This is a genomic window from Rhodococcus sp. LB1 (assembly GCF_001583455.1).
GTDB lineage: Bacteria > Actinomycetota > Actinomycetes > Mycobacteriales > Mycobacteriaceae > Rhodococcus_F > Rhodococcus_F opacus.
Genome location: NZ_LTCZ01000014.1, coordinates 1 through 55,703 on the forward strand (window position 1 = coordinate 1; position 55,703 = coordinate 55,703).

Here is a 55,703-nt window from a genome sequence, read left to right on the forward strand (position 1 = left end):
TCGCCGAACGCGGCTGGTGATCCCCGCGATCGATCTGTGATCGATCGCGGCGCTCCCGGCGCCGCACTGTTTCCATTCGCACCGCACGAGGCCCCGACACGGGACTCGTGCGGTGCGGTGCGCCGGTGCCCAGGACCCGTGTGAGAGTGTCAGCGGACGAGCATCGGAAGGGGCCGTGGATGGCGACGATCGAAGAGATCCTGGAAGTGGAACGCCTCGAGGAGAACATCTTCCGAGGCATAGCGACCGAAACCATGCTTCCCCGGACGTTCGGTGGGCAGGTGGCCGGTCAGGCGCTGGTGGCAGCGGTCCGCACCGTCGACCCGCGCTTCATGGTGCATTCGCTGCACGGATACTTCCTCCGACCCGGAAACCCCACGATGCCGATCGTGTACCTCGTCGACCGCATCCGGGACGGTAGGTCGTTCGTCACCCGGCGGGTCAGCGCCGTCCAGGACGGTCAGGCGATCTTCACGATGTCGGCGTCGTTCCAGGTCGAGGACGAGGGCATCGAGCACCAGGACGAGATGCCCGTGGTCCCACCGCCCGATGCGCTGCCGTTCGCCAGTGACTCCGACGACCCGGAGATCGCCTGGCTCGCCCAGGAGTGGTCCGACTGGGACATCCGGATGGTCGGACACGGCGAGGTCGACCGCCGGCGCGGTGCGGCCGCTCAGCAACAGGCGTGGTTCCGGTCCCGCAAGACGCTGCCCGACGACCCGGTCTTCCACGTCTGCGCACTGGCCTACATGAGCGACATGACGCTGATCGGTTCCGCCATGACCCCGCACCCCGGTGTCGAGATCAACGGTGCCTCACTCGATCACGCGCTGTGGTTCCTGCGGCCGTTCCGGGCCGACGAGTGGCTGCTGTACGACCAGACGTCACCGTCCGCCGGTTTCGGTCGGGCGCTTGCGCAGGGCCGGATCTTCGACCGGAAGGGCAATCTGGTCGCTGCCGTCGTGCAGGAAGGGCTGACCCGGTTCCTGCGCACGACGTGAGCGGGCTCAGCGGCCCGCCCGAACGGCGGGCCTCGGCGGATGGTCGTACCGCACCAGCAGGTCGGGTTCGACCGTGACGTCGGCAGCGCGGCGCAGCAGAGCGGGGACGGTCCATCGTTGATCGGCCGGGGTTCGGCGGAGCAGGGCTCCCTCGCCCAGATGGAGTTGCACGGTGACGTCGAAGTCGAGGTCCCGGCCGAGCAGCATCGGGCCGGCGACGAGAAGCACCTGACCGTCGGCCGCGGGGACGCGGGCGCAGCGGGCGGAGCGATCCTCGGCCTCGTCCCACAGGCGCGGCAACCACCGGCGGTCGGCGCGGACCGATCGCACCACCTCGCGGTTCAGGGCGTCGTAGTCGAACCAGAGGGTGCGGTAGCTGAGTTCGTCGTCGCGTCCGTGCTCGAACCGCAGGGAGGCGGGCCGGACGTAGTCGTGGAGGGACACGACGTCACACGGGCGGCCCTGCTCCCGCAGTGACGCGCACACCGCGTCCGCGAGGGGCAGGGGCTGCGCGCCGTCGGGAGCGTCGATCGCGACGACGGCGGTGCCCTGAACGGCGAGGCAGCGTTCGGTGACGAGGGCGACGAGACCGTCCGGGCTCGTCGGTGTGAACATCGTCATGGCACCCATGGTGCCTCGAGCCCGAACCGGGCGGATAACCTTGACCAGGCACAGAAGGAGGGCCCATGGCGAGCATCGAGGACGTTCTCGAACTCGAAGCGCTGGAGAAGGACATCTTCCGCGGCGCGGTTCATCCGTCTGTTCTGAAGAGAACGTTCGGCGGGCAGGTCGCGGGTCAATCGCTGGTGTCCGCGGTCCGCACCGTCGACGAGGTATTCAAGGTCCACTCCCTGCACGGGTACTTCCTGCGTCCCGGAAATCCGCTGAAACCCACCGTGTACCTGGTCGACCGGATCCGGGACGGCAGATCCTTCTGTACGCGGCGCGTCACCGGGATCCAGGACGGCAAGGCGATCTTCACCATGTCGGCGTCGTTCCACAGCGAGGACGAGGGCATCGAGCATCAGGACACGATGCCGACCGTCCCCGCGCCCGAGGAACTGGTCGACGCACAGACCCTCGAGGAGTTCGCCGCCACCGATCTCTACCGGGAGTGGAAGGAATGGGACGTCCGCATCGTTCCGGCCGACTCCACCGGGAAGACTCCCGGAGTCGCCGCGCAGCAACGGGTGTGGATGCGGTACCGCAGCAAGCTGCCGGACGATCAGGTCTTCCACATCTGCACCCTCGCCTACCTCAGTGACATGACCCTCCTCGGTGCGTCGAAGGTCCCGCACCCGGGAGTGGTCACGCAGACGGCGTCGCTCGATCACGCCATGTGGTTCATGCGTCCGTTCCGTGCCGACGAGTGGCTGCTCTACGACCAGACCTCACCCTCCGCCGGCTTCGGCCGCGCCCTCACCCAGGGCCGCATGTTCGACCGGAACGGCACCATGGTCGCCGCCGTCGTCCAGGAGGGGTTGACCCGCATCCAGCGCGATCAGGACAAGCGCGACATCGAGACAGGAAACATGGCATGACCCGTCCCCTCGTCGGAGTACTCGCCCTGCAGGGCGACGTCCGTGAACACCTTGCTGCACTGAACGATTCGGGTGCCGACGCCGTCGGTATCCGGCGCCCGGAGGAGCTCGAGAAGATCGACGGCCTCGTCATTCCGGGCGGCGAGTCGACGACGATGAGCAAGCTGCTGCAGATCTTCGAACTGCTCGAACCGCTGAAGGCGCGCCTGCACGACGGGTTGCCCGCCTACGGGTCCTGCGCCGGGATGATCCTCCTCGCGAGCGAGATCCTCGACACGAGGCCCGACGCGCAGCACCTCGGTGCGATCGACATGACGGTGCGCCGCAACGCCTTCGGTCGTCAGGTCGACTCCTTCGAGTCCGACCTCGAATTCGAGGGCATCGTCGGCGACCCGATGCGGGCCGTGTTCATCCGGGCACCGTGGGTGGAGCGCGTCGGCGACGACGTGCAGGTTCTCGCCCGCGTGCCCGAGTCGGGTGGCGCGGCCGCCGGACGGATCGTGGCCGTCCGGCAGGGTTCCGTGGTGGCCACGTCGTTCCACCCGGAGGTGACGGGCGACCGGCGGGTGCACGAGTTGTTCGTCGACATCGTCCGCGGGGTCTAACTCGCCGGGCGGGGTGCGACGAGTGTGTTGAGGAGCGCCGCACCCTCCGCGGCGCCGTCGACGGTGACCGCGAACGGGCGGCCGCCGGAGCGGGTCACCACGATGCCCTCGCCGGCGCGGATCACGACCGCGGTCCCGCGCGGCGTGAACCGGTAGCCCCAGCCGCCCCACTCTGCGGGGCGGATGTCGGCGACCCGGGCCTCGGCGATGGAGTCGAGCGGGATCTTCCGCCAGCGGACGTTCCACGACGAGAGGGTCAGTCCCGTGCGGTCGATCTGCACGGTCACCGAGGCGAAGCCGCCGCCGGCGATCGCCAGGACGAGGAACAGGACGGCGAGCCAGAGCGCTCCCACCAGCGCGGAGACGACGGCGGCCACGGCCATGGCGAGAGCGAGCACGCCCGCCCACCTTCCGCGGGCATATCCGGTCCAGGCTGCCCGCTCGCCGGGCGCCAGGGGGACGGGCAGCGTCGGCGCTGCACCGTTCTCTGCGGAGTGCGACGTCCGGGGGAGCAGGGCGAACGTGGCGACGGCCCACACGATTCCCAAGAGGGGAACGATGATCCACCAGCCCAGCGTCGCCGCTTCGGGTGAGCCGGCCTCGATCGTGGCAGCGACGCTGACGATCCAGGCCGTGGCCACAGTCCACCCGATGAGAACGGTGGCGGGAAGCCAGAGCGCGGCGTCGGTGCGGGCCCGCACCGCCACGACGCCGGCGATCGCGGTGGCGGCCGCGCAGACGGCGGCGGCGATCCAGAAGTAGGTGGTCGTGTCGCTGAATCGGTCGGGTTCGGTGCCGGACCAGTGGCTGGCCACCGTCGGCGGCAGTTCACCGCTCCAGGCGAGTCTCGCGATCACGAGCGCGAGGAGCGGCACAGCCGAGGTCGCGGCGAGGAGGCGCGTTCGGGAGGTCGTCATTGTCTGGTGGTCTCCTTGATCACGTCGAGCATCTGTTCGGTGTCGAGTCCGAGGCGTCGTGCCTCGGACACGAAAGTGCGTGCGGCTTCGGTCAATCGGGTGTGTACCGGGTCCGTGTCGGCGCGGACGACCGCGCCCCGGCCCCGGCGGAGGTCGATCAGGCCCTCGTCGCGCAACGCGGCGTACGCGCGCAGCACGGTGTGGAGGTTGACGTCGATGGACTCGGCCAGCGCCCGGGCGGAGGGGAGCCGATCGCCCGCGCCGATCTCGCCGCGCAGGAACGCGCCGCGCACATTGGCCGCGATCTGCTCACCCAGTGGGGTGGTGGAGCTGTGGTCGACCCGCATCAACATGTTTGCATTCTATGCAAACAATGCCGACTTATGCGAGTTGTTACCCCGGGAACGCGCAGGGGCGGCCGGGCTGCGGGTAACATCGTCAAAGCTGAAACCGCGCATTCGGCGTGCCAAAGGCAGCAGGAAAGGGGCTTGAATCGCATGAGCGGCCACTCCAAATGGGCCACCACCAAGCACAAGAAGGCTGTGATCGATGCCAGGCGTGGCAAAGCCTTCGCGAAGCTGATCAAGAACATCGAGGTGGCGGCCCGTACCGGCGGTGGCGATCCTGCGGGAAATCCCACCCTGTACGACGCCATCCAGAAGGCCAAGAAGACGTCGGTCCCCAACGACAACATCGAGCGCGCCCGCAAGCGCGGCGCCGGTGAAGAAGCGGGCGGCGCCGACTGGCAGACCATCATGTACGAGGGCTACGGACCCAACGGTGTCGCCGTCCTCATCGAGTGTCTGACGGACAACCGCAACCGTGCGGCCGGCGAGGTACGTACCGCGATGACCCGCAACGGCGGCAACATGGCCGACCCGGGTTCCGTGTCCTACCTGTTCACGCGCAAGGGCGTCGTCACCCTGGAGAAGGGTGACCAGACCGAGGACGACGTGCTGATGGCGGTCCTCGATGCGGGTGCCGAAGAGGTCACCGACCTCGGCGACACGTTCGAGATCGTGAGCGAGCCCACCGACCTCGTCGCCGTCCGCAGCGCATTGCAGGAGGCGGGTATCGACTACGACTCCGCCGAGGCAGACTTCCGCGCGTCCGTCGAGGTTCCGGTCGACGCCGACGGAGCCCGGAAGGTCTTCAAGCTCGTCGACGCGCTCGAGGAGTCCGACGACGTCCAGAACGTCTACACCAACGTCGACCTGTCCGACGAGGTGCTCGCGGAACTCGACGACTGATCGCACGACGCACGGGGCGGGGGAGCGGTGCTCGCCCGCCCCGTCCCGTCCTGCGTGTTGGTGCGCCGACTCGTCCGACCCCACGGCTAAGCTATCGAACAGCTGTTCGGCGTGGGAGAGGTGGCTTTGCGTGCGTGTGCTGGGTGTGGATCCCGGTCTGACCCGGTGCGGATTCGGAGTGGTGGACGGCGGCAGCGGCCGCACCGTCACCCCGATCGCCGTCGACGTGGTCCGGACCCCGGCAGACCTCGAGTTGGCGTCCAGGCTGTTGCGCATCTCCGAGGCGGCCGAATCGTGGATCGATCTGCACCGGCCCGAGGTCGTGGCGATCGAGCGGGTGTTTTCCCAGCACAACGTGCGCACCGCGATGGGCACCGCGCAGGCGGGTGGCGTCGTCGCCCTCGCCGCCGCGCGCCGCGGCATCCCCGTGTGTTTCCATACCCCCAGTGAGGTCAAGGCCGCAGTCACCGGGAGTGGCTCCGCCGACAAAGCTCAGGTGACGGCGATGGTGACGCGCATCCTCAAACTGGCGGCCGCACCCAAACCGGCCGACGCGGCGGACGCGCTGGCGCTGGCGATCTGCCATTGCTGGCGGGCGCCGATGATCGAACGCATGGCCCGCGCCGAAGCCGCCGCCGCCGAACAGAAACGTCGCTACCAGGCCCGACTGGCCGAAGTGAAGAAGGCAGGTACACGATGATCGCGTCCGTCCGCGGCGAGGTGCTCGAGATCGCCCTCGACCATGCGGTGATCGAATCCGCCGGAGTGGGATACCGCGTGAACGCGACGCCGGCCACCCTCGGCGCACTGCAGCGAGGAACCGAGGCCAGGCTGGTCACGGCGATGATCGTCCGCGAGGACTCGATGACGCTGTACGGGTTCCCCGACTCGGAGTCCAAGGAGTTGTTCGGGCTGCTCCAGACCGTGTCCGGAGTCGGCCCGCGCCTGGCGATGGCGACCCTGGCCGTGCTCGAACCCGACGCGTTGCGGGCGGCACTGGCCGAGGGCAACGTCACGGCGCTCACGCGGGTGCCGGGCATCGGCAAGCGCGGGGCGGAGCGGATGGTCGTCGAACTGCGCGACAAGGTCGACGCCGTCGCGTCCACGTCCGGGGCGGTGCCGCTCGGTGCGGGCGGCGGCGGATCGGTCCGTGACCAGATCGTCGAAGCCCTGGTCGGGCTCGGATTCCCGGCCAAGCAGGCGGAACAGGCCACCGACGCCGTCCTCGCCGAGGCGCCCGAGTCGACCACCTCGTCCGCGCTGCGCTCCGCCCTCTCCCTGCTCGGGAAGACCAGATGAATCCCGAACCCGGCGGCGACTACGACGAGGAGTCCCAGGTCTCGGCTGATCTCGTCGCCGGCGACGGCGACATCGAGGCCAGCCTGCGGCCGAAGAACCTCCACGACTTCATCGGGCAACCGCGGGTCCGGGAGCAGTTGCAACTCGTCCTGACCGGCGCCAAGATGCGCGGCGGCACCCCCGACCACATCCTCCTCTCGGGCCCGCCCGGGCTGGGGAAGACCAGCATGGCGATGATCATCGCGGCCGAACTGGGCTCCTCGCTGAGGCTGACGTCGGGTCCGGCGCTGGAACGGGCGGGCGATCTGGCCGCCATGCTGAGCAATCTCGTCGAGGGTGACGTGCTGTTCATCGACGAGATCCACCGCATCGCGCGGCCTGCCGAAGAGATGCTCTACCTCGCGATGGAGGACTTCCGGGTCGACGTCGTGGTCGGCAAAGGGCCCGGCGCCACCTCAATCCCCCTCGAGGTCGCGCCGTTCACCCTGGTCGGGGCCACCACGCGCTCCGGGGCACTCACCGGACCGCTGCGCGACCGGTTCGGCTTCACTGCCCACATGGACTTCTACGAACCCGCGGAGCTGCAGCAGATCCTCATGCGATCGGCGGGCATTCTCGGAGTGCAACTCGGCGAGGAGGCCGGCGCCGAGATCGCGAGCCGGTCCCGGGGCACGCCCCGCATCGCCAACCGCCTTCTCCGCCGCGTTCGCGACTACGCCGAGGTCCGGGCGGACGGCGTCGTCACCCGCGAGATCGCCCATGCGGCCCTCGCCGTCTACGACGTCGACCAACTGGGACTCGACCGTCTCGACCGGTCCGTTCTCAGTGCCCTCGTGCGCAGCTTCGGCGGCGGCCCGGTCGGGGTGTCCACCCTGGCCGTCGCGGTCGGTGAGGAGCCCGCCACCGTCGAGGAGGTGTGTGAGCCCTTCCTCGTCCGCGCCGGAATGATCGCCCGGACACCCCGCGGCCGTGTCGCCACGGCCGCCGCGTGGACGCAACTGGGCCTGATCCCGCCGCCCGACGCTGTGACCGGCGGAATCGAGGTCCGCGTCAACGAGCCGCAGGCCTCCCTGTTCGATCCGGAAGACCCCTGATCGACCCCCGGAGAAACGCCCGCCTCGTGCCGAGCGAACCGGTGTCCGGGCCGGTGATGGCACACTGGTGTATTGCATCGGTCCAACCGGGACCAGTGCTTCGGACCGTGCGACATACCTCGAGGTTGACTTACAGATGGATTTTCTCTTCCCGCTCCTGATTCTGGCGCTGCTCGTCCCCATGTTCCTGGGGATCCGCCGACAGAAGAAGGAGGCGGCCAAGGTGACCGCTCTGCAGGACTCGATCTCGGTCGGCGACCGCGTCCTCACGACTGCCGGTCTGCACGGCACCGTCGTCGCACTCGGCGACGAGACGATCGACCTCGAGATCGCTCCCGGCGTGGTCACCACGTGGTCGCGTCTCGTCGTCCGCGAGCAGATCGTCGACGCCCCGCTGCAGGGTGACGGTTCCCTCGATCACGAATCGATCGACGCCGAGGCCCCCGCCACGGACATCGTGCGCGAGGATCGTGAGAACGGCGGCGACAGCACGCCGCGGCTGAACAAGGATTGATCGACGCTTCCGCGGCGTAATTCCGCAGCCGTCGCGTCGCAGGCGCCCCGGGCGCGGCAACCGGGGCACAGCCCTGCGTCTGCCGGCCCGGTGCGCTGTGAACGTTCCCACCCGAACTGCACGTACTGAGGAGACATAGAGATCGTGGCACCTTCCACAGGATCGGTGCATCCCGTCCGCTACCTCACCGTTTTCGCGGTGCTCGTGGCGGTTCTGTATGCCCTGGTGTTCTTCACCGGCGACAAGTCCGCGACACCCAAGCTGGGCATCGACCTGCAAGGTGGGACCCGAGTCACCCTCACCGCACGCACCCCGGACGGCAGCAAGCCGACGCCGGACAGCCTGCGGCAGGCCCAGGAGATCATCGAGACCCGTGTGAACGGACTCGGCGTGTCCGGCTCCGAGGTCGTCATCGACGGCGACAACCTCGTCATCACCGTCCCCGGCGACGACAGCGCCCAGGCGCGTTCGCTCGGCCAGACGGCGCGGTTGTACGTCCGTCCCGTCCAGACGTCGCAGGCCGCGGCTCCTGCCGGCACACAGGCACCCGCCGCCGGTGACACGCCCGCGCAGACTCCCGCCGGAACCGAGACTCCCGCGCCCCAGAACCGGCCGTTCCCGGCTCAGGATCCGTCGACCTCTCCCGAGCCGGCTCCGACGGCGGAACCGGCGCCCGCCGACGCGTCCGGTACCGAGACCGCCGAGGCGGCCGACGAGATCGCGGCAGCGCGGGCCACGCGTCAGAGCACCGACCCGGCCGTGCAGCAGCAGGCCATGGCGACACTCGACTGCAGCGTGCCCGACCCGCTGCGCGGCAACGACGACCCGGCCCTGCCGCTCGTCGCGTGCTCCACCGACGGTCAGGCCGTGTACCTGCTCGAACCGGCGATCATCGACGGTCAGGAGATCGCCGACGCGACGTCCGGCTACAACTCCCAGCAGTCGCGGCACGAGGTGAGCTTGACGTTCAAGTCCGAGGGCAGCAACACCTGGGCCACGTTCACGTCGCAGAACATCGGCAAGCAGGCCGCGTTCACGCTCGACTCCAAGGTGGTGAGCGCACCGGTCGTCCAGGGCGCGACACCCGCAGGCAGCTCGACGTCGATCACCGGCTCGTTCACCGCGGAAAGCGCGAAGGAACTCGCGAACACCCTGAAGTACGGCTCGCTGCCGCTGTCGTTCGCGGCGTCGGAGGCGGAGACCGTGTCCGCGACGCTGGGTCTCGCCTCGCTGGAGGCCGGTCTCATCGCCGGTCTGGTGGGTCTGGTCCTGGTGCTGCTCTACTGCCTGCTCTACTACCGCATGCTCGGGGTGCTCACGGCGCTGTCGCTGGTGCTGTCGGGTGTGATGGTCTACGCGATCATGGTGCTGCTCGGCCGGTACATCAATTTCACCCTCGATCTCGCGGGCATCGCCGGTCTGATCATCGGTATCGGTATGACCGCCGACTCGTTCGTGGTGTTCTTCGAGAGAATCAAGGACGAGATGCGGGAGGGACGCAGTTTCCGGTCCGCGGTTCCGCGCGGCTGGGCCCGTGCACGCCGGACCATCTTGTCCGGTAACGCGGTCAGCTTCATCGCCGCCGCGGTGCTGTACGTCCTCGCAATCGGCCAGGTGCGCGGCTTCGCGTTCACCCTCGGCCTGACCACCGTCCTCGATGTCGTCGTGGTGTTCCTGGTGACGTGGCCGCTGGTCCACCTGGCCTCGAAGTCGCCGTTCTGGTCGAAGCCCGGTGTCAACGGGCTGGGTGCCGTGCAGCAGATCGCCAAGGAACGCAAGGCTGCCGCAGCGTCGGCGAAGGAGTCACGAGTATGAGCGAATCGACCACGTCCCAGTCTGCGTCGCAGACGGACCCCGAGTCTTCGCTGTCCGATTCGGGCGTCAATCAGTCGTCGATGCCCCAGCACAGCCTGCTCTCGCGGCTCTACACCGGAACCGGCGCCTTCGAGGTGGTCGGGCGTCGGCGCTTCTACTACATCCTGACCGGCACCATCGTGCTGATCTCGTTGCTGAGCATCCTCGTCCGCGGGTTCACCCTCGGTATCGATTTCGAGGGAGGATCGCGGATCCAGTTCCCCGCCGGCGGCGGGGTGGAGACCTCGCAGGTGGAGGAGGTCTACTCCGAGGCGCTGGGCATGGATCCCGTCTCGGTGCAGACGGTGGGCTCGGGTTCGAGCGCGACCGTGCAGATCCGCTCCGAGGCACTCGACGCGGCGCAGGTGGTGACGCTTCAGGACGCGTTGTACGACGAGTTCCAGCCGAAGGACAGTGACGGCAACGTCAGCAAGAACGTGATCAGCATCGCCGACGTCAGTGAGACGTGGGGCGGGCAGATCACCCAGAAGGCGCTGATCGCGCTGCTTGTGTTCCTGGTGATCGTGAGCGTGTACATCGCCGTCCGGTTCGAGCGCGACATGGCGATCGCCGCGATCGTCGCGCTGTTCTTCGACATCGCCGTGACCGCCGGTGTGTACTCGCTCGTCGGCTTCGAGGTGACCCCGGCGACCGTCATCGGTCTGCTGACGATTCTCGGTTTCTCGCTCTACGACTCGGTGGTGGTGTTCGACAAGGTCGAGGAGAACACGCGCGGGATTCTGCACCTGACCCGTCGCACCTACGCCGAGCAGGCGAACCTGGCGATCAACCAGACGCTGATGCGGTCCATCAACACCACCCTGATCAGCGTGTTGCCGGTGCTCGCGCTGATGGTGGTCGCGGTCTGGATGCTCGGTGTCGGAACGCTGAAGGACCTGGCGCTGGTGCAGCTCGTCGGCATCATCGTCGGCGCCTACTCGTCGATCTTCTTCGCGACACCCCTGCTGGTCACACTGAAGGAGCGATGGGGTCCGGTGGCCGCGCACACGCGCAAGGTCCTCGCTCGCCGAGCGACCCTGGCACAGGGCGGTGCCCAGAAGGCCGGTACCCCGGCCGCCGAGGTCGCAGCATCCGCGGCCGACGCCGCCGTCCCGCGCCGCCGGTCGGCGGCGACCGCACCCACACCGGGCTCACGTCCCACCGGGAAGCGCAACAAGAAGAGGCACTGACATGCCCGCATCGCACAGCACCCGACGCGGTGCGCACACCCGACGCGGCCGGATTACGGCCGTGTCGGGTGCCGGCCTCCTCGCGACCGTGGTCCTCGCCGGATCGCTCGTCGGATGTTCCGAGGAGGGTGAGCAGATCCCGTCGATCGGCTACGCCATCGACAACACCGTCACCACCTACAACGCCAACAGCGTCGCGGGTGCGGTGTCGGGGGCGCGTCAGGCGTTCGCGCGGGTGCTGCCGGGGTTCAACTACACGGGGCCGGAAGGCGGACCGGTGGCCGACACGGACATCGGCACCGCCAACGCGATGCCCGGGGACGCCCTCACGATCCAGTACAAGCTCAATCCCAACTCCGTCTACTCCGACGGCGTGCCGATGTCCTGCGACGATCTGGTGCTGACGTGGGCGGCGAACAGTGGCCGTTTCCCGATGTTCGATGCGGCGAGCACCGCCGGCTACTCGGACATCGACCGCGTCGACTGCCAGACGGGCGCGAAGGATGCCGTCGTCACGTTCAAGGCGGGACGCAATGTCACCGACTGGAAATCGCTGTTCGGCGCGACGTCGATGATGCCGGCGCACGTGGTCGCCAGCGCTGCCGGCGTGCCCGACGTCGTTGCCGCCGTGCAGAATTCGGACGTGGATGCACTGACGCGCGTCGCGGACTTCTGGAACGACGGATGGACGATGGCACCCGGCGACCTCGACCTCGCCAAGTTCCCCGCGTCCGGCCCCTACAAGGTCGAATCGTTCTCCGAGGACGAGGGCCTCGTGCTGGTGGCCAACGACCGCTGGTGGGGGAACCGTCCGGCCACGTCCCGGATCGTGGTGTGGCCCAAGTCTTCCGACGTGAGCGCGCGGATCGGTGACGGTTCGGTCGAGGTGGTCGACGTCGCCGCCGGATCGGCGCCGGACCTGGATCTCGGCGGGTTCGACGTGACGGAGGTGCCCTCGCGCAGCGTCGAGCAGTTCGTCCTGTCCACCTCGGGCCTGTTCGAGAACGCAGCCGGACGGCGGGCGTTCGCGGCGTGCATGCCCCGAGAGGAGCTGGCGTCGAAGTTCGGGATCGCCACGGAGTCGGACGAGGCCGGTGCGGCGGCCGGGGGCCCGGTCGACACCCGGGTCACCGCCCCCGACAGTCTCGTTCACGAGTCGGTGACCGGTGCCGTCGGCGGGCGGTACGAGACGCCGGACACCGCAGCGGCGGCGGACGCACTGGCCGACACCGGCAACACGTCGGCGACCGTCCGTGTCGGATATCTGGGTCCGAACCCGCGCCGCGCCGAGATCGTGGCGGCGGTGGCGGCGGCGTGCGCCCCGGCCGGTATCACCGTGCAGGACGTCGCGTCGCCCGAGTTCACGCCGTCGATGCTGCGCGACGGTCAGGTGGACGTGGTCCTCGCGGGCACGGCCGCCGCTCCCGGCGCCGCGGGCACAGCGGTGGCCACTACCGCGATGTACGCCCTCCGCAGCGGAATCCGATCGAACTTCGGGGACTACAGCAACGGCCGCGTCGATCAGATCGTCGATCAACTCGCGGTCGACAGCTCCACCGCCACCCAGCTGTCGTTGTCGACGGAGGCGGAGAACATCCTGTGGTCGGACGTGCCCACGGTGCCGCTGTTCGACCAGCCGCGGACCGTCGCGTTCGCGACAGGTTTGCAGGAGGGAGCAATCAATCCGACGCGTTCGGGCGCCGGCTGGAACATGGACAGGTGGGTCTTACGCAGGTGATCGACCATTCTTCGGCGCGTGACGCCGTCACCCGGCTCACCCGGTGGGCCGACGACTTTCCGCAACCCGGGGTGCGCTTCGCCGATCTGACGCCGGTCTTCTCCGACGCGGAAGGTTTCCGCGTCGTCGTCGACGCGCTCGCCGCCTGCGCCCCGGAGGCGGACGTGATTGCCGCCGTCGACGCACGAGGGTTCCTCCTCGGCGGCGGCGTCGCCCGGGAACTGGGCTCCGGTGTGGTGGCCGTGCGGAAGTCGGGCAAACTGCCACCGCCCGTGCTGTCGCAGTCGTACACCCTCGAATACGGAACGGCCACGCTGGAGATTCCGAGCGGATCGATCGGTCTGGACGGGCGCTCGGTGCTCGTCGTCGACGACGTCCTGGCCACCGGCGGAACCCTCGACGCCACGGCGCGACTGGTGGAATCCGCAGGTGCCCGGGTGATCGGTGTCGCCGTGGTCCTGGAGATCGCCGCGCTGGGTGGCCGGGAGCGGCTCGGAAAGTACCCGCTCACGTCCCTCGTCACGGTCTGAGTACTAAAGTTGTGCCTGGTGGTCGTCACGGCCACCAGGGCGCATGCCCGAGACCAACCAGGGCCGCACGGCCCGAGCCATTTCAGTGGTAGGAGGTGACGGCATGACTTCGAATCTTGATCGGTCGCAGAACACGGGATCAACCTCGTCTGCGCAATCCGATGCCGAGTCACCTGCAGCGAACCCGGCTTCCGGTAACAACCGTGGAGCACAGGGATTCGCCGTTCCGGCGTCCGCATCGCGCCGGGTACGAGCGCGACTCGCCCGGCGCATCACGGGTCAGCGGAACACGACCATCCGGCCGGTTCTCGAACCGCTCGTCAGCCTGCATCGCGAGCTCTATCCGAAGGCGGACCTGGCGCTCCTGCAACGCGCCTACGACGTCGCGGAGGAGCGGCACGCCAGCCAGCGCCGCAAGTCGGGCGACCCGTACATCACGCATCCCCTCGCCGTCGCCAGCATCCTCGCCGAACTGGGGATGGACACGACCACGCTGGTCGCCGCCCTGCTCCACGACACCGTCGAAGACACCGGCTACTCCCTCGAGCAGTTGACCGACGAGTTCGGCGAAGAGGTCGCCCACCTCGTCGACGGCGTCACCAAACTCGACAAGGTGGTGCTCGGCAACGCCGCCGAGGGCGAGACCATCCGCAAGATGATCATCGCGATGGCCCGCGACCCCCGCGTCCTGGTGATCAAGGTGGCCGACCGGCTCCACAACATGCGGACCATGCGGTTCCTGCCGCCCGAGAAGCAGGCCCGCAAGGCCCGCGAAACCCTCGAGGTGATCGCGCCCCTGGCCCACCGGCTGGGCATGGCGACCGTGAAGTGGGAACTCGAGGACCTGTCCTTCGCGATCCTGCATCCCAAGAAGTACGACGAGATCGTGCGGCTCGTCGCAGACCGTGCGCCGTCCCGCGACACCTACCTCGCGAAGGTTCGTGCGGAGATCAACGCGACGTTGACGGCGTCGCGCATCAACGCCGTCGTCGAGGGCAGGCCGAAGCACTACTGGTCGATCTACCAGAAGATGATCGTCAAGGGCCGCGACTTCGACGACATCCACGACCTGGTCGGCGTGCGAATCCTGTGCGACGAGGTCCGCGACTGCTATGCGGCCGTCGGCGTCGTCCACTCGCTGTGGCAGCCGATGGCAGGCCGGTTCAAGGACTACATCGCGCAGCCGCGCTACGGCGTCTACCAGTCGCTGCACACCACCGTGGTCGGGCCCGAGGGCAAACCCCTCGAGGTGCAGATCCGCACCCACGACATGCACCGGACCGCCGAGTTCGGTATCGCCGCGCACTGGCGGTACAAGGAGACCAAGGGCAGGCACTCCGGTGACGTCGCCGAGGTCGACGACATGGCGTGGATGCGTCAGCTCCTCGACTGGCAGCGTGAGGCCGCCGACCCGGGGGAGTTCCTCGAGTCGCTCCGCTACGACCTCGCGGTCAAGGAGATCTTCGTCTTCACGCCCAAGGGCGACGTGGTGACGCTGCCCGCCGGGTCGACACCCGTCGACTTCGCGTACGCCGTGCACACGGAGGTCGGGCACCGGTGTATCGGCGCCCGGGTCAACGGCAGGCTGGTGGCGCTCGAACGCAAGCTCGAAAACGGCGAGGTCGTGGAGGTCTTCACGTCCAAGGCCGTCAACGCCGGCCCGAGCCGCGACTGGCAGACGTTCGTCGTCTCCCCGCGCGCCAAGACGAAGATCCGGCAATGGTTCGCCAAGGAACGCCGTGAAGAGGCGCTCGAGGCGGGCAAGGACGCCATCGCGAAGGAAGTGCGGCGGGTCGGGCTGCCGCTGCAGCGCCTGATGAACGCCGAATCGATGGCGTCCATCGCGCACGAACTGCACTACACCGACGTGTCGATGCTGTACACCGCCGTCGGTGAGAGCCACGTGTCGGCGCAGCACGTCGTCCAGCGTCTGGTTGCCCATCTGGGCGGTGTAGGCGACGTCGAGGAGGAGCTCGCCGAGCGGTCGACTCCGTCCACGATGCCGATGCGCCCTCGGAGCACCGGCGACGCGGGCGTGCTGGTTCCCGGCGCGGAGGGCACGGTCGCCAAGCTGGCCAAGTGCTGCACACCGGTTCCCGGCGACGAGATCATGGGATTCGTGACCCGGGGCGGCGCGGTCAGCGTCCACCGCACCGACTGCACCAACGCGGGCTCCCTGCAGGAGCAGTCCGAGCGCATCATCGAGGTCAAGTGGGCGCCGTCGCCGTCGTCGGTGTTCCTGGTGGCCATCCAGATCGAGGCGCTCGATCGGCACCGGCTGCTGTCGGACGTGACGAAGGCGCTCGCGGACGAGAAGGTCAACATCTTGTCGGCGTCCGTGACGACGTCCGGCGACCGGGTGGCGATCAGCAAGTTCACGTTCGAGATGGGCGACCCGAAGCACCTCGGGCACGTGCTGAACGTGGTCCGCAACGTCGAGGGCGTGTACGACGTATACCGGGTGACGTCCGCCGCGTAGCAACGACGAACGGGACGGTCGTTCGATCTGATCGAACGACCGTCCCGTTCGTGTAGCCGGGGGAGTGGGTCAGCCGACCGTCGCGGTCTCGATCTGAACCGGGGTGTTGGGCTTGCCGCCGCCCGCGGACATGGATCCGTCGTCGCCGTCCGCCGCAATCTTCTCGACGGTCGCGAGGCCCTCCTCGGAGATCGAACCGAACACGGTGTAATTGGGCGGGAGCACCGAGTCGGCGTAGACGAGGAAGAACTGGCTGCCGTTACTGCCGGGCGTCCCGCTGTTCGCCATCGCGACGGTGCCGCGCGGGTAGACCACCGGATTCGCGAGTGCCGGATCGTTCGGCGCGAACGCCGTCTCCGGGTACTCGGTGGTGAAGCCGTAGCCAGGTCCGCCGGTGCCCTTCCCGCTGGGGTCGCCGCACTGCAGGACCTGCAGTCCCAGCTCCGTCGTCAGCCGGTGGCAGGGTGTGTCGTCGAAATAGCCCTGCTGGGCCAGGCTCGTGAAGCTGTTGACCGTGCACGGGGCCTCGGCGCGGTCGAGGACAAGGCCGATCGGTCCGGCGCTGGTCTGGAGGTCGACCGGGACGGTGCCTTCGGTGGAGACACCGGACGTGGGCGGCGGGGTGACATCCTTGACGGCGGGCTGCCCGGCCGGATACGTGCAGTCCACGGTGGCCGCGGCGGGCGCCGGGACCGGCGGCAGCGTGCCGAACTTGGACAGATCGAGCGACTGTTCCGCCGCGCTCGTGGGGGCCGCCTTCGACGAGGTGCCGGTCGACGTGCCGCCCGAGTCGGACGAATCCGAACAACCGGCGAGGAGGACCGCGAGGCTCACGCCTGCGACGAGGATCGAGGTGCGTTTCATCGGTCCATCCTCACACGAGACTCAGTCCATCCGGACGGACGTGATGTCGATGGGCAGGTTGGGCTTGCCGCCGCCGGCCTGCATCGATCCGTCGTCGCCGGCCGCCGCGACCTTCTCGATGGTCGCGAGACCCGTATCGTCGACCTTCCCGAACGCGGTGTACTGCGGGGGAAGCTGCGAGTCGGCGTAGACGAGGAAGAACTGGCTGCCGTTGCTGTCGGGCTGACCGCTGTTGGCCATCGCGATGGTGCCGCGCGGGTACGTCACCGGCACCTGCAGGGACGGATCCGACGCCTCGTACTGGTCGGTGGGGAATTCGTTGGCGAACCCGTAACCGGGACCGCCGGTGCCTGCGCCCGTGGGATCACCGCACTGCAGGACCTTCAGTCCTTCGGACGTGACGAGCCGGTGGCACGGGGTGTTGTCGAAGTAGTTCTGGCTCGCCAGGCTCAGGAAGTTGTTGACGGTGCACGGGGAGTCGGCGTTGTCCAGGATCAGGCCGATGTTGCCCTGCGTCGTCTGCATGCTGACGCTGACTTCCTGGAGGGTGGTGTCGATGTCGTCGGTGCGCGGCGGGTTCACCTGCTTCGCGGGCGGCTGAGTGCCGGGGGTGTACGTGCACGACACCTTCTCGGGCAGCGGTTCGGACCGCCCCGCCGGCATCACGCCGGGCGACTGCGGCGACGCCGACACCGACTCGGCCGCCGACGCTTCCGTCGCGTCGTCGTCGCCGCTGGTGAGGGCGAAGACGACGGCGCCCGCCGCCACCACGAGCACGACACCGAGCACCGAACCGGCGATCGTCAGCTGCTTACGCTTGCGTGCTCTGTCGGCGCGGCGTTCGAGCTGACGCTCGAGCTTTCGTTTGGCTGCTTCCCGGCGCTGCTCGTTGCTCGGCACTGCGGTGGTCCTCCCGTATCGGTCTGTCTGGCAGTCGGTCGATCGATATAGCAGTTGGTCGGTGCGAACTACCCCCGGCACACGACCTCCAGAGTCTGCCATCCGAACCTGAGAACATCCTGGCGGGGCGGCGGCTTAGGCTGTACCGACTGCAATGTCCACTCGAACAGGAGCCTCACAGGTGCTCGTCACAGGATTCCCGGCCGGGATGTTTCAGACCAACTGCTACATCCTCGCGCAGGACGATGCCCAGGAATGCGTCGTCGTCGACCCAGGACAGGATGCCGCCGAACCGTTGTTCGAATTCCTGGACCAGTCGAATCTCACGCCGACCGCGGTGCTCCTGACCCACGGTCACCTCGACCACGTCTGGAACGCCTACGACGTCTGCGAGAAATTCGGGATCCCCGCGTACATCCATCCCGAGGACCGGTACATGCTGTCGGACCCGGGCCGCGGCATCGGCCCGACGATGAAGCCGTTCATCGAGGGCATGACGTTCGTCGAGCCCGGCGAGGTGATCGCACTGGCCGACGGCGACGTGATCGAGCAGGCCGGGATGTCGTTCGCCGTCGACCACACCCCGGGGCACACGCAGGGGTCCGTGGTCTTCCGGACCCGGGTCGCCACCGAGAACGGCCCCGTCGAGATCGCCCTCACCGGTGACACCCTGTTCCAGGGATCGATCGGTCGCAGCGACCTGCCCGGCGGCAACCACGAACAGTTGTTGCAGTCCATCGCCGACAAACTTCTGATCCTCGCCGACGACACCGCGGTCCTCCCCGGGCACGGCGGATCGAGCACCGTCGGCGCCGAACGTGGGTCGAACCCCTTTCTCGTTGGACTCTCGGGATCGAAATAAGGAAAAGTAACGACAGTGAGCAAAGCCAGCACTTTCTCCGCCCCCAAGGGCGTCCCCGATTACGTCCCGCCGCAGTCGTCCGAGTTCGTCGCGGTCCGTGACGGACTCACGCGCGCTGCGCGACTGGCCGGATACGGCCACATCGAACTTCCCATCTTCGAGGACACCGGGCTGTTCGCCCGCGGCGTCGGCGAGTCCACCGACGTCGTCAGCAAGGAGATGTACACGTTCGCCGACCGCGGTGATCGTTCGGTGACCCTGCGGCCCGAGGGCACGGCGGGCGTCATGCGGGCCGTGATCGAACATGGCCTGGACCGCGGCCAGTTGCCGGTGAAACTGAGCTACGCCGGACCGTTCTTCCGTTACGAGCGCCCGCAGGCCGGTCGTTACCGCCAGCTGCAGCAGGTCGGGGTGGAGGCCATCGGCGTCGACGACCCCGCCCTCGACGCCGAGGTCATCGCGATCGCCGACGCCGGTTTCCGCGGCCTCGGCCTCGACGGGTTCCGGTTGGAGATCACCTCCCTCGGTGACGACACGTGCCGGCCGCAGTACCGGGAACGGTTGCAGGAGTTCCTGTTCGCCCTTCCCCTCGACGAGGAGACGCGTCGGCGGGCGGAGATCAACCCGCTGCGCGTGCTCGACGACAAGCGCAAGGAGGTGCGCGAGATGACGGCGGACGCACCGCTCATGCTCGATCACCTCTCGGACACGGCGAAGGCGCACTTCGACGAGGTGCTCGCACACCTCGACGCGCTGGGTGTTCCGTACGTGGTGAACCCGCGGATGGTTCGCGGCCTCGACTACTACACGAAGACCACGTTCGAATTCGTCCATGACGGGCTCGGCGCGCAGTCGGGTATCGGTGGCGGCGGACGGTACGACGGTCTGATGGCGCAGCTCGGCGGGCAGCCGTTGTCCGGCATCGGTTTCGGGCTCGGCGTCGACCGGACCGTCCTGGCGCTCGCTGCCGAGGGCAAGACCGCAGGCTCGACCGCCCGCTGTGAGGTCTTCGGTGTTCCGCTGGGCGAGGAGGCGAAGGCGAAGCTGGTGGTGGTCGCTCACCAGTTGCGCGCCCAGGGGATTCGAGTCGATCTCGCCTACGGCAACCGCGGGGTGAAGGGCGCGATGAAGGCCGCCGACCGATCCGGCGCCGCGCTGGCACTCGTGCTCGGCGACCGAGACATCGCCGACGGGACGGTGGGAATCAAGAATCTCGCCACCGGAGATCAGGAATCGGTTTCCTCGGCGGATGTCGTCGCACGCGTCGGAGCCATCCTTGGCGCGTGACGACACCGCGCCGGTGTCACTCGACCTCGTTCCGATCGAGTTGATCGCACCGCGACTCAAGCGAGTCGCGGCGATCGCCGTGCTGATCGGTGTGGTGGTCGGCGTCATCGTCGGGTTCTTCGGGCCCGTGTGGGTCGGCGTGACAGTCGGGGCCGTGATCGCGGTCCCGACCGCCGCGTCCGCGCTCCTCACGTTGCGGCGTCGCGTCACACTGCAGACCGGGCGAATCCGGTCGACGGGAGGACTGCGCAGCCGGCACGTCGACGTCACGAGGGCGGTCGCGGCGGAACTGGTGGTCCGTTCGGCGCGGGTCAGCGAGGTGAGTGTCCGGATCACGGATCCCGACGGGAGCCTCGCGATACCGCTCGCCCTCTACACGACCGACGGCGGCCGTGAACTCGAGATCCTCGGGCTCCGCAAGCTGGCCGACGCGCTGACGACGAGCGAACTGGTGCCGGCCGCCGCGATCGCGTCGGTGCTCATCGAGCAGCTCCGTGCGGAAGCGCGCGGCGCGGGCCTTCCCGAACGCCCCCTGTTCCGGGCCGTGGAACTGGTGCGTTCGGAAGGCCGCGTGCCCACCACCACGCTCACCGATCACGAGGTGGCAGCGCTCCTCGACTGAGCAATCAGCTCTGGTCGCCGAACGGAGTCTCGTCGAGGTCCTCGCCGATCACGGCGGGCGCGACCATGGGGAGATCGCCGACAAACGCGTTGTTCTCCCCGGAGTTGACGAGGTAGCTCGGTGTGGACCGGCCGCTCAGCTGGTCGTCGCCGCCGCGCCCGGCGCCCGCCATCCCGGCACCCGCCATCCCGGCGCCGCCCATCCCGCCCATCCCGCCCATGGCTCCGCCGGGTGCGAGAGGGGACGAGGCAGCGGCCGGAGCGGCGCCGGGTGTGGGAGTGGTCCCCGGTGTCGCCGGGGGAACCACCGGCCCGGTGACCGTTCCGCGGGGTACGGAACCGCTACCCGCGGAGACGCTTCCGCCCGCGCCGCCGCCGTACATGCCGATGCCAGCGCCGCCGGCGATGCCCACCGCACCCGGAACTCCGCCCGCTGACCCGTGCGCGGGGGTGACCGCGGATTTCGCCGACAGGGCGTCGGCAGGCAGATCGGACGAGGAGACGCTCGCCGCCTGGGTGCTCGCCGACACCAGGTCGCCGACACTGTCGGTGACGGTGGAGATCATCGGTTTGCCCACACCCTCGATCACGCTGGACGCGATGGCGAACGGTGACGTCGGTGCGGCTCCCGCCACGGCTCCGCGCGCCGGGGGCGGCGGCACCGGAACCGGGGCGGCCAGACCGTTCATCGTGAGGGTCTGTTCGTTGAGTTCGGTGCGCGTCTGCGTCACGACCCCGATGGCCGCCTTCAGATGCTCGGCTGCGGACGCGAGCAGCATCGCCTGACCGGGCGGCGTCATCACCATCGGCGCGGCGGCGACCGCGGTGGCTGCGAACGACTCCGAAATCGTCATGAGGTTCGCGTTGCCCCGCGCCACGGACGCGGCGGCGGTCTGCGTCGTCGCCGAGATCTCCGTGCCGCGTTCGCTCAATTCCGTGCCGCTGGACTGAGCCTGCAGGCCCTGCGACTGCGCCGCCTGTGCTGCCTGGCTCTGCCAGATCTGGTCGAGCACCTTCAGCCCCGACATACTCATCGACATCGCCTGGTCGATCATGCCCGAGGACATGTCGAGGAGGGACGTCGGATCGAACGAGCCGAACGTGCCGGTGCCGAAACCCCCGGCGAGATCGGTGAGCGGCTTGAACAACTCGTCCACACCCGGCAGTCCGGGCAGCACGAGACCCTGCAGCAGCGCCTCCACCGGGTTCGGCGGCAATGGAGGGAGCGGCGGAAGGGCCGGTAACGGCGGCAGGTCACCGAGCGGCGCATCGAGGAACGGACCGAGCGGAGAGTTCTGCAGGGCTTCGAGTGGAGTGCTCGGCAGTGGCGTGGCGAGGGCGTCGCCGACGGGCGTTCCCTGGATCAGGTCGAGGATCGACCCGTGCTCCACAGGATTTCCGGTGGATTCGGGGGACGTCATGCGAGACCTCCCATCCCGTCGCCGACGGCACCGAGCGCAACGCCGTTGGCGCCGTCGACGGAATCGTAGGAATCGGCGGTGGCATCGGCGGCGACCGCGGTCTGCGCGTAGTGAGACGCGAGTTCGGCGACCGACTTGGCGTGATTTGCCTGTGCGGCAGCGAAGGACGCGAGAAAGTCGGCGCCGATCGGGCCGAACACGGGCGCGAGTGCCGCGAGATTCGCGCCGAGATCGAGTGCGGCGGCGCTGCTGATCTGTTCGGCGGCCTGCGCAGCGGTGGCGCCGTAATTCCTGATGCCGTCCGTGACGACAAAGACATCGCTCAAGATAACCCCCCAGTGATAAGCGTTCGCCAGACTTTATCTCACGGGACCGACGTGCACGGCTAGAGGCGAAGGGGTGTTCCGCCTGCCGCCTCGGCGAGCAGTGCCCGCGACTTCGCCCGGATTTCGTCCATCGGCTTCGTCCATCCGAGAGCGCGGAGGCAGGCGTCGGCGAGGAGTCCGGCGGCGCCCTCGTTCTCGGGCCCGGGAAGCAGTCCGCGTTCGATGTCGGCGCGGGTTGCGATGGCGCTCTCGACTATTCGGAACGGCAGGTCGGTCAGGGCGGGGGAGGTGTCGCCGGAATCGTCGGTGATTTCCGTGAGGGCCTGGTCAGCCAGCTGCCGGTAGTGCCGGCGCAGCAGGGTTCGCTGGGCGCGGAACGGCTCGAATCGCTCGGTCAGCAGTTCCGGAAGAAGATACAGCGCACCGAGATTCCATTTGGTGGCGGTGAGTTGCGTGACGTCGTAGGTGGCCAGCGCGTGCAGGCGCACCGCGGCGGGCGCGGCGGCGTCTGCGAGCCGTCCGGCGGCGGCGAGCGCGGGGGACACCGTCTCCTCGAGGAGGGCCACCAGGATCTCCTCCTTGTTGGGGAAGTGGTGGTAGAGCGATGCCTGCCGGATACCGACCATCTCGGCGATCTGCCGGGTGGACGTGGCTGCGAAACCCTTGGTGGTGAACAACTCTCCGGCGGCGTCGAGTATCTCCTCGGGAGTGGTCTGCCCTGGTCTGCGCTGACTGGTCAGTCGGGGTCGTCCCGGCCCTGTGGTCACCGCTCCATGATGTCAGGTCGCTCTCGGGAACGGCGGTCTCCACCCCTCGTGAGGGTTTCGTCATGCTCCCGAAACGTAGGCAACGATGCTGTTACGGCCGGCCGCGATCTGGATACGCGGGCGTCACCCATCGAGGCCTCTCCGCGAGAAAACTATCGAGCGACAGATATTGCTCTCGCCGAAGGAGTAAGCCCTTGAGTACACCCACAAGGACTGCGCAAGTGCTGACCGCGCCGGCCGCACCTCCCCGCCCGTCCGGCGGAACCGGCGTCGACGACACGGGCGACCTCGGCGAATTCGGCTACGAACAGCAACTTCACCGTTCCCTCGGTAAGTTCGCGTCGTTCGCCGCAGGCTTCTCATTCGTTTCCATCCTCACCACCATCTTCCAGCTCTTCGGGCTCGGATTCGGATTCGCCGGCCCCGCCTTCTTCTGGACGTGGCCGGTGGTGTTCGTCGGCCAGTTCATGGTTGCGCTCAATTTCGCCGAACTGGCCGCCCGGTACCCCATCTCGGGGGCGATCTACCAATGGTCACGCCGGATGGGCGGTGAGGTGGTCGGCTGGTTCGCCGGATGGTTCATGATCCTCGCGCAGATGGTGACCGCCTCCGCCGCGGCCATCGCCCTGCAGGTCGTGCTCCCCAACGTGTGGAGCGGATTCCAGATCATCGGTGAGGACAGCACGTTGACGTCCGCTAGTGGCGCCGCCAATGCGGTGCTGCTGGGTTCCGTCCTCCTCGTGCTTACCACGTTCATCAACTGCATCGGCGTCAACTGGATGTCCAGGATCAACAACATCGGCGTGACCTGCGAGATCGTCGGGGTCATCGCGGTGATCGGCATGTTCCTCACCCACGCCCAGCGCGGACCGGAGGTCGTGTTCGACACGGGCACGGCAGGGGCGTCACCCGGGTACGGATGGGCGTGGATCGTGTCGGGACTGATGGCGGCCTACGTCATGGTCGGGTTCGGCTCCGCGGGCGAACTCGCCGAGGAGACGCGGAATCCGCGCCGGGTGGCGCCGCGCACGATCCGCCTCGCGCTGTCCGTGTCGGCGCTCGGCGGTGGACTGATGATCATCGGCGCGCTGATGGCCGCGCCGAGCCTGACCGACGGCCGGCTCGCCGCCGAAGGCCTGCCATACGTGCTCTCGTCGATCCTCAGCTCGCCCTGGGGCACCCTCCTCCTCGTCGACGTCGCGATCGCCGTGTTCGTCTGCACGCTCGCCATCCAGACGGCGGCGTCCAGGCTGGTGTTCTCGATGGCCCGCGACGGACGGCTGCCCGCCTCGCAGATCCTGTCGACGGTGAACACCCGCACCGGAACGCCCATCGCGCCGTCCGTCCTGATCGGCCTGGTCTGCATCGGCATCCTCGCGGTCAACGTCGGGAACTCCGCGATCTTCGCGACCCTGTCGAGCGTGTGCATCATCCTGATCTACCTCGCCTACCTGATGGTCACCGTGCCGCTCCTGCTGCGCAGGCTGAAGGGCTGGCCGCACGGTGGACCGCAGGTCGATGCGGACGGCCGGAAGCTGTTCTCGCTCGGACGGTTCGGCCTTCCCGTCAACATTCTTGCGGTCGGCTACGGCGTGCTGATGGTCGTCAACCTGTCCTGGCCGCGCGCCGAGATCTTCGACCCCAGCGGCGACTACCCCCTCCTGCGGTGGGCCGCCCCCGTCACCGTCGCCGCCGTGGTCGCGCTCGGAATCGCGTGCTTCCCGCGCGGCCGCACGACCCCCAACCCCGTCACGATCGGAGCCTGACATGACCTCAGTGGACACCTCGACCACCAGCGCCGCGAAGGAACACGCGCGTGCCCAGTCGGGAGTGGTCACCGACTCGATGCCGGTGGTCCCGGCGTCGTCCTGGCCCACTCCTCCGTCCGACATCGATCCGGCACTGCTCACGTGGGCGGAAACGGTGCCCGGTGGCCGGTACACCACGAAGGTGCTGGGCCGTGGCACACGACTGCGACTGCGTGACCTCGACGGCCGGGCCTGCGCCCACCTGCTGCTGTACCGGGCGGACGCGCCGTGGGAGCGGCTCAACGTCGCCGACACCGTGAAGGTGCCGTGGCAGGCGTACCTGGGGGTGGGGCATCCGCTGCTCTCCGATCAGGGGCGCGTGCTCGCGACGCTCGTGTCGGACGGGTCCGGGCGGCACGACGCCCTGTGCGGCACCACGTCGCTCGCCTCGAACACCGCGAGATACGGTGACGGCAGCCTGCATTCGGCGTCCCCGGCCGGCCGTGAACTCTTCACCGTGGCGGCGGCGAAGCACGGACTCGAGCGGCGCGACCTCCCGCCCTCGCTGTCGTTCTTCCACGGGGTGCGGGTGGGGGAGGACGGGTCGCTGAGCAGCATCGGATCCGCCGGCGCGGACACCGCGATCGATCTCGTGATCCACCTCCCGGTGATCGTTCTGATCGCCAACACGGCGCACCCGCTCGATCCTTCGCCGACGTACGACACGACCGCGCTCGAAGTGCTCGCCTGGACCGGCGCCGACGTGGCCGAACCCGTCGACGCCGATCCGGAGTACCGACGCGCCTTCCTCAACACCGAAGACGTCTGGGCTGCAGCGCAGCGCCAGGGACGGGAGCAGGCATGACCACCACCATCGAGACCGCACCGCTGGTACCGGGAACGGTGATCCTGGACGAGGAAGTCGGCGCCCGCGGACCCTGGTCCACCGTCGTCGTGGCCGGTGACGTCCTGACCATCGTCGATCTGTGCGGCAACCAGGCCGTGGACACTCTGATCTACGCGGCCGACGATCACCGGCAACGCTACTCGGCCGCCGCGACGGTGTCGGCGCAGCGGAATCTGTTCCTGACCACGGGAAGTGTCCTCCGCACCGACGATCACGACGCGCTGATGACGCTCGTCGCCGACGAGGTCGGTTCCCACGACACGGTGGGCGGCGCCTGCTCGCAGGAGTCGAACACCCTGCGGTACGGCCACCACACCAAGCACCAGCACGCCTGCGTCGAGAACTTCCTCGCCGAAGGATCCCGGTGGGGGATCGGCAAGCGGGACCTGGTGTCGAACATCAACTTCTTCATGAACGTTCCCGTCGACGCCGACGGGACGCTCGGAATCGTCGACGGCCTGTCCGCGCCCGGCCGCCGCCTGGCACTCTGCGCGGAGCGCGACGTTCTGGTACTGGTGTCCAATTGCCCGCAGATCAACAATCCCTGCAACGGTTTCGACCCGACCCCGGTGCGGATGATCGTGACCCGGCCGACGGGAGCGCAGGCATGAGCGCCAAGATCACCGTGCACCGGCCCGGCATGCTCACCACGGTGCAGGACTTCCCTGGACGGACCGGGTACTGGCACGTCGGTGTGCCGCCGTCGGGGCCGATGGACGACCTGTCGTTCCGGCTCGGCAACACCGCGCTCGGCAACGACGAGGGCGCGCCCGGAATCGAATGCGCCATGTCGGGTCCTGCACTGCAGTTCGACGAGGACACGGTGGTGTGTGTGACGGGCGCGCCCGCCCCGGTCACCGTCGACGGCGTGCTGCAGGCGCAGTGGCGTCCGGTACGGGTTCCGGCAGGCGCAGTCCTGGACGTCGGCGCGGTGGCAGGACCCGGCCTCCGCATCTACGTACTCGTCCAGGGCGGGCTCGACGTCGACGACTTCCTCGGCAGCGCCTCGACGTTCACGCTCGGCAAGTTCGGTGGACATCAGGGCCGCACGCTGCGGCAGGGCGATGTTCTCGCGGTCGGCGAGCACACCGGCGCCCGCGCGGCCGCCGTTCCCGCCGAATACGTTCCGGCCCTGTGTAGTCGCTGGGAGATCGCGGTCACCGAGGGCCCGCACGGCGCACCCGAGTTCTTCACCCGCGCCGACATCGACACGCTGTACCGGACCGACTACGAGGTGCACTTCAACTCGGACCGCACCGGGGTGCGGTTGATCGGACCCAAGCCCGACTGGGCCCGCACGGACGGCGGCGAGGCGGGACTGCATCCGTCCAACATCCACGACAACGCGTATTCGGTCGGCGCCCTGGACTTCACGGGGGACACCCCGATCCTCCTGGGCCCGGACGGACCGAGCCTCGGTGGGTTCGTGTGCCCTGTCACGGTCGTCTCCGCGGAACGCTGGAAGCTCGGACAACTGGCCCCCGGCGATACGGTGCGTTTCGTGCCGATCAAGGCCGACCGGGCCGCGTCCGCACGGACGCTGGGGCCCGCACGGCGGGCGGCGCACTCGACGGTCTTCTCCACCACCGGCGATCGCGACGACGGCGTGATCGCCCGGCGCGACGGCGAGACCGCCGTGACGTACCGGCGCTCCGGCGACGACAACGTCCTGGTCGAGTACGGCGACATGACCCTCGATCTCGCACTACGGGCCCGCGCCCACGCGCTGCACCAGCGTCTCGAGATCGAGAAGCCGGCCGGGCTCCTCGACCTGACACCGGGCATCCGCTCACTGCAGGTCCGGGTCGACCCCGACGTGTTGCCGATCCCGAAGCTCATGGGGCTGCTCGGCGAGGCGGAGGACGCGCTACCCGCGGCGAACGAACTCGTGGTGCCGAGCCGGTCCGTGCGGATGCCGCTGTCGTGGGACGATCCCTCGACGCGTGAGGCGATCCAGCGCTACATGCACGGTGTCCGTTCCGACGCACCGTGGTGCCCGTGGAACATCGAGTTCATCCGCCGCATGAACGGGCTCGGCAGCGTCGACGACGTCTTCGACACCGTCTTCGGAGCGGAATACATGGTGCTCGGGCTCGGTGACGTCTACCTCGGCGCACCCGTCGCGACACCACTCGACCCGCGGCATCGGCTGGTCACGACGAAATACAACCCGGCCCGCACGTGGACGCCGGAGAACGCGGTCGGTATCGGCGGGGCATACCTGTGCATCTACGGAATGGAGGGTCCGGGCGGCTACCAGTTCGTCGGCCGAACCACCCAGGTGTGGAACCATCGGCATCCCGAGAAGTCGGGACCGTTCGAGGACGGTACCCCCTGGCTGCTGCGCTTCTTCGACCGGATCTCCTGGTACCCCGTGGAACCGGACGAGTTGATGGACCTGCGATCCGACGTCGCAGCCGGTCGCGGCGGCGGTATCGAGATCACCGAGGGCACGTTCTCGCTCGCCGAGCACCAGCAGTTCCTCACGGCGAACGCCGAATCGATCGGCGACTTCCGAGCCGAGCAGGCCGTCGCGTTCGCCGCCGAGCGGCAACGATGGTCTGCGGCAGGGGAGTTTGCGACGGTGGGCTGATCCGCGTTACGCGAGCATGTCGGTGAAGCTGTCCGGCCTGGGTGCGTCGGCGCGTTCCCTGGGCACGTAATGCACTTCGACCACCCCGTTGCCGTACGACTCCGTGCTCACTAGTCGGAGGTCGCGCTGGTCGGATATCTCCGAGAACCAGGGAACACCCGGCGACACGACCGGATAGACGAAGAAGTAGAACTCGTCCACCAGCCCCAGCGCGAGGACCGATCGCGCGAAGGACGAGCCGCCGGACAGGTGAATGTCTCTGCCCGGCCGGCTCTTCAGGTCCTCGAGGTACGCCGCGAGCTCGTCGTCGGTGGCCACGACGACCTGGTCGGTGTTGGTCCATTCGGTCACCGGGTCGTCGCCGGAGCGGGAGAACACCAGCTTCCGGTAGGTGTTCATCCGTTCGGCCATGACCTGATTGGTTTCGGTTCCGGCATGCTCGGCCAGCGCGCGAGGCCAGTAGGCGGCCATCTCCTCGTAGGTGGTGCGCCCGACCAGCACCGTGTCGTAGCTCGAATAGATTCGATCGATCTCGCGGTACTGGTCGTCGACGACGTCGTGGACCCACGCCGCGGGGTCGTCGAGGCGGCCGTTGAGTGTCGTCATCATCTGCAGGACGATCTTGCGCATGTCGGCCCCCTCGATTACGCGTGTCGCTCGGCCAGTTCGGCGAGCTGCTCGGTGACGGTGCCCCAGCCGTCGTAGAAGCCCATTTCTTCGTGGGTGTTGCGGTCGGCGTTGTTCTTGTGCATCACGTGGGCGACGTACTCCGTGCCCGTCGGATGGTCGTTCAACGTGATGATCGCGGTCATGAATGGCTGTTCGGCGGGTCGCCAGCCACCGACCAGCGAGTTGGTGAACACGATGCGTTCGAGTTCGTCGACGGCGAGGAAGCAGCCACTGATGTGCGGCACGAATTCGCCACCGTCCTCACTGATCTGGGTCGTGAACGCCCCGCCCGGGCGTAGTTCCATGTCGACGACCCGGCACCGCGACGGCGCGGGGACCCACCATTGCTCGAAGCTGGCGGGGTCGGTCCAGGCGCGCCACACGACCGGACGGGGTGCCCGGATGATGCGCGAAATCGTGAGGTCGAGATCGGGTCTCGCAGTGTCGGTCATTGCGGTGTGTCCTTTGCGGGTGTCGTGACGGTGTGTTCGGTGACGAAGTGTTCGAGTCGGTCGGTGCGGCTCTCCCACAGTTCCTGTTGCTCCGCGAGCCACGCCTCGACGGCCGTGAACGGTTCCTTCTCGATCGCGCACGTCCGTACGCGGCCCTCCTTGTGCGTCCGGATCCATCCGCTGTCCTCGAGGAAGTGGATGTGCTTCATGAAGGAGGGCAGGGCCATGTCGAACGGTTTCGCCAGTTCGCTGACCGTCGCCGGGCCCCGGCTCAGACGGCCCAGCACGGCCCGCCGGGTGGGGTCGGCGAGCGCTTGGAAGATGCCGTTCAGCTGCTCCGGATACTGAGCCATAAGGCAAAGTATCCACCGCAACAATGGTTAGCGCAAGGGCTAAGTGTGGCCCTCGTGGGTGGTGTCAGCCGAGCTTGCCGTGACCGGGGGTGAGCGGGACGTCCAGGGCGTCGTAGAGCCCCGGCGCGGCCGTCCGCAACCACGGGATTGCGTTGACCAGGCGCCCCACCGCGGTGGCGTTGCCACCCGCCGCTCGGTTGCCGCCCTCGTCGGTGGCCTCCACGTTCACCTCGATGCGCGGTCGTCCCTCGATGATCACCTTGTGAGCGCCGTCCCCGCCGTCGGGCGGCACGGGCCAGTCCGGGGCGCACGACGGGTGGATCCGCGTGACGTGCTCGATGACGATCAGAGGCTCGCCGCGCACGATGCCCTGGACTTCGAAACGCAGCGCTCCCTGGGTACCGGCCTCGAACTCGCCCATGAGATCGGTGGTGATCGTCTCGTCCAGCGGCCGGCGCAGCAGCGTCTCCCGGATCTCGTCGAGCTCCACACCGAGGGCCCGGGCGATGAGCCGAATTTGGCCGCCCCACACCATCGTCGGTACCGTCGCCGCGACCATCGGCGGTTCGTAGTCCATCGGCTGGCCCATACCGACGAGGTACCGCACAGAATCGTGCTGGTCGTACGTGGTGTAGTCGAAGATCTCCTGGCAACGGATCTGATCGATCGTGCCGGCCAGGCCTGTCAGCAGGATCGGCAGGATGTCGTTGCCCCATCCCGGATCGACGCCCGACACGAACAGGGCGCCGCCGCCGGACTTCGCGGCCGCCTCGATCGGGTCGCGCAACTCGGCCGGCGCGTTGCGCTGGTCGTAGAGCGCATAGATCGACGGGGTCACGACGACGGCCCCGGCGGAGAGTGCGCGGGTGATGTCCGCCGCCGCATCGTCCGGGCGAATGTCGCCCGACGCGGCGTAGACGACAGCGCCGGGGGACGTCGCGAGCACGGCATCGGCGTCGTCGGTTGCTGCCACCCCCACCGAGCGGCCCAGGCGGGCGAGGTCGCCGGCATCGCGTCCGACCTTCTCCGGGTTGGCGACGATCACTGCGGTCAGCTCGAGTCCGGGATGTGCATCGATCGCGCGGATCGCGGCGCGCCCCGCATTCCCGGTGCCCCACACCACGGTCCGGATCTTCCCCTGGTCAGCCATGGAATCGGACCCTACCCAGTTTGCGAGGTGGGCATTGCCCGAATGGGGCAACATCGGGTCCCCTGGAACAGGTGTACGAAAGGGCTCGAGGGTGAGCTTCGGGCTTGCCGAGACGACAGACACGGAGTGGGTCCGCCCGTGCGAGGGTGCTTCGCACGGGCGGACCATCCCCGACACGCACCGGTCGGCGGTGCGTCCTTGGGTGCAGCACTGATCCCTCATAAGGGGCGCATGTTTCCTGTCTGCGCGGGGTGTGCTGCCTGCGTGACTGCGAGTGAAGTTGTGGGTCGGAAGCTTTGTCCGCGGCCTCCTTGCTGTGGTTCGGTGTATCGGTTGGTCACAATTGTGGGTTGACCTGCGCGCATCCACACCGGTCGTTCGGCGTATGTGGGTACCTGGCTTTTCGGGTTGCTTCCAGGTCTGGCCGTGTTCAGGTTCAGGTGGACAATGGGAAGATGCACCCACACGGGACGCTGCCCGGCTCGGGAACAGGTCTGAGCAGAGCCGAACTGCTTGCCGCGGTATCGCTGGCGATCGACCTCGGTCTGGGTCAACCGATGGAACACATGCTTCGGTCGTCGTTGATCGCGACACGGATCGCGGAGCGGATGGGACTCGACCCGCAACAGCGAGCGACCGTGTATTACGCCAATCTGGTCGGGTGGATCGGTTGTCACGCCGACTCCCACGAACTCTCGGCGCTCTTCGGCGACGACATTGCCTTCCGGGCCGACACCTACGCGGTGGACATGACCGGCCTGCCGTTTCTGCGCCTGATGATGAGTCATGTGGGACGCGGATTGCCGGGCTGGGAGCGCGGCATCCGTGCTGCTGCCCTTCTGGTCGCGGCTCGCAGCCAGGTTGCCACACTGATCCATTCGCATTGCAGTTCCGCCGGGGTTCTTTCCGATCGGATGGGCTTGGACGGGCAGGTCGGAAAGGCGCTGGCCTACGTCTTCGAGCGCTGGGACGGCCGGGGGTTACCCAACGGTTGTCGCGGAGAGGGCATCCCGGTCGAGATCCACATCGCTCACGTGGCAGACGTCGTCGAAGTGCACCTGCGGACGGGTGGGCTCGAGCACGCGAAGGACGTTCTCCGTTCCCGGCGCGGTAGTCAGTTCAGCCCGGCCGTGGCGGACGTATTCGAACGTGACGCGGCGGCGATCGTGGACGGGTTGCTCGAAATAGACGTCTGGGTCGCGGCGTTGGCTCGAGCACCCGATCGTGATCGAACCCTGAAGGCCGACGAGAGCGACGAGTTACTCAGGGCCATGGCCGATTTTGTCGATCTCAAATCTCCGTTCACTCTGGGACATTCGCGTGGCGTCGCGAATCTGGTGGCCGGGGCGGCACGCCACGTGGGCATGTCGCCGTCGGACATCACGCATCTCTACCGTGCCGGCCTCGTGCACAGCCTCGGCAAAATGGGAGTGTCCAACCAGATCTGGGAGAAGAAGGGGCCGCTCACTACGGCTGAATGGGAACGGGTACGGATGTATCCGGATCTGACCGGCCGGATATTGAGCCGGGTCAACGGCTTGGAGGCGGTGGTGTCCGTCGCGATGAAGCACCGGGAACGGATCGACGGGTCCGGCTTTCCCCGGGGGATCGCCGGCGCCGAGCTGACCGCGCAGGACCGACTGCTTGCCGCGGCGGAGGTTTATCAGGGACTTCTCGAGCCACGTCCACACCGGCCGGCGCTCGATCCTCGCGGCGCTGCCGATCGGTTGAGAGAAGAGGCGCGCGCCGGACGCCTCGACGCCGAGTCGGTGGCGGCCGTGCTGGCGGCGGCCGGGCAGCGGCTGTCGCGGCGGACGCCCTGGCCGGCCGGGCTGACCGACCGCGAGGTCGAGATCCTGCGACTCGTCGCGCAGGGCCGGTCGAACCGAGAGATCGCCGCCGAACTGTTCATCGCCGAGAAAACGGCACGCAACCATGTCGAACGTGTCTACACCAAGCTCGGGGTGAACAACCGCACGCAGGCCAGTCTCGCCGCGATCGATCGGGGTCTGGTGGGCTTCCCGGTCAACACGGCCGTGGGGAAGTGACGCATCCGCCATCTGGTGGGACCGGTCGTGCGGGGCCGTCATCGCCGGGATGCGCCGGGCCGGGACCGCCGGTCCAGTACCCACACCGTGGCGAGCGTGAGGCCGACGGCAAACGAGGCGAGCGCGATGAGGCTGGCGCCGGTGCCTCCGTGGAAGGTGTCGCCGTAAGCGGACATGGCCGGCAGCGTGGCGCTGTACCGATCGAGATCCAGGTCGCGTCCCAGTGCTTCGAATGCGTGGCGGTTGGATAGGCCGAGGCTCATCAGGCGTCCAGGGATGGCCATCTCGTCGACGGGGACGATGGCGCCACCGAACAGGACCTGAGGGAAGCAGAGCATCGGCAGGGCGAGGGCGGCCTGCGCGGCGTTGGAGACCGCGGCCGAGGCGAGCAAGCCCAGGGCCAGTGCCGAGGTCGCCTCGATCACAATCGTCACGAACAGGAGGGCGGACACGTCCCATCCGACGGCGGGGAGCCGACCGAGCGCCCGCAGCACACCGAGCAGCAACGCGCTCACCCCAGCCAGCACCGGAAGCAGCGCTGTCACCTTGGAGGCCACGTAGGCGCCCACGCTGAGCCCGGCCAGGCGCTCCTGCCGGAAGACGGCCATCTCCCCGACGATCTGGAGCAGGCCGTACGTGAGGCCGAAGAAGAAACCTGCGAATGCGATCCAGAACACGATCTGGGCCGGGCCGAGGTCGGCTGCGCTCCGCGGATCGAACGCGCCGCGCTGGAACAGTGTCGCCATCATCGCCGTGACCAGCACCGGTGAGCCGAGCAGGACGGCCAGGGTCAGCCGGTTGCGAAGGAGGACATCTACATTGCGTCGGGTGAGTAGCCACCATTGCCGCACCATGCCTGTGCGTGTGACGTCTGTAAGGGCGGCCGCGACGGGCGGGACAGGCGGTAGTACCGATCCGGGCCGGGCTTCGGACGTCACACCACTGTCCGCGAAACGCTCCGCCCAGATCTGAGGGGTGTGCTCACGAGCCAGCCGGTCGTACACTTCGGCGAGATCCTCTACGCCGAAGTAGCGCCGTGCCTCGGTCGGGCTGCCGGTGAAGGCCAGGTGACCGTCGCGAGCCAGGAACACCACCCGGTCACACCGGTCGATGCCGGCCGGCTCATGCGTCGTGAGGACGACCGTGACCCCGCGCCGGCTGAGTCGACGCAGCAGGCGCATCACGTCGGCTGCGGTCGACGGGTCGAGCCCGGAGGTGGGTTCGTCGAGGAAGAAGAGGTGTGGCCGGGTCAGTAGCTCCACGGCGATACTGGCCCGCTTGCGCTGGCCGCCGGACAGTGCACGGACCGGCACCTCGGCCCGATCAGCCAGGTCGAGGTCCTGCATGGTCTCCTCGACTATCCGATCCGCTTCGGCCGCCGATGTGCCCGCGGGCAGCCGGAGCCGCGCCGCGTACCGCAGCGTGCGGCGCAGGGGCATCTCGAGGTGGATGATGTCGTCCTGGGGCACGTAGCCGATACGGGAATCGGCGCTGACTCGGGCACCGCGAACGACACCGTCGTGTCGAACCTCCCCGGCGGACGGTGGTTGCAGTCCCGCGAGGATCTCCAGCAATGTGCTCTTTCCTGCTCCACTGCCGCCGGCAATGGCGACCAACTCGCCGGGTTCGACCGACAGCGACAGCTCCTGGAGGATCCGCCGCGCCCCGACCTGCCGGCTCACGTCGACGGCATCGACCCGCCCCACGGTCGGTGGTTCCAATGTCGATGCGGTCATGTCGGGTGATCTCAGTGATTCCTGAACTCGCTTTGTCATGCCCTGATCATCGGCCCGCCGGTTCGGTGGCCGCATGGGGCGTTTGCCTCAAATCGGGCGCCCGAAACCGATCCGAGGCGGAGCCGATGAGGCAAGCTTCAAGTAGACCGATACTGAACGCACGGATTGGGGAGCGGGGTGGCACGAACATTCTCGGGGCGGCGGATCGTCGCCGTCTTGGCGATCTCGGTGACGGGACTGGTGGGATGCGGTGAGTCGGCAGTTCAACCGGCCGGGCCAGGTGCACAGCTGACCGAAACGATTCCGAGGACGATGGAGCACGCCTCGATTCCCGGGGCCATCGTCGGTATCTGGCAGGACGGCGCCGAGCCCTACGTCCAGGCGTTCGGGGTACGCGATACGGCCACCGGCGACCCCATGGCGCCCGACCTGTTCATGCGCATCGGCAGCGTGACCAAGACCTTCACCACCACCGCCGTGCTGCAACTGGTCGATCAGGGAAAGGTCGGCCTCGACGATCCGATCGACCGGTATGTGCCCGACGTTCCCAACGGGGACACGATCACCATCCGCCAGTTGGCGGCCATGCGCAGTGGGCTTCCCGACTACTCGGACGTGGTGATCCCGGCGCTCCCGAGTCAGCCGCAGCGTCAATGGACGCCCCAGGAACTGCTCGAGATCGGTTTCAGCCGTCCACCGCTGTTCGTACCGGGCACCGAGTTCGACTACTCCAACACCAATACCGCGCTCTTGGGCCTCGTCGTCGAGAAGGTGTCCGGGCAGCCGCTGAACGCCTATATCGACGAGTACATCGCGCGACCCGAGAGTCTCGGCCACACCTCGGTCCCGACCGATGCGGCCTTTGCGTCACCGCACGCTCACGGATACACGAAAACAATTGACGGCGAGACGGTGGACGCGACCGACTGGAACCCGTCGTGGGGATTCGGTGCGGGAAACATGATTTCGACGCTCGACGACCTGCGTGTGTGGGTGCGCGACTTGGCAGGAGGAACGTTGCTCTCGCCGGCAACTCAGCGCGAGCGGGAGCAGTTTCAGCCGGCGCCGTCGGAAGGTACGGATTCGATGTACGGACTGGGGGTCGAGTACCAGAACGGCTGGATCGGCCACAACGGAAATATCGCGGGCTACCAGACCTACGCCTATTACCTTCCGCCCGAGGGCAAGACGGTGGTAATGCTGGTCAATACGAACGTCGACCCGCTGGGCGTGTGGAACTTCTTCGCTGAGATCGTGAAGATCATCAGCCCCGACCATCCCTGGCCGGCGCCTCCGTCGTAGAGGTCGGATGAAAAGGAGTGCGGCCGCGCGGATCAGGTACGTCTTCGCCTTCGGAGTCGGGCTCTCCGGCAGGTGGCAGCCAGTGGTGGGCGCCGACGGGGGTCTGCCTTCAACCAGCTGACATCAGCAATCCGACGAGTGCAATCGCGATCGCCGAGGCGGCACCACAGATTGTCCAGGCCCGCACAGCGGTCCGGCGCCAGCGGGGATTGCGGATCCGGGTGGTCGGCGCGGGGGCAGCGCCCGATCCACCGGCACGTGACGGTTCGGGTTCGCGTCCGTGACGGTGCGACATCGCATCCGCGGCGAGCGCTGCGCCGAGAGAGGCGACCACCACGATCAACGTGACGGCGATGACCACAACAGTCCAGGGCATAGTTGTACCGAGCCTTTACGATTCCTGGGATGTCGACGGGTTGCGGTCGACGTCGGCCTGTCGGTCGCCGTCATCCGTCGACATGGAACGGCACGCCGCGCGGGCGGCGTCTCTGGGGCGCGTCATGGAGAAGGTCGGAGCATCACAGCTGCCGCGATGAGGCCGGCGAATGTCGCGGCGACGATCGCCGCGGTGGCGCCCAGTGAGTTGGTGACCATCCACGCGGGCATGGCTACGGATAGTGAGGCACCGGCACCGATGACTGGCTGTGTGAGGCGTTCTGTACCGCCGGGTATCCACTGCTTCATGGGTAGCGAGGGATGCATTCCATGCTCCTTTCGCAAGGATAGATGCAGGCGGTGGCGATGTCGGGTCCGATCGGCAGGGGCCGCCTGCGAGGTTTGTCTGTCTCCTCCGGTAACGATTAAGAGTGATTTGGATCACAATTGAGTTGCAGAGCTCGTTTGTACCGCATTCCTGTCGGGAGCGCCACTGGGCAACCGTCCATGTTCGGGAAGCCCCGAAACCGTCCGGTGTGACTCGCGGTAACCGACATCGACCGCGAGCGGGAATCTCTCCGCGTTGACGGGGTGCTGTGATCCGGATCGGAGAGTCGGACAATGAAGTGAGCCGCTGTCATCACAGATCGAGGTATGGACTTCATGTGGGGGAGGAGCTGGGGCCCAATACGATTGGCTCCGGTGCCTGCCTGGAGGGGTCGACGGTGGGCTTCGAGGCCGATGTCACGTGGCATGGCGATCCCGACGACAATCCACACGGCATGAGCGCTCCGCGGAAGGCGCGGATATCAACGACGGGACTTAAGACTCTATCCGCAAGTGCTTTCGTCGAGCTTACGATTCCGCGTGTGACACTCGGCTCCCTGTCCTTGGCCCTACTACGCGTGAACTACCGACTTGCGCGGCTTCCGCTGCAACTGTTCGAAGACGTGGCGGTGTCTCGGCTCGACGAACAGGAGCCGGTACGGCTCGCCTACGAGCAGATCCTGATCGACTGCGACCGTGCCGCGGCGTACCTGCTCAACGATGAGAACGCGGCCAGGCGCGCGGCCGAGCTGGAACGGCGGACCACGTCGGTACGACTGCTGATTGCCCGTGAACATCACCGCGTCCAGCGTCGTGGTGTGATCTTGCTCGATGAGCAGCGCGAGCGATTTCATCAACGCCGTCAGCAGGACGCGGGTCCGCCGACATGACGTGTGCCGGTTTCGCCGTTACGGTGGTGCGCGGTCAGCACGATCGACCGGTGAGCCGACGGGCCCGGGTGGGGCGTAGCGAAGTTTCGCGCATCATCAGGGCGCGCCGGCTGCGCTGACCTTCCACGTTTCATCCCGCTGAGCGTGCGCATCGCACATGACGTCCGTCGATCACCGACCATCGGTCCCCCATCTCGGTGATGCTAGAAAGTGGCGTTGATGGTGGTTTTGGGCAGGGTGGAGCGTACGGCGGGTCGCCGCCGCCCCGTCGGCTTCCATTTGGCGGGTTTCTCCTACTTTCACGTCCACCATGCTCTTGTGGATTACACACTGGTGAGGAGACGTGGACCAGTGCAGCGCTGATTCGGTGGCGGAATGTGCGACGAGTCAGCAGGATTCCTCTACTCGTGTCGGGCGCTCCGGATGCCTGGCACAGGTGCGCGTGGGCGTTCGTCGGTCGAGGCGCACCGTGACCCGTCGCCGACCGAGCCAGTTGCCGCACCTGAACGAGGGTTGATCGTCCGGCTCCGGATCCACCTTTGACCTCGTTGTATTCCGGTGGTGTCGCTCTCTGCGGTTCGATTCGGGAGACCGTTCATGCCGCAAAAGCTGACAGGAATTGGTAATTGACGAGTGAAAAATCAATGCCTACGGTAATTCTGGATGTGAGCGGTATCACTCGGGAATGTCGTGTGGTGATGTACGCCAGCACCGAGTCGCCATCCGAGCGAAATGCGCATTTGCACAATCCCTTTGAGGCAGAGTCATTGAACAGGAGTCGAACCGATGAGCGACAAGCTGAAGTTTTTCTCGCAGGAGTGGTGTGAACTGGCGCTCGGGGCCGTCAACGCGAACGCGGACGTATACAAGGGGTTCAAAGACCCCGATTCGTTCACCAACCGCATGGAGTTCGGCACCATCGGCAAAGACGATGTGGCCTGCCATATCGAGTGGGAGAAGGCCAAGATCGTCTCCTGGACGATCCGCAAGTTCGACGAGAGCGACCTGTGGTTGAAGATCAACGGGACCCTCGAGACGTGGCAGCGCGCAGCCGAGGGCGACGCAGAGGGCGGAAAACTGTTGCTGGCCGGAAAGGTCAAATTCGCCAAGGGGCCGATGTCGGCGGCCATCGAGAATGCTGGAGCCTTCAACAATTTCCTGTTGTCGTGGGGTCAGGTGCCCACGGACTGGGACGTGTGACCCACTAGCAAACGGCCCGTGTGGGACTCGCGTGTTCTCCAGGCGAGTCCCGCGCAGGGGCCGATAGGACATCTCGCTGACCCCTGCTGTGAAAGGCCATGATCGATGACCACTGTTGAAATTGAGACATACCCGGTAACTCTGTACGACGGGGACGACGCGAACGGCGTCGCCAGCATCGTCGGGATGCTGATCGGGCAGAACGTCGAGAACTTTCCGTCCCGAGTCAAGTTCGCACGTAAGATCTCCCGGCCGGTGTCGATCTACAGCACCGACACCGACAGCGCCTGCACGATCGTGTTCGGCACCGACGCGGCAATTGTCTACAACGACATCGTGGGTCGGCCGAGCGTCACCATCAGTGCCAGCGTGGACCAGATCCTAGATGTGTCACAGTTGCCTATGAAAGCCGGCGGGTTGATCCCGGTGGGCTTCTTCACCAACCGTGGGATGAAGGTGCTCGGCGGAATCCTCACGCACAAGCTCGTGGTGAAGGGTCTTCTCACACACACGCTGACGGCGTTGCGCACTGTCGCGCTGGTCTCGGTTGTCGAGTCATGACGGCGATTTCGAGCCGGAACCGGCACACCCTCGATAGCGAGGCCACCATGCCGATCGCATCTCCCGATGAGATCGCACCGGACGGATTCGCCGATCCGCCGCGGCGCGGCTCGACCACAACGAATGTGGCGCGCGTGCTCATGGTTCTCGCGCTGATTCCAGTGGGTGCGTTATACCTGTATCCCCGGATCTACGACTTGACGGCCACGCCCTATCGGCTCGACCAGGCGGTGGTGTCCGCCGGCAACTACAACCCGGCCCTGGATCAGATTGTCGAGCACGAGAAGGTCACGCTGGCCGCGTTCGACGCGCTCGAGAAGATGAAGGCGTCACTGGCGAGTGTCCTGAGCACCGATGCGGCCGTGACGGCGGAACTGAACACCCTCACCGGGCAGATCACCGGCGACGTGCAGAAGACCCTCGACCTCGCCGGTGCGAACGTGACCGATCTCGTCGCCTCGCTGGATACGTTGACCGCGCACATCAGCTCACTGCAGGCGCCGGTCGACGGCGCCACTGCGGCTGTCGCCGGCGACCGCGCCACCTTGGACGCAATCCTCGCCGACGCACGATCAACCGCCGCGAAGGTCCACAGCGCCCGCCTGTCGGCGGAAGAATCCGCGAACGACCTGTCTGGAAAGTAGGATAAGAACCTTGATTTTCTTCGGACGCCGCGGCGGACCGGCGCGCCTGGTCCTGTCGATCGTCGCGGTCGGGGTTCTCGGCCTGCTCACCTTCGTCGTGTTCAACCTGAACACCCGACTCGACAACCAGCAACGCGCCAACGAAACGAGCATCACCGCCTCCCAAGGCATCGTCGACGTCAACGACCGACTGACCAAGCAACTCGCACAATTGACCGAACTGACCCACACCGCGCAGACCGCACTCGATGCGACCGCCGCGCTCGGGCCGCTGCTGACCAGACTCGATGAAGCGATCGCCCCGGCAGCGCAGATGCTTGCCAGCAGCACCGACGGGGCGCAGTTGACGAACGATCAGCTGACCAACATCCAGGGCATTCTCGGGGAAGTTCAAAACACTGTGCTCCCGCTCGTGGACTCGGCGCAAGCGTTCGGTGATCAGGGCCGCCAATTGTTGGCCATCGTTCAGGGGCTCGTCAGCGACCTGCAGGGCTCGGTGGCGGCCGCGCAGACCATCAACCAGATGCTTCCGCTCCCGGGCTGAGCCCCACTTCGCTCCTCCAACCGATCTGTACCTACTCTCGACTGGACGTGACATGCAGCAGGGCACCGACTTACCGGACGAGGCGTACCCGCGCCGAGGCCTGGCCGGACTTCAGCGACTCGACATCCCAGCATCGGCGCTGCCATATCGAAAGGGCTTACTCCCCTACCGACTGGACATATCCACCACTGCGACACCGAGTTCCAGCGGGTTCGCCGTAGCCACCGAATGGATGGGCCGCCTCGCCGCGGTTCTGGCTGTGGTCCTGTTCGGGCTCGTGTTGGCGGCCATCCACAAGGGCCAGCTCGTGCAGGACAGCGCGCGCACGATCGTGGACAACTTCCGGCTGACCAACGAGTACTTCGCCCAACGGGCAGATCTCACCGCCCCGGCGACGGCCCATAGGCAACTCGATGAATTGGCGGGGGTGTTGGCCCAGCTCAATACCGCAACTGCCGCCGACGTCGAGCACCTGGCTGCCTTGCTGCCGGATGCACGAGCGTTGCTCGCCGCCGGTCAGGGCGACACCGCGATCGCCGGACAGCTCGAGACCGTCGCCACCACGTTGCAGGGCTCCGCAGCGTCGCTGCATCAAATTTCGGCGGACGCGAACACCACCGTGAGCGATGTGAACAACGAGCTCACCACGGCGATCGATCTTGTGAATGCACTCAACGCGGAGCTGACGCGGACGACGAACAAACTCGCGCTGGTTCCCGAACAGGGAGCCTTAATTCCAGCACCGGGGGGGAACTGATGATCACCAAGAAGGCATGGCTCGGCGTAGTGCTCGGGCTGGGGCTCGCGCCCGCCGTGCTGCTCTGCGCCGTCAACGGGTTTCTTCCCGGACTCGACGACGTGGTCGACCCCCTGGGACGACCGTCGCAGCTGAGTCTCGAGGTCATCGATTCCGCCGGCCAGTTCGACACATTGACCTCGATTCTCGTTCCCAAACACGCCCGGCTGGCCTCCGACATCCAGGCGTTGGACCCGCTGGCCAACGACCTGGAAGGCCTGACAACCAAGGCCGGAGAGCTGACGGGACAATCCAAGACACTCAATGCCTCCACCGGCACAGTCAGCACGATCGCGGAGCCCCTGCCGGGCCTGGTCGCGAACGTGACCGACCGCGCCAACCAAGCGAGCCCGACGGTGGCGGGACTGTCGACGGCGGTCGGCTCGGTCACCACGCAACTCGAGGCCATCAACACCGGACTGACCACGATCGAAGGCACCCTGGGCACGCTCGGCCCCAAGGCCACCGCCATCGCCGCGACCCTCGCGAACGTCGAGGAAGAAGCCCGGCACATCCAGGAACTCGGGCCGCTGCTCGCGGTAGTCGGGCCCCCGGTCAATTCCCTGAACCTCCCCCCTCTCGGCGTCGCGACCACCCCCACCCCCTAAACGCTCGGACTGGTCAGGAAATGACACGGAACGAGTGAAAGGCAGAACACACACCATGTTTCGGCTCTCCTGGGCGATTGCCCTGGCATTCACCATCGCACTCCTATGCGGCATTCTCATCGTCACACGAGACTTGAGCATCACCAACGACATCTTCAAAGACGGTGTCAATCAAGCGAAAACCGTGGACAAGACCACCAACGACGCACTGTCCGGGGCGATGGAATTGCCTCCGGCGAACGCCGCCATCAACCAGGGCCTTCCAGAAGTCGTCGGGGTGCTCGACTCCCTCACCCGCGCTGACCAGACCCTCGGGGATCTCGGCACCCAACTCCAGGCGCTCGGTGACGCCCTGAAATCCGCAGACGCCCCTCTCGGCGGGATCATCAACGCGGGTGCATCTGCAACCGATCAGGCAAATGCCGCCGCCGTTCCAGCGGGGCAAATCGTGCACACCCTGGCGGACGCCGACGCGAAAGTTCAAGCACTCGCCCCCTTGTTGGACCGATCACTCGCCCTGGGGCAAACGATCGACCAGAAACTGCGGATCGCGCTGATCCTGCCGGTTATCGGAAACTGACACGACACCGATACAGGTGAGCGACACGACCTCGGATACTCCGGGCAGAGAGTCGGAGTATCCGGGGCGGTGTGAATCTGGGCTTGATGCCTCGGTCCACATGTGGTCGGGAGTTGGCTGAGCCACCACCGGGCACGTGATCAGCTATCGCTTCGTGGGAGACGGCAGGTGGTGCCGGAACCTCTCAGTCATGGCGCGGGTTCTGCCACACAACGGGGAACAGGTCGCCGCCGATCGGGGAGCCGGGGGTCATCGGCGGGACAGAGAACCCGCCGATGTCGGCAATGTGGTCGAAGCTGGTGCCCGGCCTCGGATCCCAGACGACTTCGTCGCCGGCGAAGATCGTTGTTACGGCACGGCGGGGGCGACTGGAATGGTTGGCGGGCGATCCGTGGACGGTCTTGGGATGGTGCAGTAGCGCATCGCCCGGCTCGGCGTCACCGATGAACCATTCATGGCGGTCGTAGTCGGCGGAGAAATCGGGTAGTTCAGGGTAGGGCGAACGTTGATAAACGGCAGCAACCTCAGGATTGCCGCTGAAACTGCGGGGTCGGTAGACCGGACCGAGGTGTGAGCCTTTCAGGTAGTGAACGGCACCGTTGTCGGTCGTGACGGTGTCGAGCGGGACCCAGATACGGAAGTACTGATCGCCGTCGATAGGCAGATAGGCGTAGTCCTGGTGGAAGGGCGCACCCTCGACCGCCCCCGGCTCCTGCGCGAACACCTGGTCGTAGAAGAACCGCAGCGACCTCACTGCAGGATGGATCTGGCGGGCAATGTTCTTGGTCGGTCCGCACAGAGCCCAGGCGTCGAACGCCGAGTCGACGAAGCGAGGAAAGGCCTGGGAGAAGAAGCGAGGCTGACCCGGGGACGTGTAGTTCTGAGAGGTGGCGTGAACGTCGGTCATCAGCCGATCCACCGCGGTCCGGAGGTAGTCGATCCACGACGGAGCGATCACGGCCTCGAGGCGAGTAACTCCATTGGCAACGAAGTCCGCTCGCTCCTCGTCGGTGATCTCGCGGAGCAGTCCCTCTGTGGGGTGGTCGATATGATGTTGGGTGGTCATTGGCATTCCTTTGCAGGTGGTGACCGCGGCAGCGCGGCGGGACATCGTGATAGCGGCGTTTCCGCCCCGGGCAGTGATGTCGCGGAACGGTGCCTACCGGGACGGTCCTTCTGATTACACAGAGGCGGAGCAGGGTGGCGGTGGCCGTCCGCGTGATCATCGGGGAATCTGCAACGAGTCAGCAGAATCGTTGTGCCCGCATGGCGCGCGCGGACCTGGTGATGCTCTGCGGAGTGAGAAACCGGCCGTGGCGCGATGAATGGCCGGGCGGGGTGGGACGCGACAGAGGCCCCGTCGGCACTCAGCGGTGGATGAGGGTCGGCGCGCGCGTCTCGAAGAACGCGGACACGCCTTCCTTCTGATCGTCGGGTCCGAACGCCGAATGGAAAGCCCGCCGTTCGTAGCGCAATCCCTCGCCGAGAGTGGTCTCGAAGGAATGATTGACTGCTTCCTTCGCCAGCATCGCGACCGGTAACGACATCGATGCGATCGCCTCGGCGATACCTGCGCCTCGCCGAGCAGTTGCTCGGCGGGAACGATACGGCTGACCAGTCCGGAGCGCTCGACCTCCACCGCGTCCATAGTGCGTCCCGTCAGTAGTAGGTCCATGGCCTTGCCTTGCCGATTGCCCGCGTAAGGCGCTGTGAGCCAACGCGACCGGGAATCACGCCCGACCTCGGGCTGGCCGAATCTCGGGTATCAGCGGCGATGACCAAGTCGCACATCATCGCCACCTTGCAGGCGCCGCCGAGCGCATTCCGGCTACGGCAGCGATGGTCGGCTTACGTACCGCCGCCAACCGTTCCCAACCTGCGAGAAAGTCGCTGGCGAACATATCGATGTAGGTTCGGGGACGCATCTCCTTGATGTCGGCGCCGGCCGCGAGCATCGCAGTGTTGAGGGCGTTGAGCGCCTTGGTCCGGTTCAGTGTGACCGTACCGACCCGCCCGGTACGCTCGAGCAGGATCGTGTCGAACTCGTTCACCGCTGTTCCTTTCGGTCCATCTTGATTGTGGCCTGTGTTGAGCTTGTGAAAATGTCGATGTCATGGCGGTCAGAAGCCGCGGCGCTCCGTCATCCTGTGTTGGTCGGAACGTTGGCAGAGTGCATCCACGCGCGCTCGCGCAGGGGGCTGCCGAATCCTGCGCAGCAGCATGTCGGCGGGCCCGGCCGGTGAACCGGGCCAGGAGGTCAGCCGCGGCTTCGGACTGCGGGCAGAGAAACCGGAACTCATGCGGCCTACTACTGGTAGCTGCGGTGCGGCTTGGTCATCGGGCGGTGAGCACCGCCGCAACACCTACCGCCGCTGCGATCACGATCACCGACCAGAGGATCAGATCCCACAGTCGGCATTGTGATCCGGGCTCGTCCCCGCGGATGGCCGGCGCCACCAACTCTGACTGTCTTTTCATTCGTACACACCTCACGACCCGTCGACTGGTCCGGACCGGAAGTCGCATGACGCAGCAGCGCGCCCTGGGGTCTGTTGGCATGGTCCGGTATTGCATCCGACCGACCGGGCGTCCTGATTGCTGTGCCAGTTCTGCTGGGCTAGCATCTGCCTGAAGAAACCTTTCACTACTCAGAAAGTTTATACGGTGAATAATTGACTGGCGATCTTTTCACTCCTATGATTATGTGATCCACAACACAATGTTGGGATCGGGTGCAGGCCCGGCAGGACGATCGGATGCACAGAAGAGGCGCGACCAATGGACGCGACAGACGAATTTTTCAGCTGGACCTCACGGCGAACCGTCATCGGGGCGGGGCATCGAGCCTCGACAGCGTCGGGACTGCTACGGGTCCAAGGTGATACGGCGGGAGATCTGCTACAGCGCGGCCTGGACGTCAGACTCGTGGTTGCCGGGCGCCACTGCCGATTGATTACCTTCACCCATGACGGCGACGACTACGTCGTAGTGATCATCGGTTCGGTACGCCGCCGACGCGACGTGCCCATCCGGGCGGTCGACGAGGAATCGTTACTGGTAGATGCGAGCCGGAGTGCAACGTCAGCGGAAATACTGATCGGGATCCCGATCGATCCGAGGACCGCACATCCCGAGCGGTGCCGCGAACGAATGCTGGCTTCGCAGCTGTGCCAAGGCGGCCCGATCCGGCAGATGCTCAGTGTGACGGGGGTTCACTCGGTTCTGGTGCCGATGCTGGCGCCCGCCAATTACGCGGCGTAACCGCCTGTCCGTCCCAATGCCCATGCTTGCTTCGGCGAATCACCGGGGCGGCAGGCGCGGGGGCAGCGCCGTGCAGCAACTAACTCACACGATCCCATTGGGGACAGAGAGCAGACTTTCGTGCCATTCTTGGAGAAGTTCTTCACCGCGATTCTCACTCTGACCGGCGCCACCTTCGGCGGCTGGCCTCTGGGCGAGGACGAGGATTCAGAGGCCGACGCACTCTGGTGGGAACAGGAATGATCGAGCCGGGCTGGGCTGTGCAGCTGGCGCAGGAGTACATATAGCCGACTGCGGCAGAGCAATCGGCCGTTGATCTCGCCGGAGCTCCGGTGGATCGATGGTGTAGCGGGCGTTCAGTATTCGAGACCCCGGCATCGCATTCCTCGGTGTGTGAGGCGTCTGAGTGGTCCTCGGTTGGGATCTCTTGTCGAGGGCTGACCGGACTTCCACCACTCACCCCAGCCCTCGCCCGCGTGGGCACCGCATGGCGTGGGGGTGAGTGCACTAGAGCACTCACCCCCACTCCCGCCGGCCGATCGCACCTCCTTTCAGGGGACGGCGAGCGAACTTTCGCGGGGCCTCGGCTGGGGGCGATTGGTCTCACGAAAGCCAGCCCGAGCACGCCGGCGGCCACCGAGGCCGCGCCCGGAACAAGGAACCACAGGGTCCGGGTGGTCGTCGCCGTATGGGAAGTGGGAATACCGGATGCCAATTGGAACCTCCCGACGTTCCCTTCGATGCCGCCGACAAGTCCCTGGAAGCGGGGGAGTGCGGTGTTGAGAGCTCTGACGCCGGTGGCCACGTCGGGGCAATTCTGCGACAGGAAGTTCTGGAACTGCGCCGGGTCCATCTTCAAGGCTCCCGCGAGCGCTGGGAGTGTCTGCTCGTACAAATGATCGGACATGGCTACCACCTCCAGAACGATCTTCTTCGCCGGATTTTAGATCTCCCCATTCTTTGAGTTCGGCTCCGCAGCAACTGTTTTAGTTCGGAAGTCTGCCCAGATTCAGTGCCGCACAGATTGTGTCGTATGAGATGCGTAGCGGCGTCAGATCGACCGTACGATATCCGCCGGCCTTCGCGTATCAGTTGCCTGCGGGAGAGTGCGCTATTTCTGCTGTTCTGGCGTGGGTGCCGTCCTGACGGTCGAGGGCCTCCAGTGCATCGCAGGAGTACTTCCCGTTCGCATATTCGCGGGGTGTGACTGCGTACCGGCGCTTGAACTCTGTAATGAAGTGGGACGCGCTCGAATAGCCCACGGCGCGTGCAACTTCGCTCACACTGATGCCGGAACGGGAGATGAGCATGCGTCGAGCAGCGGCCAGCCGCTCGGATTTGAGGAACTGGTAGGGACTCACGCCGATCGTCGCACGGAAGGTATGCGCAAACGCCGACTCACTAAGCTGAACCTCCCGCGCGATGTCGCTCACACTCATCGATTCAGTGAGATGAGACCTGATGTACTCGATCGCCGCCCGCGTAGGATCGACGTCGGACTCGCGTGAGGCAACCTCGAGCGGATCCTGACAGTTGACGATCTGCAGAAGGCGATACACGATCTCCTGCAAACAGATCGGTGCGAGCACTCGCTCGTCCAACTCGCCATCGAGTGCATGAAGGAACCGGAGAACGGAGTGGAGTAGTCGCGCATCGACACCGAAGGTGCCGCTGCACTGATTGCCACCCGCACGGCCACGCCGGGCCATCGGCACCGCCGCGGCATCGCTGACCAAGACATCCGTCGAGATGCGGCGAATGATCGCCGCGTCGATCTGCAGAAACATCGCGAGGAAGGGATGGTCGGCGGAGGCCGCGACTACTTCGATCGCGGGGCACAGACGGTCCGTGAAGACGACTCCCTCGAGTGGGCCGCATCCGTGCGCGGTGCGATCGATGTCCACGGACAGTCGCCCCTGGGCGACGAGACCGAAGGTGACGCCATGGGCCGGCTCCCACGAATACGGACCCGGCTCCTCGAACCGGCAGACGGTCACCCCCGGCCGCGCCTCCCGGGCCCCGATCCCACCGGCCCAACAGTTCAGTTCGACGAGCAGGTCTTCCATCGGCATCGGCTCAGGCACACGGTCCACAACTGTGCCTTCCGTCCCGAAGCGGTGCTGGTTCGGCGCGGTCACATCCGATCCGACAATCGGCGGGCGGCGAGCTGAATCGCTTCCCACACGGTGGCGAACGGTGGGGCATACGAGAGATCCATCGCGGCAAGGTCGTCGACGCTCATCTCGCCCCACAGCACCGCGGCCGCAGTGTCGATCCTCTTGGCCGACTGAGCCCCGCCCACGATCTGCACACCGAGCAACCGGCGCGTACGACGGTCGGCGATGATCTTGGTGGCGATCGGTGATCGCTCCGGCATATATCCACTCGCCGTGCCGCCGACAGTGACCAGAGACTCCACGTCGTACCCCGCCTCGGTCGCCTCCTGAGTACCGAGGCCTGTGCGGGCGACCTCCACGTGAGTGCCGGCGGACACGAACCGGGTAATGGCGGTGCCCAGAACACCAGGGAACTCGTGCGATCCGCCAACCGTGTTGTACCCACAGATACGACCCTGCTTGTTCGCGTGGGTGCCCAGGGGCGCGAGGACGTACTTCCCCCGGATTCGGTCGATGACCTCGCAGCAGTCCCCGGCCGCCCATACGCCCTCGGCGACCTCTTGCCGCTCGTTGGGCAAGTAGCCGCCGCGTTCGCCGATGGGCAATCCGGCGGCCACGCCGAGTTCGGTGGCCGGGCGCACACCGAGTCCGAGGACGACGACGTCGGTGGGGTAGACCTGTCCGTTACTGCCGGTGACCGACCGAACGTGGCCGTCGACGCTGTCGATGTCGATATCGGCGACCGTGGTGTTCGTCACGACGTCGACTCCGCCTGCTTGAACGGTCTCGCGCACCCTCTCACTCATATCGCTGTCGAGGCTGCTCATCACAGCACTGCGCGTCAGGAGGGTGGTGCTGAATCCGCGTTGCACCATCGCTTCGGCCATTTCGACGCCGATGTACCCGCCGCCCACCACCACCGCGCGGCGGCGGATGGCTATTCCGCCGCGTGCCCGGCGGGAGACGAGATCGAGCCAGTGCCGGGCATGATCGAGATCCTTGACCGGGTGCACACCTCCCACAAGCTCACCGCCGTCGGTCACCGCCCACTCCGGGATGATCGGATGGGCACCGGTGGCGAGGACAAGCTTGTCGAATCGAACAACTTCCTCCTCACCTCCAGCGTTGTGGGCGTAGGTGACCGTCCGAGTATCGAGGTCGATCTGTGTTGCGGTGACGTTCATCCGGAGGTCCACCCCCATCGCCCGATGCTTCTCGGGAGTGCGAGCGCTCAATTCGTCGGTCGTGCCGACCGTCCCGGACACCAGGTACGGGATGCCGCAGGCAGAATACGAGGTGTCGGAGGTCTTCTCGAGCGCGATCACATCGACGTCGCGTCCCGCGGCTTTCGCGCTGCGCAGCGCCTGATGGGCCGCGCTCATACCCGCGGCGTCGGCGCCGATGACGACGATTTGCTCGCGCTGTTTCGGTGGGACCGCCCTGCTCATCGCATCTCCGTCATGGTTGTGCACCGGGCAACCGCCCATTCGATCGTGTCGGCTGCCAGGCGGGTGCCGCTGAGCGCATCGATCTCGCGGATTCCTGTTGGGCTGGTGACATTCACTTCGGTGAGCCTGTCTCCGATGATGTCGATTCCGACGAACACGAGTCCGCGCCTGACGAGCTCGGGTCCGAGTGTGTTGCAGATTTCACGATCGCGGGCGGTCACGGTGTCGCGCACGACGCGTGCACCGGTGGCCATGTTGCACCGGAATTCATCGCCGGCGCCGCCGGTCTCGACGAGTCGGCGGACGGATCCGATCGGCTGACCGTCGAGGACGATCACGCGACGGTCGCCCGCTGTCTCCGCCTCCGGAATGTACTGCTGGACGACCACGTGTTGGCCACCGCGGACGGTGGCGGTGTCGAGTATCGAGTGCAGGTTCGGGTCATGCGGTCGCAGGAGCATGATGCCACGGCCGGCCATGCCGTCGGTGGGTTTGAGAACTGCGGTGCCCCAGGAATGCACGGCTTCGACTATTTCGTCTCTGTCCGCGGAGACGAGGGTGGGGGGACCCAATTCGGGCATCCGCAGGGCGAACAACTTCTCGTTCGCGTCGCGGAGCCCGGCAGGGGAATTGATCAGCAGCGTCGTGGTGGGATCGACCAAGTCGAGGATGAAGGTGGCACGAAGGTAGTTGCTGTCGACCGGAGGGTCGGTCCGCATGAAGATCGCCGATACCTCGTCGAGAGGGAGGCGGCGGGATGCGCCACTGGTGTACCAGTCGGTGTCGGCGATCCACTTGTCTTCGCTCAAGACCGCAGGCCGTAACGTCACCTCCCGGCAACGGGCGAATGCGCGCCCTCGATCGATGCCGAGCTCACCGATCGTTGTGGTCAACACGCGATGGCCGGCCAGCTGCGCTTCCTCCATCAAGGCGATGGTGGTGTCGTGCGCGGGTGCCAGTCCGGCAAGGGGATCGGTGATGAACACGAAGTCCAACCGAAGCCCAGAGCGGGCCTGCGGGTCGTCGAGCACCGGCGGCCAGCTCATGACGCCACCTCGCCGGTAGTGCGATGCGCCGACTCCCCTGTCCAGGCGGCCGGTACCAGGCCGCTGTACATGGCGCTCTGCGGTCCCTGGTCGCGGGCGGCGACCCCGAACCGGGTGCGATCGTCGGCGGAGTCGTCCCCCCAGATCGATGCGTAGCCGTCACGATGGCGCCGAGCGTCGAATACCCTGTCGAGGTCGGCGAGGGTGTCCCAATGGACGATGGTGAGCACGGGTCCCAGTGGTTCACGGGAGTGGGCCAGCGCCTTTGCCGCAGCCTTCGACGTCGCGTCGCCGAGATCGACGACCGTGGTGGGCAGCCGCCACCCCATTCGATGCCTGATGTCATCGGGAATCGTTCCCCCCAGCAGTACCCGCCCGCCGCCGGCGTCCAACTCGTCGATCCGGTCGAAGGCCCGCCGCCGGATGGGTTCGCTGGGCAGGGGAGCGGCACGATTGTTGAAGCGGGTCAGCTGGCCGAGAACCGCGGCGATGGCATTCTTGGCGACGTCCCGGTGCACCGCGACGGTGTGCAGACCGAATGGTCCGCCCGCGTTGTGCACCCGAACGGCTTCCGCGATGGCGGAGGCCATCGCCGCGAATTTGTCATTCGCGAGGCCGGGGTAGACGATCGCGGCGTTGCCGCCACCGGTCAGGGTCCGCAGGGGCACCTGTGTCCGGCGTTCAGCTCGGCTGGCCCGGCTCACGGTGGACTCGTTCGCCCGCACGTGCAGCGTCCCGAGTGCGGTACTACTGATGAGGGCGGCGCCGACGTCGACGCCGGTGCCCTGCACGATATTGAGAACGCCGGCCGGAAATCCGAGCCGGTCCGCGATGAACGCGACCGCCACCGGTGACAAGGGGCCGCGCAGCGACGGCTTGATCACAACGGTGTTTCCGGCGGCCAGTGCCGGGAAAACATTCAGGAGCATCTCCGAGAACGGTGCCCCCCACGACAGGACGTGCCCGGAGATGCCTGCGGGTGTGGGCCGTGGGTGCAGGACCTCCCGGGTGAGGATCGCGCGAGCGATCCTCAATGTCGATTCGATACCGGCGAGCGAATCGGCGTATCCGAGACCTGTCTCGGTCGACTGCAGGCGTGCCAGCTCGGGTGCCGCCTCGGCGAGCCGGTGCAGCAACAGAGCCAACAGCTGGTCCCGGGTGTGTAGCTCGGACCACGGCCCCGACAGCGCGTCACCGGCGGCCGAAATCGCCCGATCGACGTCGAATCGCGACGAGAGGGGCACAACCGCGGTGATCGTGCTGTCGGAGGGGTTCCGGATCTCGTACTCGTAAGGCGCGGCCGGAAACACCCACCTTCCGTCGATGAGGTTACGTGCGTAGTGCTCATCGGTCGGTAGTTCGATGGTTTCCAGCAACATGATGGATCCTTCCGAGTTCGAGAGGGGGACTGCGTTCAGGCGATGAAACGGTCGAAGAACAGCCGGTCCGCGGAGGCCCCACGCTCGCGTACCAGCGCTCGCAACGCCGCGTCGACCATTCCGGCAGGGCCGGCGAGATAGATGTCGTGCTCACTGAGATCGGTCCAGTCTTCGGCGACGTGGTCGATCACCCGCCCTACCCGGGAATCGTCAAACACGTCCCAACCCGATGGCTCATTGCCGGCGAGGTCGGGATCTTCGACCGAGACGGCGACACGGGCACCCAATTCGTTCAAGCGGGCGAGCCGATCGAGAAGAACGATGTCCCCGGCCATACGCGCACCGATGTACAGGTCTACCCGCCGCGCCCGGTTCTCGACGAGAAGTTCCTCGGTGATCGCGAGGATCGGTGCCAGCCCGGTGCCGCCCGCAATACACACCGCCGGACGCTCGGACCCCGGTTGTGCGTATGCACGCCCATAGGGTCCTTCGACCAGGATTTCCTCGCCCACCTGGACCTTTTCGAAGAGCCAACTCGATGCCGCGCCGCCGGGCTTGGCGCGGATGATGAATTCCACGGTGGTGGAGCCGGCACCGTCGGCGGGGTGCGCCATCGAGTAGGCCCGCCGAACCCCGTCCGGTGATTCCAGCAGCATGAACTGCCCCGGCAGGAAGTCGATGGGTGAGCTGAAGTCGAGGGTGAACAGAGCGGTATCGGGGGTCAGCGCTTCGCGGCCCAGGAGTCGGGAAGTCACACGCTCGGGCACTGCCTCTCGACTCACCGTCGGCCCGTCGAGTATCGGTGCCTTGACTGTGCAGTTGGCCGTGGGAATCGATTGGCACATCAGGATCCGATTGCCGCGTCGGCGATCACGTTCGGAGAGCCCAGCGGCGTCGGGCCAGAGGTTCTTGACCTCCCCGTCCACGAGTTGCGCGCGGCAACTGCCGCATCCACCGCTGGCGCATTCGTAGGGCAGGGCCAGTCCGGCCCGGAGGCCGGCCCGAAGAAGTGTCTCTTCGGGCCCGCACGTCACCGGTCCCTCGTACCCACTGAAGTTCACTGTGACAGTCATGGTCTCAGATCTCAATCGGATTCGGCCCGCAGACCGACGGAGTCGAGGAACGAGTGCCAGTCCTGGCGGACAGCGGAAGCAATCTCGTCCGCGGACGCCCCACTCGGTGACGCGACGATCCGGGCACCGGCCCCGATCATCTCGTTCCCGCGTGCGGACCATTCACTCAAATGACCCTGAAGCACATCCAGATTGCCGGGATCGGCGGTGACGAGGAATTCGACCAAGGCCGCCGACCAGCGCTGACTCCGCAAGCTGTCACGCCAGAGGTTCTCCAGAATCAGCGAGTCCAATCGCGCCCCGACCCGGGCGGTTTGACGCCGGAGCTGGACGAGGAAGAGCTGATCCGCAATGGCCTTGGTCACCAGATTGGTCGCGACGAATGCTCGGTCCCAATCGAATTCCACCAGGGCCCATTCGAATGCGGCCCGAATCGGCTGCCAGTCGGGGCGCTCGGTCCAGAATTCCTTCTCCGCGGTGCCGAAGCCGCGTTCGGGATGCGTCAGCTGCAGTTGGGTGGTGCGGTACGCGGTGAGCTGCACCCGGCGGAGCTGGTCCGCGGTCTGGAAAGCGGCACAGTTGGCGACATAGCTGCTGATCGCGAGCTGCTGAACGTAGGCGGACAGCATCTGCTGGCTGTGCGCGACGTACCGCGTCGGGGTCAGGGCCCGCACCAGCAGGGTCAGTGCCTCATCGGAAAGCGTCTCGTCGGAGCCTTCGCCGTCGAACTGGGCGATCAAACCCTCGACGTACGTCTCCTGATCGTCTTGGTCGGCAACATAACTGCCGTAGGTGACGGTATCGGGATCCCTGAAGGCATCCCAGTCGGCGACCGTCAATTTCATCGAGTCACGGTGCTCGCGCAGCCACACGTTTCCGTGAACGTCCGGTCCCATTTCGAGTGGCACGGGCCCGGTGGTGTGGTTCATGTTGTGCGTGAGCACTTCGTACTCGGTGGGCCGTCGCCCGAGGTTGCCGAACGCACTCCAGGTCTTGAGCCCGCGTGAACGGGACCGCGGTGTCTTGTTGGTCATGACTTCTCCTGTCCGGAGTTCTGGTAGAACCAGACGTATTCATCGGTGCGAGTCTTGAGGCGCCCCTTGAACGAGGGCATGTCGATCTCGAGCGCGGCCAGCTGATAACTCTGTCCGAAGTGCTTTTCCAGGCTCGACTGCGTCAGGCGGCACGCTCCGCGTGTGTGGATGCGGACGTAGTCCTCGCGGTCGAGCACCAGCACGTCCTGTCCCGGGTTGTCCTCCTCGATCGCATCGATCACCGCCTCCGCAAGGTTTCCGGCCCGGATGACCGGACCCACAAGGTCGGGGGACGACTCGTCCGAGGCATCCATGTCGACAATGGTCATGAGTGTGAACTCCTACGGTCAGTGATGCGCCGCGGCCGGCGACTTGAGGCGAACTTGAATGACACCGTCCACGATTCGGACGTCGTGCTTGTGCAGACAGGTGTCTCGGGGATTGACCCCGGAACCGGTCAGCGCGTCGAACTGCCACTCGTGTGCGCGGCAGGTGACGACACCGTTCTCGAATTCCCCCTCGACCAGCGAGATGCTCTGGTGTGGGCAGATTCCGTCGTATGCGCGGACCTCACCGTTCACCTTCACCAAGAGCACTTCGTCGTCTCCGACGTCGAACGATTCCATCTCGTCGTCCCACAGTTCGTCCTCGGCGACCAGGTCGACGAAGTCGTTGCCGGGCTCGTCAGCCATTGGAACCCACCTGCTCTCGGAAGCGAACGTCGACCCATTGCAGCGGTGGGATCGTGCGGGTGCCGAGTAACTCGCCGAGGGTGGCGTCGGACGTCATCACGGTGCCGTTCACGAGCACGTCGTATCCCGGGCTCACCTCGGGTTTCGGGACCCGCCGGCCCACCGAATGCGCCGCGACCTTGCGGGCGATCTGATCCCAGGTGTCGTCGGTGTCCACGGCCACGAGGACTGGGACGAAATCGCCGACGAAACGGCCGGTAATGGGAAACGGTGCCATATCAGTTCTTCTCCTTGCCGATCGAGTGAAGTCCGAGCTCAGATCGAGATCGGTTCGCGTTCAACGGATTCCTCCGCCGGTGCGGGCTTCGAGGGAAGATAGTCCTTCGCCCAGGCGTAGTCGTACACATCGTCTCCCATCACGTCCGGGGTCAAACCCATGTAGAGCAGCCCACCGGCGAGGTCGGCCGGGAGAATCTGGCCGTCGATGAAGCGGTCGATGAAGTTCTGGTGGCCGGCGTAGCGCTCGGGGTCCTGCTCGAAGCACCACTTGGAGATCTCGGAATCGAAGTGGTAGAGCCGACCCTTGTAGGTCATGCTGTGGTCGGCGAGATCGTGCCGGGAGAACGCCGATCCCAACGGGAGCTGGGTGAGGTTGCACAGCGCCGGCAACGTGTCCGGCAGAGTGTCCTCGATCCGATCATCGTTGACGTTCTTGATGATCTCGTCCCACATCACACCCCAGTTCTCTTCCCAGGTGGGGTACTTCTCCCGCAGCCAGTCCCGTTCATCCTTCGAAACGCCGGCATTCGGCTTCCAGAACAGCGTCGGGCGCCAGAACCAGGTCCCCAGGTGCATGGCGTGATGACCGTTCTCGAGCGAGTACAGGAACTGGTCCCAATACCAGGGCTTCTTCAGCCCGTAGTCCTCGAGGATCCGTTCGTGGTGGTTGACGATCCACTCGAGCATGAACTCCTTGAAGCTCATCTTCCGCTGATCGAGGGGCGTGTAGTAATCCATCGCCGGCCCGGTCAACGTCTGGAACAGCCGGGTGGACCGCCAGAAGGCGACATCGAGTGCCTTCTGCGCGCGGGCCGGGTCGTGCTCCATCAG

At 66.7% G+C, this 55,703-nt stretch carries 58 protein-coding genes and 1 pseudogene (1 of these 59 running past the window's edge); 31 read left to right on the forward strand and 28 right to left on the reverse strand.

All coding sequences use genetic code 11. The features are described 5' to 3' along the window. Positions 1-179 precede the first annotated feature (179 nt). A complete protein-coding gene (locus AZG88_RS02955; protein WP_005240977.1) occupies positions 180-1,001 on the forward strand; it encodes an acyl-CoA thioesterase in 822 nt (273 codons plus the stop codon). A gap of 6 nt (positions 1,002-1,007) precedes the next feature. On the opposite strand, the gene AZG88_RS02960 is transcribed toward AZG88_RS02955, so the two are convergent. Next, entirely contained in the window at positions 1,008-1,631 is a 624-nt protein-coding gene (locus tag AZG88_RS02960; RefSeq protein ID WP_061696985.1) for a hypothetical protein, read from the reverse strand. Between the two features lie 56 nt (positions 1,632-1,687). On the opposite strand from AZG88_RS02960, the gene AZG88_RS02965 reads away from it, so the two are divergent. Together AZG88_RS02965 and pdxT are read left to right on the forward strand one after the other, a co-directional pair. After that, entirely contained in the window at positions 1,688-2,542 is an 855-nt protein-coding gene (locus tag AZG88_RS02965; RefSeq protein WP_061696986.1) for an acyl-CoA thioesterase, read from the forward strand. Continuing rightward, a complete protein-coding gene (gene pdxT / locus AZG88_RS02970; protein ID WP_005240983.1) occupies positions 2,539-3,147 on the forward strand; it encodes a pyridoxal 5'-phosphate synthase glutaminase subunit PdxT in 609 nt (202 codons plus the stop codon). Before AZG88_RS02965 ends, pdxT begins: the two co-directional genes overlap by 4 nt. On the opposite strand, the gene AZG88_RS02975 is transcribed toward pdxT, so the two are convergent. Both AZG88_RS02975 and AZG88_RS02980 read right to left on the reverse strand, forming a co-directional pair. Continuing rightward, positions 3,144-4,064, reverse strand: a complete 921-nt coding sequence (locus AZG88_RS02975; RefSeq protein WP_061696987.1) for a hypothetical protein — start codon at positions 4,062-4,064, stop codon at positions 3,144-3,146. The two genes, pdxT and AZG88_RS02975, sit on opposite strands and share 4 nt — an antisense overlap. After that, complete coding sequence (locus AZG88_RS02980) at positions 4,061-4,417, reverse strand: GntR family transcriptional regulator (RefSeq protein ID WP_061696988.1); 357 nt, start codon at positions 4,415-4,417, stop codon at positions 4,061-4,063. The genes AZG88_RS02975 and AZG88_RS02980 overlap by 4 nt, the downstream gene beginning before the upstream one ends. Before the next feature lie 144 nt (positions 4,418-4,561). Between AZG88_RS02980 and AZG88_RS02985 the strand changes: the two genes are divergently transcribed. From AZG88_RS02985 to AZG88_RS03030, 10 genes are all read left to right on the forward strand, one after another. After that, positions 4,562-5,314 carry a YebC/PmpR family DNA-binding transcriptional regulator gene (locus AZG88_RS02985; RefSeq protein WP_061696989.1) on the forward strand — a complete coding sequence of 251 codons (753 nt, stop codon included), beginning with the start codon at positions 4,562-4,564 and terminating at the stop codon, positions 5,312-5,314. 130 nt (positions 5,315-5,444) lie between these two features. Then, positions 5,445-6,014, forward strand: coding sequence for a crossover junction endodeoxyribonuclease RuvC (ruvC, locus tag AZG88_RS02990; RefSeq protein WP_005240990.1), 570 nt, complete (start codon positions 5,445-5,447; stop codon positions 6,012-6,014). Beyond that, positions 6,011-6,613 carry a Holliday junction branch migration protein RuvA gene (gene ruvA, locus AZG88_RS02995; RefSeq protein ID WP_005240992.1) on the forward strand — a complete coding sequence of 201 codons (603 nt, stop codon included), beginning with the start codon at positions 6,011-6,013 and terminating at the stop codon, positions 6,611-6,613. Before ruvC ends, ruvA begins: the two co-directional genes overlap by 4 nt. Then, the gene (gene ruvB, locus AZG88_RS03000; RefSeq protein WP_005240995.1) at positions 6,610-7,707 is read left to right on the forward strand and encodes a Holliday junction branch migration DNA helicase RuvB; all 1,098 of its coding nucleotides are present in this window, start codon (positions 6,610-6,612) and stop codon (positions 7,705-7,707) included. Before ruvA ends, ruvB begins: the two co-directional genes overlap by 4 nt. Positions 7,708-7,843: 136 nt before the next feature. Beyond that, positions 7,844-8,221, forward strand: coding sequence for a preprotein translocase subunit YajC (yajC, locus tag AZG88_RS03005; protein WP_061045219.1), 378 nt, complete (start codon positions 7,844-7,846; stop codon positions 8,219-8,221). A 144-nt stretch (positions 8,222-8,365) separates the two neighbouring features. Further along, entirely contained in the window at positions 8,366-10,036 is a 1,671-nt protein-coding gene (gene secD, locus AZG88_RS03010; RefSeq protein WP_061696990.1) for a protein translocase subunit SecD, read from the forward strand. Further along, positions 10,033-11,265 carry a protein translocase subunit SecF gene (gene secF, locus AZG88_RS03015; RefSeq protein ID WP_025432421.1) on the forward strand — a complete coding sequence of 411 codons (1,233 nt, stop codon included), beginning with the start codon at positions 10,033-10,035 and terminating at the stop codon, positions 11,263-11,265. The genes secD and secF overlap by 4 nt, the downstream gene beginning before the upstream one ends. Position 11,266: 1 nt before the next feature. Then, positions 11,267-13,003 (forward strand): ABC transporter substrate-binding protein, encoded by a 1,737-nt coding sequence (locus AZG88_RS03020; RefSeq protein ID WP_061696991.1) that lies wholly within the window; start codon positions 11,267-11,269, stop codon positions 13,001-13,003. Further along, positions 13,000-13,533, forward strand: coding sequence for an adenine phosphoribosyltransferase (locus AZG88_RS03025; protein WP_025432422.1), 534 nt, complete (start codon positions 13,000-13,002; stop codon positions 13,531-13,533). Before AZG88_RS03020 ends, AZG88_RS03025 begins: the two co-directional genes overlap by 4 nt. Positions 13,534-13,636: 103 nt before the next feature. Further along, complete coding sequence (locus AZG88_RS03030; protein WP_005241006.1) at positions 13,637-16,012, forward strand: RelA/SpoT family protein; 2,376 nt, start codon at positions 13,637-13,639, stop codon at positions 16,010-16,012. A gap of 69 nt (positions 16,013-16,081) precedes the next feature. On the opposite strand, the gene AZG88_RS03035 is transcribed toward AZG88_RS03030, so the two are convergent. Next, positions 16,082-16,876, reverse strand: a complete 795-nt coding sequence (locus AZG88_RS03035; RefSeq protein WP_005241007.1) for a peptidylprolyl isomerase — start codon at positions 16,874-16,876, stop codon at positions 16,082-16,084. Between the two features lie 21 nt (positions 16,877-16,897). After that, positions 16,898-17,776: a peptidylprolyl isomerase gene (locus tag AZG88_RS03040; RefSeq protein WP_061045215.1), complete on the reverse strand. Its 879-nt coding sequence runs from the start codon at positions 17,774-17,776 to the stop codon at positions 16,898-16,900. A 181-nt stretch (positions 17,777-17,957) separates the two neighbouring features. Here AZG88_RS03040 and AZG88_RS03045 point away from each other — a divergent pair, with 181 nt between their 5' ends. Genes AZG88_RS03045 through AZG88_RS03055 form a run of 3 tightly spaced genes read left to right on the forward strand, consistent with a single transcriptional unit; the run spans position 17,958 to position 20,547 of the window. Continuing rightward, positions 17,958-18,638, forward strand: coding sequence for an MBL fold metallo-hydrolase (locus tag AZG88_RS03045; RefSeq protein WP_005566972.1), 681 nt, complete (start codon positions 17,958-17,960; stop codon positions 18,636-18,638). Positions 18,639-18,653: 15 nt separating this feature from the next. Beyond that, entirely contained in the window at positions 18,654-19,925 is a 1,272-nt protein-coding gene (hisS, locus tag AZG88_RS03050) for a histidine--tRNA ligase (protein WP_061696992.1), read from the forward strand. Continuing rightward, entirely contained in the window at positions 19,888-20,547 is a 660-nt protein-coding gene (locus tag AZG88_RS03055) for a hypothetical protein (RefSeq protein WP_005241016.1), read from the forward strand. Before hisS ends, AZG88_RS03055 begins: the two co-directional genes overlap by 38 nt. A 4-nt stretch (positions 20,548-20,551) precedes the next feature. On the opposite strand, the gene AZG88_RS03060 is transcribed toward AZG88_RS03055, so the two are convergent. The 3 genes from AZG88_RS03060 to AZG88_RS03070 are packed head-to-tail and all read right to left on the reverse strand — an operon-like array spanning position 20,552 to position 23,060. Next, on the reverse strand, positions 20,552-21,967 hold the full coding sequence (locus AZG88_RS03060; protein ID WP_061696993.1) for a hypothetical protein: 1,416 nt from the start codon (positions 21,965-21,967) through the stop codon (positions 20,552-20,554). Further along, positions 21,964-22,293 carry a type VII secretion target gene (locus AZG88_RS03065; protein WP_005241020.1) on the reverse strand — a complete coding sequence of 110 codons (330 nt, stop codon included), beginning with the start codon at positions 22,291-22,293 and terminating at the stop codon, positions 21,964-21,966. Before AZG88_RS03065 ends, AZG88_RS03060 begins: the two co-directional genes overlap by 4 nt. A gap of 59 nt (positions 22,294-22,352) precedes the next feature. Next, positions 22,353-23,060: a TetR/AcrR family transcriptional regulator gene (locus tag AZG88_RS03070; RefSeq protein ID WP_005241021.1), complete on the reverse strand. Its 708-nt coding sequence runs from the start codon at positions 23,058-23,060 to the stop codon at positions 22,353-22,355. A gap of 221 nt (positions 23,061-23,281) precedes the next feature. Between AZG88_RS03070 and AZG88_RS03075 the strand changes: the two genes are divergently transcribed. Genes AZG88_RS03075 through AZG88_RS03090 form a run of 4 tightly spaced genes read left to right on the forward strand, consistent with a single transcriptional unit; the run spans position 23,282 to position 28,308 of the window. Further along, positions 23,282-24,826 carry an amino acid permease gene (locus AZG88_RS03075; RefSeq protein WP_025432426.1) on the forward strand — a complete coding sequence of 515 codons (1,545 nt, stop codon included), beginning with the start codon at positions 23,282-23,284 and terminating at the stop codon, positions 24,824-24,826. Between the two features lies 1 nt (position 24,827). After that, a complete protein-coding gene (locus AZG88_RS03080) occupies positions 24,828-25,673 on the forward strand; it encodes an urea amidolyase associated protein UAAP1 (RefSeq protein ID WP_037179172.1) in 846 nt (281 codons plus the stop codon). Then, entirely contained in the window at positions 25,670-26,326 is a 657-nt protein-coding gene (locus AZG88_RS03085; protein WP_005241026.1) for an urea amidolyase associated protein UAAP2, read from the forward strand. The genes AZG88_RS03080 and AZG88_RS03085 overlap by 4 nt, the downstream gene beginning before the upstream one ends. Beyond that, positions 26,323-28,308, forward strand: coding sequence for a 5-oxoprolinase/urea amidolyase family protein (locus AZG88_RS03090; RefSeq protein ID WP_005241028.1), 1,986 nt, complete (start codon positions 26,323-26,325; stop codon positions 28,306-28,308). Before AZG88_RS03085 ends, AZG88_RS03090 begins: the two co-directional genes overlap by 4 nt. 6 nt (positions 28,309-28,314) lie before the next feature. On the opposite strand, the gene AZG88_RS49490 is transcribed toward AZG88_RS03090, so the two are convergent. The 4 genes from AZG88_RS49490 to AZG88_RS03110 all read right to left on the reverse strand — a co-directional run bounded on the left by AZG88_RS49490 (position 28,315) and on the right by AZG88_RS03110 (position 30,932). Continuing rightward, positions 28,315-28,938, reverse strand: a complete 624-nt coding sequence (locus tag AZG88_RS49490; protein WP_082833216.1) for a dihydrofolate reductase family protein — start codon at positions 28,936-28,938, stop codon at positions 28,315-28,317. A gap of 14 nt (positions 28,939-28,952) precedes the next feature. After that, positions 28,953-29,429 (reverse strand): SRPBCC family protein, encoded by a 477-nt coding sequence (locus AZG88_RS03100; RefSeq protein ID WP_005241031.1) that lies wholly within the window; start codon positions 29,427-29,429, stop codon positions 28,953-28,955. Next, positions 29,426-29,782 (reverse strand): ArsR/SmtB family transcription factor, encoded by a 357-nt coding sequence (locus AZG88_RS03105; protein ID WP_005241034.1) that lies wholly within the window; start codon positions 29,780-29,782, stop codon positions 29,426-29,428. The genes AZG88_RS03100 and AZG88_RS03105 overlap by 4 nt, the downstream gene beginning before the upstream one ends. A 64-nt stretch (positions 29,783-29,846) precedes the next feature. After that, positions 29,847-30,932: an NAD(P)H-dependent amine dehydrogenase family protein gene (locus tag AZG88_RS03110; RefSeq protein WP_005241036.1), complete on the reverse strand. Its 1,086-nt coding sequence runs from the start codon at positions 30,930-30,932 to the stop codon at positions 29,847-29,849. Positions 30,933-31,387: 455 nt separating this feature from the next. Between AZG88_RS03110 and AZG88_RS03115 the strand changes: the two genes are divergently transcribed. Then, positions 31,388-32,980, forward strand: coding sequence for an HD domain-containing phosphohydrolase (locus AZG88_RS03115; RefSeq protein WP_025432428.1), 1,593 nt, complete (start codon positions 31,388-31,390; stop codon positions 32,978-32,980). A gap of 38 nt (positions 32,981-33,018) precedes the next feature. Here AZG88_RS03115 and AZG88_RS03120 read toward each other — a convergent pair whose 3' ends face one another. Next, complete coding sequence (locus tag AZG88_RS03120; protein ID WP_231913803.1) at positions 33,019-34,716, reverse strand: ABC transporter ATP-binding protein/permease; 1,698 nt, start codon at positions 34,714-34,716, stop codon at positions 33,019-33,021. A 177-nt stretch (positions 34,717-34,893) separates the two neighbouring features. Here AZG88_RS03120 and AZG88_RS03125 point away from each other — a divergent pair, with 177 nt between their 5' ends. Next, the gene (locus AZG88_RS03125) at positions 34,894-36,018 is read left to right on the forward strand and encodes a serine hydrolase domain-containing protein (protein ID WP_179443167.1); all 1,125 of its coding nucleotides are present in this window, start codon (positions 34,894-34,896) and stop codon (positions 36,016-36,018) included. A 109-nt stretch (positions 36,019-36,127) separates the two neighbouring features. On the opposite strand, the gene AZG88_RS03130 is transcribed toward AZG88_RS03125, so the two are convergent. After that, entirely contained in the window at positions 36,128-36,394 is a 267-nt protein-coding gene (locus AZG88_RS03130; RefSeq protein ID WP_005241045.1) for a hypothetical protein, read from the reverse strand. Between the two features lie 122 nt (positions 36,395-36,516). Next, positions 36,517-36,720 carry a hypothetical protein gene (locus tag AZG88_RS03135; protein WP_037179176.1) on the reverse strand — a complete coding sequence of 68 codons (204 nt, stop codon included), beginning with the start codon at positions 36,718-36,720 and terminating at the stop codon, positions 36,517-36,519. A gap of 542 nt (positions 36,721-37,262) precedes the next feature. Here AZG88_RS03135 and AZG88_RS03140 point away from each other — a divergent pair. The 8 genes from AZG88_RS03140 (at position 37,263) to AZG88_RS03175 (ending at position 42,543) form a co-directional block, all read left to right on the forward strand. Next, positions 37,263-37,610: a hypothetical protein gene (locus AZG88_RS03140; RefSeq protein ID WP_005241050.1), complete on the forward strand. Its 348-nt coding sequence runs from the start codon at positions 37,263-37,265 to the stop codon at positions 37,608-37,610. Between the two features lie 786 nt (positions 37,611-38,396). After that, the gene (locus AZG88_RS03145) at positions 38,397-38,810 is read left to right on the forward strand and encodes a hypothetical protein (RefSeq protein ID WP_061045209.1); all 414 of its coding nucleotides are present in this window, start codon (positions 38,397-38,399) and stop codon (positions 38,808-38,810) included. A 105-nt stretch (positions 38,811-38,915) separates the two neighbouring features. Next, positions 38,916-39,371 (forward strand): hypothetical protein, encoded by a 456-nt coding sequence (locus AZG88_RS03150; protein WP_061696995.1) that lies wholly within the window; start codon positions 38,916-38,918, stop codon positions 39,369-39,371. After that, a complete protein-coding gene (locus AZG88_RS03155) occupies positions 39,368-40,015 on the forward strand; it encodes a hypothetical protein (RefSeq protein WP_005241058.1) in 648 nt (215 codons plus the stop codon). The genes AZG88_RS03150 and AZG88_RS03155 overlap by 4 nt, the downstream gene beginning before the upstream one ends. A 10-nt stretch (positions 40,016-40,025) precedes the next feature. Next, positions 40,026-40,559: a hypothetical protein gene (locus tag AZG88_RS03160; protein WP_061045207.1), complete on the forward strand. Its 534-nt coding sequence runs from the start codon at positions 40,026-40,028 to the stop codon at positions 40,557-40,559. Between the two features lie 52 nt (positions 40,560-40,611). After that, the gene (locus tag AZG88_RS03165) at positions 40,612-41,316 is read left to right on the forward strand and encodes a hypothetical protein (protein ID WP_061045206.1); all 705 of its coding nucleotides are present in this window, start codon (positions 40,612-40,614) and stop codon (positions 41,314-41,316) included. Continuing rightward, on the forward strand, positions 41,316-41,963 hold the full coding sequence (locus tag AZG88_RS03170; protein WP_061696996.1) for a hypothetical protein: 648 nt from the start codon (positions 41,316-41,318) through the stop codon (positions 41,961-41,963). Before AZG88_RS03165 ends, AZG88_RS03170 begins: the two co-directional genes overlap by 1 nt. Positions 41,964-42,018: 55 nt before the next feature. After that, on the forward strand, positions 42,019-42,543 hold the full coding sequence (locus AZG88_RS03175) for a hypothetical protein (protein ID WP_025432432.1): 525 nt from the start codon (positions 42,019-42,021) through the stop codon (positions 42,541-42,543). A gap of 184 nt (positions 42,544-42,727) precedes the next feature. Here the strand turns inward: AZG88_RS03175 and AZG88_RS03180 are convergent, their stop codons facing one another. The 3 genes and pseudogenes from AZG88_RS03180 to AZG88_RS51460 form a co-directional block, all read right to left on the reverse strand. Continuing rightward, on the reverse strand, positions 42,728-43,609 hold the full coding sequence (locus tag AZG88_RS03180; protein ID WP_187300158.1) for a phytanoyl-CoA dioxygenase family protein: 882 nt from the start codon (positions 43,607-43,609) through the stop codon (positions 42,728-42,730). Positions 43,610-43,910: 301 nt separating this feature from the next. Beyond that, positions 43,911-44,594 (reverse strand): annotated as a pseudogene (locus AZG88_RS03185) (enoyl-CoA hydratase-related protein). A gap of 283 nt (positions 44,595-44,877) precedes the next feature. Further along, entirely contained in the window at positions 44,878-45,021 is a 144-nt protein-coding gene (locus tag AZG88_RS51460; protein ID WP_009760382.1) for a hypothetical protein, read from the reverse strand. A 903-nt stretch (positions 45,022-45,924) separates the two neighbouring features. Between AZG88_RS51460 and AZG88_RS54925 the strand changes: the two genes are divergently transcribed. Further along, positions 45,925-46,047 (forward strand): hypothetical protein, encoded by a 123-nt coding sequence (locus tag AZG88_RS54925; RefSeq protein ID WP_257014416.1) that lies wholly within the window; start codon positions 45,925-45,927, stop codon positions 46,045-46,047. Positions 46,048-46,892: 845 nt separating this feature from the next. Here AZG88_RS54925 and AZG88_RS03195 read toward each other — a convergent pair. The 10 genes in view from AZG88_RS03195 to isoA are tightly spaced (at most 41 nt apart) and all read right to left on the reverse strand, a layout consistent with a single transcriptional unit that may run on beyond the window. Then, positions 46,893-47,897, reverse strand: a complete 1,005-nt coding sequence (locus AZG88_RS03195) for a helix-turn-helix transcriptional regulator (RefSeq protein ID WP_143548646.1) — start codon at positions 47,895-47,897, stop codon at positions 46,893-46,895. 41 nt (positions 47,898-47,938) lie between these two features. Then, a complete protein-coding gene (locus AZG88_RS03200) occupies positions 47,939-49,369 on the reverse strand; it encodes an FAD-dependent oxidoreductase (protein WP_061696997.1) in 1,431 nt (476 codons plus the stop codon). Further along, positions 49,366-50,415, reverse strand: a complete 1,050-nt coding sequence (gene gshB / locus AZG88_RS03205) for a glutathione synthase (protein WP_082833217.1) — start codon at positions 50,413-50,415, stop codon at positions 49,366-49,368. The genes AZG88_RS03200 and gshB overlap by 4 nt, the downstream gene beginning before the upstream one ends. Then, positions 50,412-51,794 carry an aldehyde dehydrogenase family protein gene (locus AZG88_RS03210; protein WP_061696998.1) on the reverse strand — a complete coding sequence of 461 codons (1,383 nt, stop codon included), beginning with the start codon at positions 51,792-51,794 and terminating at the stop codon, positions 50,412-50,414. The genes gshB and AZG88_RS03210 overlap by 4 nt, the downstream gene beginning before the upstream one ends. Positions 51,795-51,829: 35 nt before the next feature. Next, positions 51,830-52,867, reverse strand: coding sequence for an isoprene monooxygenase reductase (isoF, locus tag AZG88_RS03215; protein WP_025432435.1), 1,038 nt, complete (start codon positions 52,865-52,867; stop codon positions 51,830-51,832). 11 nt (positions 52,868-52,878) lie between these two features. Then, on the reverse strand, positions 52,879-53,901 hold the full coding sequence (isoE, locus tag AZG88_RS03220; RefSeq protein ID WP_005241084.1) for an isoprene monooxygenase oxygenase subunit beta: 1,023 nt from the start codon (positions 53,899-53,901) through the stop codon (positions 52,879-52,881). Next, on the reverse strand, positions 53,898-54,230 hold the full coding sequence (isoD, locus tag AZG88_RS03225; protein WP_025432436.1) for an isoprene monooxygenase effector protein: 333 nt from the start codon (positions 54,228-54,230) through the stop codon (positions 53,898-53,900). The genes isoE and isoD overlap by 4 nt, the downstream gene beginning before the upstream one ends. An 18-nt stretch (positions 54,231-54,248) precedes the next feature. Beyond that, positions 54,249-54,593, reverse strand: coding sequence for an isoprene monooxygenase ferredoxin (gene isoC / locus AZG88_RS03230; RefSeq protein ID WP_005241088.1), 345 nt, complete (start codon positions 54,591-54,593; stop codon positions 54,249-54,251). Beyond that, positions 54,586-54,870, reverse strand: coding sequence for an isoprene monooxygenase oxygenase subunit gamma (isoB, locus tag AZG88_RS03235; protein ID WP_061696999.1), 285 nt, complete (start codon positions 54,868-54,870; stop codon positions 54,586-54,588). Before isoB ends, isoC begins: the two co-directional genes overlap by 8 nt. A gap of 38 nt (positions 54,871-54,908) precedes the next feature. After that, a protein-coding gene (isoA, locus tag AZG88_RS03240) for an isoprene monooxygenase oxygenase subunit alpha (RefSeq protein ID WP_061045201.1) crosses the window boundary here: on the reverse strand, positions 54,909-55,703 show its 3' portion. The gene runs 729 nt beyond the window's last position; 795 of the gene's 1,524 nt are visible here — the last part of the coding sequence; the start codon falls outside the window, past its right edge; it ends in the stop codon at positions 54,909-54,911.

Excerpts from the sequence above, each read along its gene's own strand:
- AZG88_RS02955 (WP_005240977.1), top strand. The coding sequence starts at position 180 with ATGGCGACGATCGAAGAGATCCTGGAAGTGGAACGCCTCGAGGAGAAC.
- AZG88_RS02960 (WP_061696985.1), bottom strand. The coding sequence starts at position 1,631 with ATGGGTGCCATGACGATGTTCACACCGACGAGCCCGGACGGTCTCGTC.
- AZG88_RS02965 (WP_061696986.1), top strand. The coding sequence starts at position 1,688 with ATGGCGAGCATCGAGGACGTTCTCGAACTCGAAGCGCTGGAGAAGGAC.
- pdxT (WP_005240983.1), top strand. The coding sequence starts at position 2,539 with ATGACCCGTCCCCTCGTCGGAGTACTCGCCCTGCAGGGCGACGTCCGT.
- AZG88_RS02975 (WP_061696987.1), bottom strand. The coding sequence starts at position 4,064 with ATGACGACCTCCCGAACGCGCCTCCTCGCCGCGACCTCGGCTGTGCCG.
- AZG88_RS02980 (WP_061696988.1), bottom strand. The coding sequence starts at position 4,417 with ATGTTGATGCGGGTCGACCACAGCTCCACCACCCCACTGGGTGAGCAG.
- AZG88_RS02985 (WP_061696989.1), top strand. The coding sequence starts at position 4,562 with ATGAGCGGCCACTCCAAATGGGCCACCACCAAGCACAAGAAGGCTGTG.
- ruvA (WP_005240992.1), top strand. The coding sequence starts at position 6,011 with ATGATCGCGTCCGTCCGCGGCGAGGTGCTCGAGATCGCCCTCGACCAT.
- ruvB (WP_005240995.1), top strand. The coding sequence starts at position 6,610 with ATGAATCCCGAACCCGGCGGCGACTACGACGAGGAGTCCCAGGTCTCG.
- yajC (WP_061045219.1), top strand. The coding sequence starts at position 7,844 with ATGGATTTTCTCTTCCCGCTCCTGATTCTGGCGCTGCTCGTCCCCATG.
- secF (WP_025432421.1), top strand. The coding sequence starts at position 10,033 with ATGAGCGAATCGACCACGTCCCAGTCTGCGTCGCAGACGGACCCCGAG.
- AZG88_RS03020 (WP_061696991.1), top strand. The coding sequence starts at position 11,267 with ATGCCCGCATCGCACAGCACCCGACGCGGTGCGCACACCCGACGCGGC.
- AZG88_RS03030 (WP_005241006.1), top strand. The coding sequence starts at position 13,637 with ATGACTTCGAATCTTGATCGGTCGCAGAACACGGGATCAACCTCGTCT.
- AZG88_RS03035 (WP_005241007.1), bottom strand. The coding sequence starts at position 16,876 with ATGAAACGCACCTCGATCCTCGTCGCAGGCGTGAGCCTCGCGGTCCTC.
- AZG88_RS03055 (WP_005241016.1), top strand. The coding sequence starts at position 19,888 with ATGTCGTCGCACGCGTCGGAGCCATCCTTGGCGCGTGACGACACCGCG.
- AZG88_RS03060 (WP_061696993.1), bottom strand. The coding sequence starts at position 21,967 with ATGACGTCCCCCGAATCCACCGGAAATCCTGTGGAGCACGGGTCGATC.
- AZG88_RS03080 (WP_037179172.1), top strand. The coding sequence starts at position 24,828 with ATGACCTCAGTGGACACCTCGACCACCAGCGCCGCGAAGGAACACGCG.
- AZG88_RS03085 (WP_005241026.1), top strand. The coding sequence starts at position 25,670 with ATGACCACCACCATCGAGACCGCACCGCTGGTACCGGGAACGGTGATC.
- AZG88_RS03090 (WP_005241028.1), top strand. The coding sequence starts at position 26,323 with ATGAGCGCCAAGATCACCGTGCACCGGCCCGGCATGCTCACCACGGTG.
- AZG88_RS49490 (WP_082833216.1), bottom strand. The coding sequence starts at position 28,938 with ATGCGCAAGATCGTCCTGCAGATGATGACGACACTCAACGGCCGCCTC.
- AZG88_RS03100 (WP_005241031.1), bottom strand. The coding sequence starts at position 29,429 with ATGACCGACACTGCGAGACCCGATCTCGACCTCACGATTTCGCGCATC.
- AZG88_RS03105 (WP_005241034.1), bottom strand. The coding sequence starts at position 29,782 with ATGGCTCAGTATCCGGAGCAGCTGAACGGCATCTTCCAAGCGCTCGCC.
- AZG88_RS03110 (WP_005241036.1), bottom strand. The coding sequence starts at position 30,932 with ATGGCTGACCAGGGGAAGATCCGGACCGTGGTGTGGGGCACCGGGAAT.
- AZG88_RS03115 (WP_025432428.1), top strand. The coding sequence starts at position 31,388 with ATGCACCCACACGGGACGCTGCCCGGCTCGGGAACAGGTCTGAGCAGA.
- AZG88_RS03120 (WP_231913803.1), bottom strand. The coding sequence starts at position 34,716 with ATGACCGCATCGACATTGGAACCACCGACCGTGGGGCGGGTCGATGCC.
- AZG88_RS03130 (WP_005241045.1), bottom strand. The coding sequence starts at position 36,394 with ATGCCCTGGACTGTTGTGGTCATCGCCGTCACGTTGATCGTGGTGGTC.
- AZG88_RS03135 (WP_037179176.1), bottom strand. The coding sequence starts at position 36,720 with ATGCATCCCTCGCTACCCATGAAGCAGTGGATACCCGGCGGTACAGAA.
- AZG88_RS03145 (WP_061045209.1), top strand. The coding sequence starts at position 38,397 with ATGAGCGACAAGCTGAAGTTTTTCTCGCAGGAGTGGTGTGAACTGGCG.
- AZG88_RS03150 (WP_061696995.1), top strand. The coding sequence starts at position 38,916 with ATGACCACTGTTGAAATTGAGACATACCCGGTAACTCTGTACGACGGG.
- AZG88_RS03155 (WP_005241058.1), top strand. The coding sequence starts at position 39,368 with ATGACGGCGATTTCGAGCCGGAACCGGCACACCCTCGATAGCGAGGCC.
- AZG88_RS03165 (WP_061045206.1), top strand. The coding sequence starts at position 40,612 with ATGCAGCAGGGCACCGACTTACCGGACGAGGCGTACCCGCGCCGAGGC.
- AZG88_RS03170 (WP_061696996.1), top strand. The coding sequence starts at position 41,316 with ATGATCACCAAGAAGGCATGGCTCGGCGTAGTGCTCGGGCTGGGGCTC.
- AZG88_RS03175 (WP_025432432.1), top strand. The coding sequence starts at position 42,019 with ATGTTTCGGCTCTCCTGGGCGATTGCCCTGGCATTCACCATCGCACTC.
- AZG88_RS03180 (WP_187300158.1), bottom strand. The coding sequence starts at position 43,609 with ATGACCACCCAACATCATATCGACCACCCCACAGAGGGACTGCTCCGC.
- AZG88_RS51460 (WP_009760382.1), bottom strand. The coding sequence starts at position 45,021 with ATGAAAAGACAGTCAGAGTTGGTGGCGCCGGCCATCCGCGGGGACGAG.
- AZG88_RS03200 (WP_061696997.1), bottom strand. The coding sequence starts at position 49,369 with ATGAGCAGGGCGGTCCCACCGAAACAGCGCGAGCAAATCGTCGTCATC.
- gshB (WP_082833217.1), bottom strand. The coding sequence starts at position 50,415 with ATGAGCTGGCCGCCGGTGCTCGACGACCCGCAGGCCCGCTCTGGGCTT.
- AZG88_RS03210 (WP_061696998.1), bottom strand. The coding sequence starts at position 51,794 with ATGTTGCTGGAAACCATCGAACTACCGACCGATGAGCACTACGCACGT.
- isoF (WP_025432435.1), bottom strand. The coding sequence starts at position 52,867 with ATGACTGTCACAGTGAACTTCAGTGGGTACGAGGGACCGGTGACGTGC.
- isoE (WP_005241084.1), bottom strand. The coding sequence starts at position 53,901 with ATGACCAACAAGACACCGCGGTCCCGTTCACGCGGGCTCAAGACCTGG.
- isoD (WP_025432436.1), bottom strand. The coding sequence starts at position 54,230 with ATGACCATTGTCGACATGGATGCCTCGGACGAGTCGTCCCCCGACCTT.
- isoC (WP_005241088.1), bottom strand. The coding sequence starts at position 54,593 with ATGGCTGACGAGCCCGGCAACGACTTCGTCGACCTGGTCGCCGAGGAC.
- isoB (WP_061696999.1), bottom strand. The coding sequence starts at position 54,870 with ATGGCACCGTTTCCCATTACCGGCCGTTTCGTCGGCGATTTCGTCCCA.